This window comes from Gracilimonas sediminicola (genome assembly GCF_024320785.1).
In the GTDB taxonomy this organism is placed as follows: Bacteria; Bacteroidota; Rhodothermia; order Balneolales; family Balneolaceae; genus Gracilimonas; species Gracilimonas sediminicola.
In genome coordinates this window covers 576,714-634,384 of record NZ_JANDBC010000003.1, presented here as the reverse complement: position 1 = coordinate 634,384, position 57,671 = coordinate 576,714, and the positions used below count along the sequence as shown (strand labels likewise).

General features: G+C 44.0%; 39 protein-coding genes (2 of these 39 cut by a window edge). 24 read left to right on the top strand and 15 right to left on the bottom strand.

What is annotated here, in order from left to right; all coding sequences use genetic code 11:
* The 4 genes in view from NM125_RS15645 to NM125_RS15630 are tightly spaced (at most 44 nt apart) and all read left to right on the top strand, a layout consistent with a single transcriptional unit that may run on beyond the window.
* On the top strand, window positions 1-818 hold the 3' portion of the coding sequence (locus tag NM125_RS15645) for a TolC family protein (protein WP_255135919.1). The gene continues 436 nt to the left of window position 1, outside the view; the window shows 818 of its 1,254 coding nt (coding positions 437-1,254); its start codon lies off the left edge, out of view; its stop codon occupies window positions 816-818.
* A complete protein-coding gene (locus NM125_RS15640) occupies window positions 815-1,111 on the top strand; it encodes a hypothetical protein (protein ID WP_255135918.1) in 297 nt (98 codons plus the stop codon). The genes NM125_RS15645 and NM125_RS15640 overlap by 4 nt, the downstream gene beginning before the upstream one ends.
* Before the next feature lie 44 nt (window positions 1,112-1,155).
* Window positions 1,156-2,805 carry an efflux RND transporter periplasmic adaptor subunit gene (locus NM125_RS15635; protein WP_255135917.1) on the top strand — a complete coding sequence of 550 codons (1,650 nt, stop codon included), beginning with the start codon at window positions 1,156-1,158 and terminating at the stop codon, window positions 2,803-2,805.
* Between the two features lie 22 nt (window positions 2,806-2,827).
* The gene (locus NM125_RS15630; RefSeq protein WP_255135916.1) at window positions 2,828-5,908 is read left to right on the top strand and encodes an efflux RND transporter permease subunit; all 3,081 of its coding nucleotides are present in this window, start codon (window positions 2,828-2,830) and stop codon (window positions 5,906-5,908) included.
* A gap of 32 nt (window positions 5,909-5,940) precedes the next feature.
* On the opposite strand, the gene NM125_RS15625 is transcribed toward NM125_RS15630, so the two are convergent.
* The 5 genes from NM125_RS15625 to NM125_RS15605 form a co-directional block, all read right to left on the bottom strand.
* A complete protein-coding gene (locus NM125_RS15625; RefSeq protein ID WP_255135915.1) occupies window positions 5,941-7,356 on the bottom strand; it encodes a sigma-54-dependent transcriptional regulator in 1,416 nt (471 codons plus the stop codon).
* A gap of 132 nt (window positions 7,357-7,488) precedes the next feature.
* Window positions 7,489-7,845, bottom strand: a complete 357-nt coding sequence (locus NM125_RS15620) for a hypothetical protein (RefSeq protein WP_255135914.1) — start codon at window positions 7,843-7,845, stop codon at window positions 7,489-7,491.
* 26 nt (window positions 7,846-7,871) lie between these two features.
* A complete protein-coding gene (gene fliT / locus NM125_RS15615; protein ID WP_255135913.1) occupies window positions 7,872-8,231 on the bottom strand; it encodes a flagellar protein FliT in 360 nt (119 codons plus the stop codon).
* Between the two features lie 26 nt (window positions 8,232-8,257).
* Window positions 8,258-9,655 carry a flagellar filament capping protein FliD gene (gene fliD / locus NM125_RS15610; RefSeq protein WP_255135912.1) on the bottom strand — a complete coding sequence of 466 codons (1,398 nt, stop codon included), beginning with the start codon at window positions 9,653-9,655 and terminating at the stop codon, window positions 8,258-8,260.
* Window positions 9,656-9,683: 28 nt separating this feature from the next.
* Window positions 9,684-10,010, bottom strand: a complete 327-nt coding sequence (locus tag NM125_RS15605) for a flagellar export chaperone FliS (RefSeq protein WP_255135911.1) — start codon at window positions 10,008-10,010, stop codon at window positions 9,684-9,686.
* A 350-nt stretch (window positions 10,011-10,360) separates the two neighbouring features.
* Here NM125_RS15605 and NM125_RS15600 point away from each other — a divergent pair, with 350 nt between their 5' ends.
* From NM125_RS15600 to NM125_RS15580, 5 genes are all read left to right on the top strand, one after another.
* Window positions 10,361-13,285 (top strand): FkbM family methyltransferase, encoded by a 2,925-nt coding sequence (locus tag NM125_RS15600; RefSeq protein ID WP_255135910.1) that lies wholly within the window; start codon window positions 10,361-10,363, stop codon window positions 13,283-13,285.
* Between the two features lie 4 nt (window positions 13,286-13,289).
* Window positions 13,290-14,984, top strand: a complete 1,695-nt coding sequence (locus NM125_RS15595) for a TDP-N-acetylfucosamine:lipid II N-acetylfucosaminyltransferase family protein (protein WP_255135909.1) — start codon at window positions 13,290-13,292, stop codon at window positions 14,982-14,984.
* A 1-nt stretch (window position 14,985) separates the two neighbouring features.
* Window positions 14,986-15,801: an LbetaH domain-containing protein gene (locus NM125_RS15590; protein WP_255135908.1), complete on the top strand. Its 816-nt coding sequence runs from the start codon at window positions 14,986-14,988 to the stop codon at window positions 15,799-15,801.
* Window positions 15,794-17,005, top strand: a complete 1,212-nt coding sequence (rffA, locus tag NM125_RS15585) for a dTDP-4-amino-4,6-dideoxygalactose transaminase (protein WP_255135907.1) — start codon at window positions 15,794-15,796, stop codon at window positions 17,003-17,005. The genes NM125_RS15590 and rffA overlap by 8 nt, the downstream gene beginning before the upstream one ends.
* Before the next feature lie 215 nt (window positions 17,006-17,220).
* Entirely contained in the window at window positions 17,221-18,180 is a 960-nt protein-coding gene (locus NM125_RS15580) for a flagellin (protein WP_255135906.1), read from the top strand.
* Between the two features lie 495 nt (window positions 18,181-18,675).
* On the opposite strand, the gene NM125_RS15575 is transcribed toward NM125_RS15580, so the two are convergent.
* Window positions 18,676-19,665: a metal-dependent hydrolase gene (locus NM125_RS15575; RefSeq protein WP_255135905.1), complete on the bottom strand. Its 990-nt coding sequence runs from the start codon at window positions 19,663-19,665 to the stop codon at window positions 18,676-18,678.
* Between the two features lie 150 nt (window positions 19,666-19,815).
* Here NM125_RS15575 and NM125_RS15570 point away from each other — a divergent pair, with 150 nt between their 5' ends.
* Window positions 19,816-20,604, top strand: a complete 789-nt coding sequence (locus NM125_RS15570; protein ID WP_255135904.1) for a hypothetical protein — start codon at window positions 19,816-19,818, stop codon at window positions 20,602-20,604.
* A 23-nt stretch (window positions 20,605-20,627) separates the two neighbouring features.
* The gene (locus NM125_RS15565; protein ID WP_255135903.1) at window positions 20,628-21,302 is read left to right on the top strand and encodes a nuclease-related domain-containing protein; all 675 of its coding nucleotides are present in this window, start codon (window positions 20,628-20,630) and stop codon (window positions 21,300-21,302) included.
* A gap of 624 nt (window positions 21,303-21,926) precedes the next feature.
* On the opposite strand, the gene NM125_RS15560 is transcribed toward NM125_RS15565, so the two are convergent.
* Together NM125_RS15560 and lysS are read right to left on the bottom strand one after the other, a co-directional pair.
* Window positions 21,927-23,153, bottom strand: coding sequence for an FtsX-like permease family protein (locus NM125_RS15560; protein ID WP_255135902.1), 1,227 nt, complete (start codon window positions 23,151-23,153; stop codon window positions 21,927-21,929).
* 117 nt (window positions 23,154-23,270) lie between these two features.
* Window positions 23,271-24,818, bottom strand: coding sequence for a lysine--tRNA ligase (gene lysS / locus NM125_RS15555; RefSeq protein ID WP_255135901.1), 1,548 nt, complete (start codon window positions 24,816-24,818; stop codon window positions 23,271-23,273).
* 342 nt (window positions 24,819-25,160) lie between these two features.
* On the opposite strand from lysS, the gene NM125_RS15550 reads away from it, so the two are divergent.
* Both NM125_RS15550 and NM125_RS15545 read left to right on the top strand, forming a co-directional pair.
* Window positions 25,161-27,476 (top strand): hypothetical protein, encoded by a 2,316-nt coding sequence (locus NM125_RS15550; protein ID WP_255135900.1) that lies wholly within the window; start codon window positions 25,161-25,163, stop codon window positions 27,474-27,476.
* 28 nt (window positions 27,477-27,504) lie between these two features.
* Window positions 27,505-29,010 (top strand): DUF5723 family protein, encoded by a 1,506-nt coding sequence (locus NM125_RS15545; protein ID WP_255135899.1) that lies wholly within the window; start codon window positions 27,505-27,507, stop codon window positions 29,008-29,010.
* Window positions 29,011-29,232: 222 nt separating this feature from the next.
* Here the strand turns inward: NM125_RS15545 and NM125_RS15540 are convergent, their stop codons facing one another.
* From NM125_RS15540 to NM125_RS15515, 6 genes are all read right to left on the bottom strand, one after another.
* A complete protein-coding gene (locus NM125_RS15540) occupies window positions 29,233-30,318 on the bottom strand; it encodes an NAD(P)/FAD-dependent oxidoreductase (protein ID WP_255135898.1) in 1,086 nt (361 codons plus the stop codon).
* Between the two features lie 4 nt (window positions 30,319-30,322).
* The gene (pncA, locus tag NM125_RS15535) at window positions 30,323-30,934 is read right to left on the bottom strand and encodes a bifunctional nicotinamidase/pyrazinamidase (RefSeq protein WP_255135897.1); all 612 of its coding nucleotides are present in this window, start codon (window positions 30,932-30,934) and stop codon (window positions 30,323-30,325) included.
* A gap of 4 nt (window positions 30,935-30,938) precedes the next feature.
* Window positions 30,939-32,336 (bottom strand): nicotinate phosphoribosyltransferase, encoded by a 1,398-nt coding sequence (locus NM125_RS15530; protein ID WP_255135896.1) that lies wholly within the window; start codon window positions 32,334-32,336, stop codon window positions 30,939-30,941.
* A gap of 65 nt (window positions 32,337-32,401) precedes the next feature.
* Window positions 32,402-33,007 carry a penicillin-binding protein activator LpoB gene (gene lpoB, locus NM125_RS15525; RefSeq protein WP_255135895.1) on the bottom strand — a complete coding sequence of 202 codons (606 nt, stop codon included), beginning with the start codon at window positions 33,005-33,007 and terminating at the stop codon, window positions 32,402-32,404.
* An 11-nt stretch (window positions 33,008-33,018) separates the two neighbouring features.
* Complete coding sequence (locus NM125_RS15520; RefSeq protein ID WP_255135894.1) at window positions 33,019-34,059, bottom strand: LPP20 family lipoprotein; 1,041 nt, start codon at window positions 34,057-34,059, stop codon at window positions 33,019-33,021.
* Window positions 34,060-34,082: 23 nt separating this feature from the next.
* A complete protein-coding gene (locus tag NM125_RS15515; RefSeq protein ID WP_255135893.1) occupies window positions 34,083-35,387 on the bottom strand; it encodes a COG3014 family protein in 1,305 nt (434 codons plus the stop codon).
* A 245-nt stretch (window positions 35,388-35,632) separates the two neighbouring features.
* Here NM125_RS15515 and NM125_RS15510 point away from each other — a divergent pair, with 245 nt between their 5' ends.
* The 8 genes from NM125_RS15510 to NM125_RS15475 all read left to right on the top strand — a co-directional run bounded on the left by NM125_RS15510 (window position 35,633) and on the right by NM125_RS15475 (window position 49,500).
* Complete coding sequence (locus NM125_RS15510) at window positions 35,633-37,255, top strand: Ig-like domain-containing domain (protein WP_255135892.1); 1,623 nt, start codon at window positions 35,633-35,635, stop codon at window positions 37,253-37,255.
* 4 nt (window positions 37,256-37,259) lie between these two features.
* A complete protein-coding gene (locus NM125_RS15505) occupies window positions 37,260-38,159 on the top strand; it encodes a mechanosensitive ion channel family protein (RefSeq protein WP_255135891.1) in 900 nt (299 codons plus the stop codon).
* 89 nt (window positions 38,160-38,248) lie between these two features.
* Window positions 38,249-41,722 carry a methylmalonyl-CoA mutase family protein gene (locus NM125_RS15500; protein ID WP_255135890.1) on the top strand — a complete coding sequence of 1,158 codons (3,474 nt, stop codon included), beginning with the start codon at window positions 38,249-38,251 and terminating at the stop codon, window positions 41,720-41,722.
* A 262-nt stretch (window positions 41,723-41,984) separates the two neighbouring features.
* Window positions 41,985-43,193 (top strand): TlpA family protein disulfide reductase, encoded by a 1,209-nt coding sequence (locus tag NM125_RS15495; RefSeq protein WP_255135889.1) that lies wholly within the window; start codon window positions 41,985-41,987, stop codon window positions 43,191-43,193.
* A gap of 231 nt (window positions 43,194-43,424) precedes the next feature.
* Entirely contained in the window at window positions 43,425-44,285 is an 861-nt protein-coding gene (locus NM125_RS15490) for a hypothetical protein (RefSeq protein WP_255135888.1), read from the top strand.
* Between the two features lie 27 nt (window positions 44,286-44,312).
* Window positions 44,313-45,728 (top strand): glycoside hydrolase family 30 protein, encoded by a 1,416-nt coding sequence (locus NM125_RS15485; RefSeq protein WP_349294202.1) that lies wholly within the window; start codon window positions 44,313-44,315, stop codon window positions 45,726-45,728.
* Between the two features lie 111 nt (window positions 45,729-45,839).
* Window positions 45,840-47,612 carry an SGNH/GDSL hydrolase family protein gene (locus NM125_RS15480; protein ID WP_255135886.1) on the top strand — a complete coding sequence of 591 codons (1,773 nt, stop codon included), beginning with the start codon at window positions 45,840-45,842 and terminating at the stop codon, window positions 47,610-47,612.
* A 124-nt stretch (window positions 47,613-47,736) separates the two neighbouring features.
* Window positions 47,737-49,500, top strand: a complete 1,764-nt coding sequence (locus tag NM125_RS15475; RefSeq protein ID WP_255135885.1) for an SGNH/GDSL hydrolase family protein — start codon at window positions 47,737-47,739, stop codon at window positions 49,498-49,500.
* A 52-nt stretch (window positions 49,501-49,552) separates the two neighbouring features.
* On the opposite strand, the gene NM125_RS15470 is transcribed toward NM125_RS15475, so the two are convergent.
* Window positions 49,553-50,557, bottom strand: coding sequence for a LacI family DNA-binding transcriptional regulator (locus NM125_RS15470; protein ID WP_255135884.1), 1,005 nt, complete (start codon window positions 50,555-50,557; stop codon window positions 49,553-49,555).
* A gap of 369 nt (window positions 50,558-50,926) precedes the next feature.
* On the opposite strand from NM125_RS15470, the gene NM125_RS15465 reads away from it, so the two are divergent.
* From NM125_RS15465 to NM125_RS15455, 3 genes are all read left to right on the top strand, one after another.
* Window positions 50,927-53,344, top strand: a complete 2,418-nt coding sequence (locus NM125_RS15465; protein WP_255135883.1) for a T9SS type A sorting domain-containing protein — start codon at window positions 50,927-50,929, stop codon at window positions 53,342-53,344.
* 78 nt (window positions 53,345-53,422) lie between these two features.
* Window positions 53,423-56,167 (top strand): TonB-dependent receptor, encoded by a 2,745-nt coding sequence (locus NM125_RS15460; RefSeq protein WP_255135882.1) that lies wholly within the window; start codon window positions 53,423-53,425, stop codon window positions 56,165-56,167.
* Between the two features lie 38 nt (window positions 56,168-56,205).
* On the top strand, window positions 56,206-57,671 hold the start of the coding sequence (locus NM125_RS15455) for a fibronectin type III domain-containing protein (RefSeq protein WP_255135881.1). Its footprint extends 1,942 nt past the window's final position; only the first 1,466 of its 3,408 coding nucleotides appear in the window; its start codon is at window positions 56,206-56,208; the stop codon falls past the right edge of the window.

Here is a 57,671-nt window from a genome sequence, read left to right as displayed (position 1 = left end):
ACCAAGCGCTTGAAGTTATCAGCCAGGTGTTGACATCTGCCAAAGACCGCCAAGAAGAAGGCACGGAATCAGGACTTCAGGTGCAGCGTTTTACGGTAGAAAAGAACCGCTACTTGCGCGAGCGAAATGAAGTAGAACTGGAAATGATGCAGGTTGGCAACCAATTGGCTTCCATGATCATTTCATCCGAAGAGTCCGGTTTTGAATTTCAGGTGGAAGCTGATTTGCCGGTTGAGCCGATCATGGAGGATTCGGAAACACTGAAACAGTACGCCCTGGAACACCGGTCCGATTTACAAGCTATTGAGCTTGAAGCAGAAGCTCTCGGACTTAAATACAAAGTCGAAGAACGAGAGCGTCTCCCGGACTTAAAGGTGAATTTCGGCTATAAAAATCAGTCGGACGGCTCGGAAGGATTTGTAATTGGAGGGGGCATACAACTGCCAATTTTCAACCGAAACAGCGGAAGTATCACCATGGCAGAAGCAGAACATCGCAGCGTGGAAACATCGTTGCAGCTCCAAAGGCGAACTATTCACGATCAGGTGGATGTGGCCTACCGTCGTGTTCAGAATTTGTATGCGCAGTGGCAAGAGATGCAACAAAACCCACTTTCTGCGGAAATGTTGGAAACGGCACGATCTGCTTATCAGGAAGGACGTTATTCGCTGGTCGAATTGCTGGATGCCACCAAAGCCTACGTAGATGGTCGTAGCCTTCAGTACCGTATTACCGCTGATTACCAGCAAGCTCTTTTTACACTCGATACCATCACTTCAGGAAAAATATTCTCAACTCAAAACACTTCAGAACAATGAAAAATTTATTCACAGTACTCTTTGTAAGCATTGCATTTATTATCGCCGGTTGTGGCTCAGAAAAGGAAACACACAGTCATGGCGAGGACGGAGATCACACTCATGAAGCTCCGGCTCAATCATCCACTTCTGATGATAATGATGCAGTTCGGATCGGAGGCGGTGACCATTCAGCAGATGACGACTCGGCGCATACCCATGATGGAGAAGGTGACCATAGTCATGATGATGAAGAACACAGCCATGATGATGATTCAACTCATTCTCATGGGGAAGAAGAGCACAGTCACTAATTCCCAAGCAATCCACAAAACTATCACGAACAAATTTTGATGCAATGAAACAGCTAATACCATTACTAATTCTAAGTACATCCCTGTTGATGATGGGTTGCGGCGGTGGCGGTGATGAAGGCCACAGTCACGGTGAAGACAGTGACCATATCCACGAGCAGCCAGCCCAGCAAGCACAGGAAGATGATAGCCATTCCCATGATGGAGAAGACGCCCATAGTCATGGGGAGGATGCCCAACTGGAGGGAGCCGGAGTGATCACAAAATGGACCGATAAAACCGAACTGTTCATGGAGTATCCGGAACTCATTGTAGGACAGGAAGCCACCTTCGCCGTTCACCTGACCCGGCTTTCAGATTTCCAACCTATATCGGAATCTGAAGTTCAGTTTGTATTTAGCTCTGAGCGAGGCAATGAAGGCTCCCTGACCGAAACGGAAGTGCAGATACCCGGCATCTATGGACCGGATGTTATTTTCGACCGGGCAGGACGCTACGACCTGACAATTATCATTCAAGGAATGGTAGATGATACCCTTCAGGTAAATGGTATTCCTGTTTATGCATCTGCAGAAGAGGTTCCGGCAGCTCACGAGGAAGATGATCCCAATCTGATATCCTTTCTGAAAGAACAACAGTGGAACATTCCTTTTGCAACTCAAAAAGTAGGAAGGCGCACGCTTTCTGAAACGGTAGATGCGCATGGTGAACTAAAACCGGTAAAAAGTATGGAAGTTACGGTTTCTGCTCCATTTTCAGGGATCATTCTGAGCAGCGCCAATCAAAGCCTGCCCGTAGAAGGACAAAATATCAGCAAAGGCATATCGCTTTTACAGCTGAATCCTTCTATTCAATCCGCGGATGGAGAAAATTATGCCCAGCAGTTTATCAATGCGCAATCGCAATTGTCTTTGGCCCACAAGAATTTGGAACGGTCGAAACGATTGTTTGAAAAAGAAGCCATTCCGGAGGTGGAACTGGAAAGAGCACGGATCGAATACCGTCAGGCGCTCACGGAATTTCAAACGATCAATGAGATCGCACAAATTGATACATCAAAGGTAGATACCTATGGCGACTCAGAATCCTCTTATGGCTTTGCCATGAAAGCCCCGATTTCCGGAATCATAGTGGATTCTTACGTACAGCCAGGCATGCAGGTGAAAGCAGGTGAAGCTCTCTTTAAGCTGGCTGATATGAGTAAAATGTGGCTCAGCGTGCATGTCCCCGCTGCTGAACGAAAGGCTATTCAAAATCCCGGAGAGGCCGTATTTTATGTGCAGGGAAATGATAAAATGTACAACATGGAGGAGGTTAACGGGCGCTTGCTTAGCACTGGCAAGCAAGTGGAACCCCAAACCCGAACGCTTTCTCTGATCTATGAAATTGATAATCAAGAAGGTTTGCACAGCGGACTCTTTGTGACCGCAGAGATCGACACCGATCAAAAAGAAAACGTGGTCGCCATCCCGGAATCAGCCCTTATTGAAGAGGAAGGTAATTTTGTAGTGTATGTACATGTGGCCGGGGAATCGTTCGAAAAAAGAGCGATAACCACGGGCATTAGAAACCGCGGCTGGGTGGAAGTGACTTCCAGCCTGGAAGAAGGCGAGCATGTGGTTACAACCAATGCCTATCAGGTGAAATTGGCTTCTTTGTCATCTGAAGCACCTTCGCACGGACACTCTCATTAATCATCAGGAAAGGAAATAAATTATGTTAGATGCAATAATCAGAGGATCGTTAAGGTACCGGCTGGTGGTGTTGGTGAGTTCAGTGGTCATATTGGCAGCCGGAATTTATATCGTGGACCGGATGCCGGTAGACGTATTTCCGGACTTAACCGCCCCCACAGTGACAGTCATGACCGAAGCCCATGGATTGGCCCCGGAAGAAGTAGAACGACTGGTCACCATCCCGGTCGAGACCTCGGTAAATGGAGCAACCGGCGTGCGACGGGTTCGCTCGTCCACCGCCAAAGGTATATCCATTGTATGGGTAGAATTTGACTGGGGGACTGATATTTTCAGGGCACGTCAAATTGTAAATGAGAAGCTACAGCTGGTAGCAACCAGTCTGCCCGAAGAAGTCCCGCCGCCTATTATGGCACCGATATCCTCCATCATGGGGGAGATCATGCTGGTGAGTGTGAACAGCGATGAACATTCCGAGCTCGAAGTACGAACAGCCGCCGACTGGGAAATAAGAAGAAGACTTTTAGCTATTCCAGGAGTGGCTCAGGTCATCCCCATCGGAGGCGGGCAGAAACAATATCAGGTGCGAGTCAGCCCCGATAAGCTGAAGCAATACAATATTACGCTATATCAGGTATTACAGGCTACCGAGCAGGCCAACGAAAACTTTTCCGGCGGATTCTTCAGGGAATACAGCCAGGAGTACACCATTCGTGGAATAGGTCGGGCATATTCTGTGGAAGACCTGGAGCAGTCGGTCATCACCCAGCGAAATAACATTCCGATCACAATTGGAGATGTGGCAACCGTAGAAATTGCAGCCGCTCAAAAGATCGGGGATGCCTCGGTGAATGCTGAGCCGGCGGTAATTATCTCTATCCAAAAACAGCCCGGTGCAAATACCCTGGAACTTACCTCCCGTGTAGATGAAACCTTGGCACAGATCGAATCAAGTCTCCCGGCCGGATTTGAGATCAACACGCACCTGTTTCGCCAGGCCGAGTTTATTGAACTGGCCATCGATAATGTTATCGAAGCTCTGCGGGATGGGGCCTTTTTGGTGATCGTGATCTTGTTTCTGTTTCTGGGGAATTTCCGCACCACCTTGATATCACTTACTGCCATTCCACTCGCGCTAATCTTTTCGATCTTCGTGCTGGAATTCTTTGATATCACCATCAACACGATGACCTTGGGCGGGATGGCGATTGCCATTGGGGTGATCGTGGATGATGCCATCATTGATGTGGAAAACGTGTTCAGGCGACTCAGAGAAAACTCAAAACTGCCGGAAGCTAAGCAGAAACCGGCCATTGACGTGGTATTTGAAGGGTCGAAGGAAATTCGATCATCCATCATTAATGCCACACTGATCATTATGATCGTTTTTCTACCGCTATTCTTTTTAAGTGGAATCGAAGGACGCATGCTCCAGCCACTGGGACTGGCTTACATCATCTCCATTGGGGCGTCGCTGGTAATTGCCATGACCGTTACACCAGCGATGTGCTACTATTTGCTACCGAGCCAGGCCTCCAAAGGAAAACTGGAAGAAAGCTGGTTCACCAAGAAGTTAAAATCAGGCTATGAACACGTGTTGAATATAGTCCTTCGCATCAAGAAGACGGTGTTGGTTGGTACCTTGGTACTCTTTCTTGGAACCTTAGTAGTGTTACCATTTCTCGGAAGATCTTTCTTGCCGGAGTTTAATGAAGGTACGCTGGTGATAAGTGCAGTAACAATTCCGGGGACTTCGCTAACCGAATCCAATGCCGTAGGTAAACGAATTGAGGAGATCCTGCTGGAACATCCGGCCATTGAATCAACCTCTCGACGAACTGGTCGGGCCGAATTAGACGAACACGCACAGGGAGTGAATGCTTCTGAGGTTGATGCTGAACTTGACATCCCTGAAGGCACCACCAAAGAACAAGTGTTGGCTGAGATTCGGGAAAACCTAAGCGTAGTTTCAGGAACCAACATCACTATTGGTCAACCTATCGGGCACCGCATTGATCACATGCTGTCCGGTACACGAGCCAACATTGCCGTGAAGATCTTTGGTACGGATCTGTTCAGGCTTCGGGCTCTGGCGGAAGAAGTACGCGGACAAATGGAAACGGTAGAAGGCGTGGTGGACCTGTCAGTAGAACAGCAGCAAAATGTTCCTCAGCTTCAAATCCGTCCTGATCGAAGGGCACTGGCTCGCTATGGAATCACGATTCAGCAACTTGCTGAAATGGTGGACGTGGCGTTTGCCGGTGAAGTAGTTTCGCAAGTACTTGAAGGCGACAAGATGTTTGACCTGCTGGTACGCTTTGATGAGGATCACCGTGGAAGTATAGAAGCGGTTCAAAAGGCGACTTTCAACCTGGAAGACGGAACCATAGTACCTCTGTCAGAATTGGCATCGGTGACATCCCGAAGTGGTCCAAATACCATCAGTCGCGAAAATGTGCAGCGCAAGATCGTAGTCTCCGCTAATGTAGCGGGAAGAGATCTGCGTGGTACGGTAGATGAGATCCGGGCCAATGTATCTCAAAATGTCAGCTTCCCGCAGAGCTACTTTGTGGATTATGGCGGTCAGTTTGAAAGCGAAGCGCAGGCTACGCGCACCATTTCGTTGCTTAGTATTATCGCCATTGCGGCCATTTACCTGTTGCTATACCTGGAATTCGGTTCTCTGAAAACAGCCTTGCTGGTCATGGTAAACCTCCCGTTTGCCCTCATCGGAGGTATTTACACGGTGCTGTTTACCAGCGGGATTATCTCTATTGCCTCATTGGTAGGCTTTATCACCTTATTTGGTATTGCCACCAGAAACGGAATCTTGATGGTTTCGCATTACCAACAGCTCAGAAAAGAAGGGAAAGAATTTCTGCAAGCCATTCGTCAGGGCGCAATGGAACGTCTTAATCCCATTCTGATGACCGCACTCACTGCCGGACTTGCCCTTATCCCACTGGCTTTAGCCGCCGGTGAGCCGGGTAACGAGATACAGTCTCCGATGGCTCAGGTTATTCTGGGTGGACTATTGAGTTCGACCTTACTTAATATGGTAGTAATTCCTGCACTACTGGCACAGTTTGAAACACAAGAATAATTTCTGAACAGGAGGGGGACGGTGATTAGCTTCTAATCGTCGTCTTCTTCCAGGTTTTTAAGCTTGTTTCGGATGGTGCGGTCAGAAATGCCCAGTAATTTTGCAGCTTTCTTTTGGTTGCCCTGGGTATGTTCGAGTGCTTTCTGGATTAGTTGCAGCTCCATGTCTTCAATCGACATTAGTGGCAGGTCGGTGGCAAGAACTTCTTTATTCAGATTATCATCAACACTGGAGAACATTTCATGATTGATATGCTCCATGGTGATTTTATCACTGTCTTGGGCTAAGATAATGCCGCGGTGAATTTTATTATTCAATTCTCTCACGTTTCCGCGCCATTCCTGCTGCACAAGATGATTTAAGAGCTCTTCCGAAAGTTCTTTTTTCTCCAGCCCGTATTTTGTTGAATAGTGTTCTACAAAATAGTTGGCCAAAACCGGGATGTCGGTTTTACGATCTCTGAGTGGTGGAATTTCAACTGGAAATACATTCAAACGGTAGTACAAGTCTTCCCGGAATTGCTTTTCAGCAATGGCTTCTGCAATATTTCGGTTTGATGTGGCCAGGATGCGAACATCTGCTTTTACCGGCTCCTGACTTCCCACCCGATAAAATTCATTTTCCTGCAGAACGCGAAGCAGTTTAGCCTGTACGTTTAGTTCAATTTCTGTGATCTCATCCAGCAAAAGAGTGCCGCCTTCAGCAGCATCAAAAGCTCCTTTACGGTCTGAGGTTGCCCCGGTGAAAGACCCTTCAAGGTGTCCGAATAATGTACTTTCAACAAGCTCGGAGGGAAGGTTCGCACAATTAATTTTTATATACGGTCCCTGCGCGCGGTTACTGTTCACATGAATTTGATGGGCAAATACTTCTTTCCCTGTTCCGCTTTCTCCTTGTATTAGAACAGGAGCAGCATTACGGGCAATTTGAGGGATGATCCGCAGCAGCTTTTTAATCTGTGGATCGTTTCCTACAAACTTATTCTCGGCTTCGTCGGAATTGTCAACCGGGCTTACCAAATCGCCTTTTTTGTCTTCCCGGGGAGAGTGGGCTACTGACTTCGGCTTTTTGTCTCGCTCTTCCGGATCTGCATTAAAATACCGGTTCACGCGGTATAGAATTTCTTTGGCTTTAAAGGGCTTGGTCATGTAATCAAATGCCCCTTTGTGGAGAGCCCGTACGGCGTGGTTGATGTTCCCAAAGCCGGTAATCATAATAACACCGGTATCCGGGTAATTCTTCTTCACGGTGGCAAGCACTTCATCACCGGTCATTTCATTCATTTTAACATCGGTGATGACCAGGTCAACGCTGTTTTTATCGAGATACTCCGTGGCTTTAACAGGCGATTCAAAAGCGTGAATCTCAAACCCTTCTTTTGTTAATATCTCCTCCATAAAACCGAGCAGGAGTTCGTCATCATCAACAACAAGAATGGAGTGTTTCATAAATTTTTAGCGGATTAATTTTTTAATAGCGCCAACTTGATGAAAGAAGTTACGGGATTCTAAGACAAAAAAAGAGAGCATTAATGCTCTCTAACTATTATTCAAGATGAAATTAAGAAAGATAAGTCCGCACTATTTGTCAACTATATTCTGTGCTATTTTTGACCATACTTCCGGATCGTTCAACATCTTACCAATTTCGGTGTTTTTAGCTGCCTCGGGCGACTCTTTCTTGGCGGCTTCATACGCCTGAAGTTTGGCTTTATAATCTTTCAGCTTACCGAAAGAAGCCTGATTCTGCTTTTCAAGTTCAATTTTAGCAAACAGCTCTTCGCTTTTCTTGGCGCTGAAATTTTCCAAAGATACCTTGTCGGTTAACTCCGGGGATTTTTCGGCACGAGAAACTTTAGAAGCATGCTGACTATTCTCGGAAGCGTCAGTGCTTTTTATGTGGCCGTTAACGTGATTTGTTAGCTTATTAATTTCCATGGTATTATCCCTCTTATTCATCAAGATTAAAAGTACGAAATGTCAGGATTCTTTAAAACACGGTAGCTCTTTTCCACCTTGCGCTGGTTTACAGCTGTGCCTAATTTTTCCTTATGACTGTTTAATATGTTTTGAAGGTTGTTTTGAATGCCATCATTCAGTTCCACAAACGTTTCAAAGAGAAAGCGCAGGGAGATACGTTCCTCTTCCGAAAGTGAGTCTTTGGGGTTTGCTTCGGTTAAGATACCCAGCTTCTTCACCAGCTCTTCGCGTTGCCCCAGCTGAGATTTGATAGCGTCAAACGAAGGTTCATTCTCATCTATTTCACGGAGAATCGCTTCGCTGCTGTCATTCAGTTGTCCCAATATGTTGTGTAAAGGGGTCATTGTTTGGGGTTCCATCTCATAAATTATTAATAACCGGACATGAAGTTATAAACCGCATCGAACTGAGCTTGTCCTTCTTCGAGAATCAGGTCCAGCTCATTAAATATTCGGCGCTGCTCGGCTTCATATTCTTCCAGGTATTTCCGTTCACTGGCTATACGCCGGTCTAAACGGTCAATTTTTTGATCCAGTCCGCTTTCAATGGCAGATAGGATTCCATCTGCTTCAGTGTATGATTCGGCCCGTGCCTTCATCATGGCCACCGGAGAGTTCTCATTGGTAAAAAAGTTGGCAATCTGTTCCGGGTTTTGGCTCAGGATGTCATCCAGCTTAGAGGAATCATCGATAACCATCTTCCCGTTATTCTCGAACGTGATGCCCATGTCGGCAAAACTGGCAACCTCACCTTCAGCAACACCGCCTAACGACAGAATAGCTGTTTGCCGCAAGTTAATACTCAGATTTCGAACCGATCTCACTCCCTGAAGCGGGCCTTTATTACCGGTTTCAGGATTAATGAATGTACGCTCCCGGATGGTCTCGTTCATTTCATTATAGGCATTGATGAAGTCCTGCAGGTTAGATTTTGCGGCTTCAGTATCACGCTCAACCGTCATTTGTTCCGCTACGCCGGTGGCTTTCTTCAGGGTGAAGGAGAGCCCTTCAATAGCATCATCAACAGTATTTTCGGCGCGGTTAAACGTCACTCCATCAATAATAAACTGAGCATCTAACTCGGCTTGGGGAGTGAGGTGAGTCATATTCCCGGTAACGCCTGCTAATACACCGGTGGCACCGCTAAATTGAATTCGGTTGTCGAAGCCGGTATCAAGGCTTTTAAGTGAGAACTGTATATTTTCGCCATCCAGGTTAAAAACGCTGGCACTGGCTTCTTCACCAAAGAGGCTTTCAATTTCAGTTTCAAACGATTCCAGAATTTCCTGGTTGGTTTTATCTACCGTGCCGCCACTGCCATCGTCTTTGGTGGTTACAACATTTATAGTCTCTGTCTTGTCACCAATGGTCAGTGTTACCGAGCCATCTCCCTGTGCGGCGAGTTCATAGCCGGCACCGGTCATTGTTTCGGAGAGGGCGGTGTCGTTTTTAGCGAGTCTTTCTACAGTGATATTGAAAGCAGATTCATTATCTAAACCGGAAGCGGAGTTTACCTGCACAACTGAATCATCACTGGAAGTAGTTTTAAACGGTTCAAAAGACCGGTTGGTTGGAGTTTCAAGCTCCTTAATAATATTCTCAAAATCAGAGATCGCCTTACTCACGGTTCCAATGGCAGACTTGGATTCTTTCTCATCCCGAACCTGCACTTCCATCCGAAGCATTTTCTGGCTTTCAATATTAACAAGCTGCGTTACGAACGACTCGTACGAACTTGTTTGACTCATAAGGCTGGAAATGGATGCCATAATTAGAGGTATTAACGGTTACTGTATATTATTGCTGAACCACAGAGGGAGAAGGTTGTTTTTGATTGGCAACTTCTTCCCAGGTTTCTCTTAAAGGCTCCAGGATTTCACGGATTTCTTCAAACCGCTGCTTCCGGGCCAGGTCCTGGCAATACCGGTAAAGCTCAAAAAGCTGACCGGCGGGTTCATAATCAAAATTCAATCCTTGTATCAATTCAGATAGAATGGCTTTTACTTTCCCCTGATCTTCGCGGTAAGAGGCCTGTATAACCAGGTCGTACATCTTTACTACCAGCTTCAGCGGTGAAGCATTCATCACAGATTGTTTTTGATAGACTAATTGTGGATCTCGCATAATTTTGAAATTGATGAAAGTAACTCCCGGTTCTTTTCGGCCAAATACCGTCAAAACTTAAATTAGGAGTTTTTAATGTTTCTCAATCCATCACAGGCTTAAAAACCTGTTGAGGACAATCTTGTTTTGGCAACTACTGTGCCAAAGTAGAAAACCATCTATTGGTAGTTTTTGAGGCAAAAAGCACCCGGTTTGTTATCAGACAGGCGGAAAAATATTCTGAAGCGGAAAATTTGGCCCTCATTCTGGGTCTCAAACAGGCGAATTACAAGATGGAATCGGGCTTTTATACCATGGCATCATTTTTGGAAATGAGAGGGTGTTGAAAACCAGAAAACTCATTTTCGATTATGAAAGTAGAATTAGCGCGCGCCCAAAAGTTATTAGATCAGAGATACCCGGATCCGGATGAAGCGATTAAGTTGCTTGACCCTTTGCTAAAGCGAGAGTCTAAACACTGGCTGGTCTATTACTTCCTGGGGATTGCTCAAATGCAGAAGTCCAATTTTGAGAAAGCTATCGGGTATTTCGAGAAATCCATCGGTGAGCATGATCAAAACTCCCAGACCTATTTGTTGGTTGCTCGCTGTTATTATGAGCTGCAGGATTTTGAGAATGCAGAGCGTTTTGGGAAAGCAGCCGTACAGTTGAACCAGGAGTTGTTAGATGCCTGGATGTTTATGGGGCAGCTCTACTGGGACCAGGCATTATTAAATAAAGCCATTCAATGCTACACCATTGCCAATAAACTGGACCCGAAGAATTACCTGATCGCCTACAATATCGGCCAAATTTATGCCGATCAGGGTGACTATAAGAAAGCCCTGGAATTGTACGATATTACCCTGCAAATGGAGCCAAAGCTGATTGACGCAGGCATCAAGAAGGCGCAGATTTACCAGTCGATTGGTGAATATGAGCAGGCGGAAGTAGCCATTGAGAAAGTGCTGGAACTTGACAGCGAAAACCTGCTGGCGTTGAGCGTGCTCTCTCTGCTATATCGTGCCATGGGTAGATATAGCGAGGCCATTGCATTGAATGAGCGCTTGCTGGATCGTTACCCTAACGATGGAAATGTGCGGGTAAATTATGCACTCTGCCTTCTGGAAACCGGTCAATATGATGAAGCGGAGAAGAACTACCGGAGAGCATTAAAAGATACCCCTGAAACGCAGCAGTCCCTTTCCAACTATTTGATGGGGATACATTACAATCCCAAGCGAACCAAAGAAGAGATTTTTGAAGCTCATTCACTTTGGGATCAATATTATGCACCGGAAGAACGGCCCGGGCGTCCGGTTCCCGCTAATAAAGATAAAGAGAAGAAACTGCGTGTTGGTTTTATCTCGGGTGGGTTTAAAAAACACCCGGTAGGCTGGATGATAACATCAGCCCTTGAGAAACTTCCCAAAGATGAAATTGCAACCTATATATACACCACCGATACCTACCACGATTCACTCACTAAACGCATCCGGGAAGCCAGTGCGAAGTGGACATCCGTAGTGGGATACAGCGATGAGGTGGTTGCGCAAATTATTAAAGACGATGAGATTGATATCCTGGTAGAGCTTTCCGGACATTCATCGGGGAATCGATTGAAAACAGTTGCCCTGGAACCAGCCCCAATTACCATAAAATGGGTGGGAGGGTTGTTCAATACTTCAGGGTTGAAGTCGATGGATTACCTGCTGACAGATGCTAAAGAATCTCCGGAAGGAGAGGCGCCATTCTACACCGAAAAATTGGTTCGTATGCCGGACGATTATGTCTGTTATACCCTTCCAAATTATGATATTGATGTAGCAGAAGCTCCTGTTACCCAAAATGGACACATCACTTTTGGGTGTTTCAATAACCCTACCAAGATTAATACAGAGCTATTGTCTAAATGGGCAGAAGTTCTGAAGCAAGTTCCTGATAGCCGTCTTTTTCTCAAGAGCAAACAGTATGATACGGAATTGGTTAGGGAACGAATTATCCAACATTTGGAGGAGTGCGGAATCGAGGAAGACAGGATAATTTTTGAGGGATATTCACTCCATAATGACCTGCTTGAATGCTACAATAAAATTGATATTGCGCTCGACCCGTGGCCGTATTCCGGTGGATTAACAACCATCGAAGCTTTATGGATGGGCGTGCCGGTAATCACCAATTCCGGCCCTACTTTTGCCGGGCGGCACTCCACTTCTCATTTAACGAATGCAGGATTCCCGGAATGGGTGACTGACAACTGGGAAGACTATATACAAAAAGCAGTATCTCTTGCCGGTGATGTTGATCAATTATCAAAGTTAAGAGCGGAACTCCGGGAGCGTCTATTAAGCTCCCCGGTATGTGATGCCAAACGCTTTGCCCGCAATCTGGCGGATGCTTTCCGTAAAATGTGGCTTCAGAGAGTGCAAGGATATGAAAAGAATTTATCCGAAGGAGAATGGCAGGATCATATTTGGGTGTCACAGAAAAAAAAAGAACCCGAAACCCAAGCTGAATCACTTCAAAACGGAAAACAAAACAAAGCGTTGAAGAAGGGGATTTATGTGAACAAGTCTCTTGTGAAGTTCAAGGATACTCCATCTGAAGTAGTAGAGGCCATAGTGAATACTCCGGGTTTAAAGTATGCGGAACCATTGAGTGTGGCCATCCCGGAATCTGAGCTTTTCAGGTTGAGGAATATATTTGAAGAACATGAATATGGACTTCCTTCAGTTTTTCAGCTGAATGAGAACAGTGTGGTAGTTGATATAGGCGGGAATGTTGGGTCTTTTTCATTATATGCCCGCCAGTGGAATCCCGAATGCCAGATCCACAGTTTTGAGCCCAACCCACAGGTGTTTCCGCTTTTGGCACATAATATGAAAGACCTTGATAATATTTCTATTACCCAGGTAGCCCTGAGCGATCAGAATGGTGAAATCAATCTGTTTCAACATCCGAGGAATACAGGGCAGTCTTCAACGACTGTACACATGAAAGGCGGACATGAGGTTACTGTTAGGATGCAGAAAAGCGGAGAAGCACTTGCTGAGAAAGGAATCAACAAGATTGACGTCCTTAAAATTGATACCGAAGGGGCTGAAGTTTCTATTCTGAAAGGCATGAAAGATCTGCTCATCAACACCGGCTTTATTATGCTGGAATATCATTCAGAAGCAGATCGCCGGGAGATAGATGCCATTCTATCTGGATTCAGCGTGTATGCATCGGGAGTTTCAGTTCCTTGTGAAGTTGGAACCATCAAGTACATCAACAACAGGATTCTAAACAAATAATATTGTGAAAGCAGAATTAGAAAAGGTCCGGCTTTTATTGGATCGGGCACAACCCGATGCTGATGAAGCAATAAAGGTTCTGAACTTATTGGCAGAACAGGGTAATGAGCACTGGCTGATTGATCACTTTCTGGGAATTGCCCACATGGTAAGAGCCAGCTATGAGAAGGCAGTCGTTTACTTTGAAACTTCTCTTATCAAGCATGCCGAAAACCCACATGCTTACTTACAAATTGCCAAATGTTTTAACGCACTTTCAGATTTTGAACAGGCAGAGCGTTATGGAAAAGCAGCCATTCAGTTAGATCAGCATTTGCTGGAGGCCTGGATGTTTATGGGTGAAATTTACCAGGGGCGGTCTGATTTAGAAAAAGCCATTCAGTGCTTTACCATCGCTAATAAACTGGACCCAAAAAATCATGTTATTGCCTATAAATTAGCCGGAATTTATTCCGAAAAAGGGGACCTCAAGAAAGCAATGGAGCTGTACGATATTGCCCTACATATGCAGCCCAATTTCGAAGTAGCAAGAGCAGAGAAAGATAAGCTCTATACCTCTTTTGGAAGAAAGAGTAAGCCACGAGGCGGAAAATACATTCACCTATGCTTCAACCATTTGTATGCGAAGTCACTTTCAGATATGCTGGCTTTTGTGAACGAGGAATATGATCAGCAGCATCTTCTATTTGTAGAATCACACTGGGCCATTGAAGAGTATAAACCTGATTTAAGCAGTAATGAACACGCTGCCTGGTTTAATCATGAGTACGATTTTCCTGCTATCATTAACAGATGCCTGGATTCAGACGTGGACGCATTATTTGTACACGGACTGTTTTTTAAATGGCAGAAAAAACTGATCAAAGAAATCGGCTCAAAAAAACATATTGGATGGATTATTTGGGGTGGTGACCTCTACAATCCCATCAAAATAAAAGAGCCGGTAGTAGATATTGTTAAACATATCGACAGCATTCACTCATTGGTTGAGGGCGATGTTGAAGTGTTTAAGAAACATTACGGAGACCGCCCGACTTTTCGTTTTGGTTATCCTTACCCAGGACTGTATGGCGACATTCCTGAGGTGATTGAAAGCAAAGGCCGTCCCAGAATAATTGTGGGCAACTCCGGAGATTACTCAAATAATCATATCGAGATTCTGGAAGCGCTGAGGACAAAGAAGGACGTGCGGTATTATGATATTCTACTCCCGGTATCCTACAACTTACTCCCCGAATATGAAGTTGCAATCCATAAATGGCTGAAGGCAGCTGGGATGTTGGGTTTAGTGAAGCTCATCAAGACTTTTATAGAACCGGATAAGTATCGCGCTCTTGTGGATGCTTCGGAAATGCTGATTACTGCTCATAACCGCCAACAGGCCATCGGGAATATGCTTTTGTCGTTATACAGCGGGAATACTACTGTTCTGAAAAAGAAGATTACGGTGGGTGAAAAAGAGCAGATGAACCCAACCTGGGAAATGTTGAAGAAATATGGCTTGGGTGTATCGGGTTTTGAAGAGTTTAGAAAAGCTCCATCTATACGATCTTTCCTGAAAAAGGCTCAACCTCAGAAAACCCGAAATCAACAAATTATAATGAATGAATTTGGCTTAGAAACCCGGGCAAAAGATCTGGTAACATCCTGCAGAACAATCAGGGAAAGGGTAACCAAAAAACATGCGATGGTGAATTAAGATGGAATCAATAGTACAAGCAACCGCAACCTACCCGAATATCGATGCCGTTGAAATCGAAGTTGGAGAAGGTACGGTTATAGAAGAGTCGGCAGTGATTAGGGGTTTGAACGGACCGTCCACAACCATCAAAATTGGGGAGAACTGCTACATCGGCAAGAACGTGCAAATTATCTGTGATCACTTTGAGCTGGGGGATTACTCCAAAATTCATCACAACACCAATGTGCATGGCTACAAACCCTGTGTTATAGGGCATAACGCCTGGGTCGGGCAGTATTCTATCATCGATAGTATTGGTGGGACGACCATTGGTAATAACTGTGGGATAGGGGCACACTCTCAGCTTTGGTCGCACATTAAGTATGGAGATACCCTGGAAGGCTGCCGGTTTTTTAGTGAAAGCTCCCTGATGGTAGGTAACGATGTTTGGTTTGTGGGCCACTGTATTGTTTCCCCCATCAAAGCTGAAGATAAATCGATGGCGATGGTTGGCTCGGTGGTGACTAAGAACATGGAGTACAACCAAATTTATGCGGGCTCTCCGGCTCGTTCTCTTTCAGAGAAAATTGGTCCGCAATTTGAAGAAGTGAGTCTCGATGAAAAGATGGAGAAAATGAACATGCACATGAAAGAGGCCGGAATATCAGCACAGAAGGTTAAGGTGGTAAGCAACATTACGGAATTCAATTTCGATGACGACGTCAGCTACTTCGATGTGGCTTCCAGAACCTATACCAAAAAGCGCTCCACAAATGAAGTACAATTCATGAAGTATCTGCTTCCTGAAAAAGGAAAATTTGTGCCCTATGAGTAACTACAAAATTCCTTTCAACAAACCGTTCATAACCGGCAACGAACTTGAATACATTCAGGATGCGGTAGATTATGGGAAGATTTCCGGGAATGGAAAGTACACTCAGAAGATTCATCGGTTTTTTGAGCGACAGTTTGGGTTTAAGAAATGTCTGCTCACCACTTCATGTACAGATGCTCTTGAAATGGCCGCTATTCTTTTAGATGTGGAACCGGGGGATGAAATCATCATCCCGTCCTATACTTTTGTTTCCACAGCTAATGCTTTTGTATTGCGAGGGGCTGTTATTCGGTTTGTGGATTCCAGAAAAGACCACCCCGGAATAGATGAAGATAAGATTGAAGAGCTGATCACTGAAAAAACGAAGGCTATTGTGGTGGTTCACTATGCCGGTGTAGCTTGTGATATGGATAAGGTGATGGACATCGCAAACCGGCACAACCTGTTTGTAGTTGAAGATGCTGCCCAGGCCATCAACAGTTATTATGAGCATGCGGATGGAATCCGGAGTCCGCTGGGCTCAATTGCACATTTAGGGACATTTTCATTTCATGAAACAAAAAACATAATAGCGGGTGAAGGAGGGATGCTGACCATAAACGATGACCGATTTGCCGAACGTGCAGAAATCATTTGGGAGAAGGGAACCAACCGAACGGCATTCTTCAGGGGTGAAGTGGATAAATACGGCTGGGTAGATATCGGTTCTTCGTTCTTGCCTTCAGAACTGAATGCTGCTTTTCTATATGCCCAGTTGATGAACCTGATTCGGATTCAGCAAAAGAGAATGTGTATTTGGAACCGATATCAAAAAGGATTGGAAGGTGTGTGCAAGAGACTGGGAATTCGTCAGCCGGGTATTCCCGGTTATGCCACCAATAACGGACATATGTATTACCTGGTCTGTAGAAATCGCCGTCAGCGGGATGAACTGATCGCTTATTTAAAAGAGCGGGATGTTTTAAGCGTTTTTCACTATCAGCCTCTACATACATCTAAGTTCTTTCAGGATAGGCATGACGGAAGAACGTTGCCCTATACTGATCTTTATTCCCATAATCTTGTTCGGCTTCCTTTCTATTACGAACTGACCGTTGAAGAACAGGACTATATTATAGATGCCATAAACAATTTCCGAAGGGTGGAAATCCAACCCCCTCTTCCGGTTGCAGTTGCCCGGTCCGTTGCTGATCAGGCGGTATAGGAATTTCACGCTCACAAAAACGCACTGTTGATGAAGTTTCATTTCCATTTCTCTTAAATATTTCTTGATTTTTAGTCATTAAGAGCCTTTAGGGGCTCTTTTTTTGTTCAATAAAAATATTTAAGGTAAGATTTAAGAACGCTATTTCACCCACGATAACTTGAGTAACCAAAGCAACTCATAAGAAACTTTAATTAAACAAAAGGTGAAATATCATGGCAAGTTTTGGAGATCTAAACAGAGTAAATACTAACGTTCAATCGTTAGACTCACAGTTATCACTGAACCGAGTAAACCGAGACCTGGCCGACAGCCGTATGCGTATGTCAACCGGTCTTAAAATCAACAGAGCAGAAGACAACGCTGCCGGATACTCGATTGCAACCAAATTGAAAAGTAGAACAGCCGGACTGGAGCAATCTCTTCAGAACGTAGGCGATGCCAAGTCGGTATTGGATATTGCAGAGTCCAGCTTCGACACCATTATGGACAGCCTCGTTGAGATGAAAGGCCTGGCTACACAGGCTGCTAACGACACGTTAGGCGACACCGAGCGTGGCTACATCGGCGACCAGATCAAAGCTCTGGGCGACGATATCAACGAAATCGCTAACCAAACCGTATTCCAGGACTTTGACCTGCTGAACGGTGCTACCGATGACATGTCCGGATCACTTGATCTTACCTTCCAGGTAGGTGAGCGTGCTTCTGATACCATCAGTACTTCCATTGACGCTGTAAACGTTGGTGAGCTGTTTGCTTCCGGTGGAGACGCTTCTCTGGGTGCTACAACAACTGCCGGTGGTGGTGTTGCTGCAGGTGCAGGTATCTCAGCTACTGCGGCTACAACCAGTGGACAAGGTGCTCTTACATTCAACGCATCAGCTACATCTACTGACTTCCGTAGCTTCCTGAGCGCGGTTGACAGTGCGATTGACGAAATGTCGAACCGAGTGAACGACATTGGTATCACTCAGTCTTCTCTTTCTGTACGTGAAGAGACCCTTTCTGAGTCGATCAGCGCAAACGAATCTGCCAAGTCACGTATCATGGATACTGACTTTGCGAAAGAACAAAGTAAGTCTGTAAAACTGCAGATTTTGCAACAGACAGCGACTTCATCCCTGGCGCAAGCTAACATGGGACCACAGTCTGTGCTTGGATTCCTCGGATAATATTCAGTAATCCAGCGAATCTATTGATTCCAACCCACCCCGGCTTAATTGTCGGGGTGGGTTTTTTTGTTTGTGTCAATTCCTTAATCAAGGCATTTCCGGCAGGACCCTCTCTCTGTCTCTCTCCCTCCGGCGAGCCTGTATGACATCCAATCCTAAGCTGGGGCCGCAGGGAAAGAGGACTCGTTGGTGAGAGTTGGTGTGGGGAGAAAGATATAGGTTATGGGAATACTCTTTAATTAAGCGCTCCCTCCATATAAGCGCAGCGCAATAGGGAGGGCCGGGGTGGGTCGTTAGGTGGAAATGGCTTGATGGATGATTGCAACCTCCGACCTCCACTAAATCTCCTCCTTCGCAAGGAGGAGACTTTTCCGTGCTTCATAAAAGATTACGATATTAGATTTAAGCAAAGAAGCATTTCAACGCGTCTTTCTCCTTAATAAGGAGAAAACAAAAGAGGTCGGAAATGCTGGAATAAAATTCAGAAATACGATTCTAAAACAACATCTCTAAAAAAGACTCCCTAACCTCTTCACCCGTATCCCGGTACGTCCCGAACTGCACATGCTGATTGGGTTTGGTCGTATCAACCTCAATACCCCAGAGCGGAGAAAGGGTGATTGGGAGCATGGAATAACGGCCGTCACCTATAACTTGTTCATGGCTGGGGTGACGGATCAGTATGCCATCCGAGAGCTCCGAAAAGCGTTCAATATCGTAGTACAAAGTAGTTCCTTCGTATGTCTCGAATGCTGATTCCCAATCCAAAACTGGAGTGCTTTCGCCATTGTAAATCACGGGATCAGAAAAAGGAATGAGTTTTACGCCGGCTGCATGCAAGCTGTCGTTAGCTGTATAACGAATGCTCCACAGCCAGTTGTTGGCAATGGTGGGTTTTACGATCAGCTGATGAATCTCGTGGCTTGCATCTTCGGCTATTTTTCGGGCAACCTCTGCCGCTTTCCGTTGCTGGGTAAATCCAAAGAGGAGGTAGAAGGCTATCCACCCCAGGGAAAGCCAGGCGAAGAGCTGCTTTCGTTTGTAGAAGGCCATTCCGGTGAATAGGATAACCCCAAAGGTAAATAGGGGATCAAAGACGGAGATGATATCCAGGGAAACACGGGTATCGGTGAAGGGCCAGAAGAGGAGCACGCCGTAGCTGGTGAAGACATCCGTTATGCCGGCAGTTGTGTAACCGGCTAAACTGAACAGGTAAGTTTCTTTAACCGTGAGATATTTCTTAACGAACCACCAAAGCAGGAGGGTGGCGATCAGCGCTCCAACCGGAATAAACACGATTGAATGGGTAAACTGCCGATGCAGCTCCAGGTTTAACAGCGGATCGGAAGCACTGCCAAGAAACACATCCAGATCGGCGAGCATGGCCGATGCCACCCCGGTAAAAGCCGCCGCCCGAAAACTTCGTTTATCCGCATACGACTGCGAAGCGGTGGCACCGATAAGTCCGTGGGTGACGGGGTCCATTTACTAAAATATTTGAAAGGTTTTATTAAACATTTTCCATCTAATCTAGTGTTTTTAATGTTTAAACTTGAATTTAATGGTCAAAGAAATATTTTAGGAGAGAAATAACACTGATCAATTATACTTCATTCTCAAATTTAAAATAACAGCATGAGAGAATATTTAAATAAAGCAGAGAATATTGAAAAGGGGTTTCTATCAATTGATAAAAGAATAAAACAGATTGAAGAAGCAATAGGTTATGATAAAATAAAAGAGTTATCACAAGACATTGCTGATTACTTATTTCACATGCAAGTCGACGAACCAAGTTTAAACAGTATAATTAGTTCCCGAGAAAAACAGAGCCAGATAGCAATTTGTATACTCAATGCGTCATGCGAAATTGAAAGCGCATACCACCTTTTAACAACTGGTAATGTCCCAGCTATTTATAGGCAGTGTAGACTTATTCATGAATTTTCTGCTGTAGCAATTTTTCTAAGTATTCCTAAGAAAGACCTTTTAGAGTATCTCTCAGAAAAAAATAATTTAATTAAAAAAATTAATGATAATCCTAATTCTGATTTTTGGGATTTATACAAATCTAGTTATAAAAAAATGGGGAGTAAATTTCAGCGGGTAGACCCTATTATCAAGGGAAATATACTACTACCTCCATATTTAGAATTTCTAAGGAAATGTTTACCGCTAAGCCCAAAGGACACAACTTGGCTTTCAACTCAAGTAAAGCACGTACTTCACCCAATTTCTCATGGGTCGATTGAAATGTTACCTTTTCATTTTGGTACTGTAAAAGAGGATGGTAAAGGAGGAATTAACTATTCTTCTAACAAAATTGAGATGTACCAAGGTGGAATTGAATATATAATTTGGACTACTAAATTTTTAAGCAAAGTTTTTGAGCTAACCAGGTCGTTCATTATCAAAAACAATTAACCTCATAAAATGTTTTAAAGTTTATGAGCTTTCTAAAAGGATGGTTTGGAGAAAAAAAGACCGCTTTTAATATATGGTTGTTTCTAGATAATGAAGCTTATCAAAGATACCATAATGTTATCATTCCAAGTAAAAACGGAACCACACAGATTGATCACATCATTATATCAAAATATGGTCTTTTCATTGTAGAGACGAAGAATAAAAAAGGATGGATTTTTGGATCTGAACAACAGCCAAAATGGACCCAATCTATATATGGAAAAAACTATCCGTTTCAGAATCCATTAAGACAAACATTTAGACAGAAAAAAGTTCTTGCAAAGTACCTGTTGGTTCCTGAATCACTAATTCACACCATAATTTTCTTTAATGGAAATTGTGAATTTAAAACCAAAATGCCTGAAAATGTGATTAATTCCGGATTGGGTAAATATATTAAACAATACAAGGAGATTATCGTCAGTAATGATGATCTTAAGTTGATAATTGACAAACTCGACCTGCTGGTTTCTAATTCGGATTTATCAAACAAAGATCATTTACGTTCATTACGTGAAAGAAAGAGATCAAATACTATCTGTCCAAACTGTGGAGCTAATCTTGTAGAAAGAGTAGCAAAGAGGGGGCCTAATAAAGACACCAAGTTCTTAGGATGTGAAAACTATCCAAAGTGTCGATTTACAAAAAACGCTTAATTTAGTTTTAGCTGCAGCGAATACCTGAAAACTGTTGGTGTTAAAGGACCAGATTTTGATTATTTGGTAATAACAAGATCCCTGCTTTCGCAGGGATGACAAGGGATAATAAAAAGTTTAATGAAGGGTAGTATTATTCAGGTAGATTTCTTCGCAGGTAATGATTTCTTCGCAGGTAATGATTTCACCCAAACATTATAATTCACTGCCCTTAAACCCCGACCTCCTCTAAATCTCCTCCTTCGCAAGGAGGAGACTTTTTTCGGAGCTTAGAAAAGGAGAAGAGAATGAATCAAACTACCAAGTTTCTAAAGCGTCTTTCTCCTTGATAAGGAGAAATCAAAAGAGGTCGGAATAGTTTGTATAAAGGCACGAGCTGTAGAGCTTATAGAACCAATCAGCCTACTGCTTAGCAGGGATGAAATTGTGTAATGATTTGGTTGCCAGATTCAGGGAGATTGCCGCGTCGTTATGCACTTAGCCCGGCGTTTGGCTTTGGATGCTCCTCGCAAAAACCGGTCGTTGGTAATGCTTCATTTTCATAGAATTGGTCATTGGAATTTGGAGCTTGGAATTTCACCTCATTCCGATGCTCTCCGTCAGAATGAAAGTTTCCGCCAGCCCTTATCGACCGAACGAAATAACCTTAACTGGATCGGTATTGGCAGCTACACGGGCGGGGAACCAGGAGGCGATGGCGGAGAGGAGAAGGGTGACTACGGCTGTAATCAGGAAATCCATCAGGTGCGGTTCAACGGGGGCATAACTCATGTAATAGTTTTCCTGTGAAAGAGGGATGATCTGGTAATTGGCCTGAAGGAACCAAAAAAGTAAAGATATACCAATCCCGATGATGAGTCCAACCCCGGCGACCATCAGTCCTTCCATTAAAAAGACCCGGCGGATGATCTTCGACTTACTGCCAATGGTTTTCAGTACGCCGATATCGCGGGTGCGCTCCAGCACCATCATCAGGATAGCTCCAATCAGGTTAAAAGCCGCTACAATAATCATCCCGCTGATCACCAGGGGAATCATATTTTCCTGCAGTTCCACCCATGCAAAGATATTCCCGAATACGGTGTAAATGGTTTCGTTGTAGTAAGGGAAGGTGAGGCTTTCACTCAGCTTTTCCTTGAAGGGGAAAATGTCCACATTATCCTGCAGCCTTAATTCAATACCATCGGCTACATTGGGTGGATACTTGAACAACTGTTGGGCGTGGGGTCGGCTCACCATCGCAAATACATCATCAAAGCGGTCGATGCCTGTTTCGTAAATACCGGTCAGCCTGAATTGCTTGATTTCGGGGGAGTTGATTAAAGAGGGAATGCCTTCAATAGTGTAAACGGTGATTACAGAACCAATTTCAGCCTGAAGTTCCTGGGCCAGCTGGGCACCCATTGCAATGCCGGGCATACCGGTGGAATCTTGCCCCAGGTTATAAGTTCCTTCAGAGATATACTTTCCAACCCCGAACGAAGGTCTGTCTAAATCAACACCTTTGAGCGTTGTTCCGGTGACGGCATCCCGTGTTTGAATCATAACCTGACCCTGAATCACAATCTGCTTACTCTTGATTTCGGGATATTGGTCCAGATGGGCAAAAACGGTGTCTACCCGTTCGATGGGTCGGTCCGTAAAAGTGGTGACGGTGATATGCGGTGCAAAATCCATGATCTTCCCGTTAATCGTGGATTTAAATCCGTGAACAATGGAAAGGGCGATGAGGAGTCCGGCCGAGCCCACAGCAATGCCGGTAATCGACATGTACTTGATGAACGACAAAAAGCCCGAGCTTTTGCGCGAGCCTTTGAAATACCGAAGCGCCAGGTACCACTCAAATTTCATATGTTCGTTATTGGTTATTCGTTAATAGTTAGTAAATGAATCAACCTAAGTTACTTTCACTGGTTATTGGAAGTTGTTAACCGATTTTCGAAAAACGAATATACCATTAACGAACAACTATTCCGGTTTCATCTGAGGGAAGAAAAGGACGTCGCGGATGGATTCTGAGTTAGTCATTATCATCGCCAGACGGTCGATTCCAATTCCTATTCCTGCAGTAGGAGGCATGCCATATTCGAGGGCTCGGATAAAGTCATCATCGATGGTCATGGCTTCATCATCTCCGCCGGCACGCAGTTTAGCCTGCTCTTCCAGTCGTTCGCGCTGGTCAATCGGATCATTAAGCTCGGTGTAGGCATTGGCAATTTCTTTTCCGTTACAGATGGCCTCAAACCGCTCCACCAATCCTTCCTTGGATCGGTGCTTTTTGGTAAGCGGACTCATCTCCAACGGGTAGTCGGTGATAAATGTTGGCTGAATGAGTTTGCCTTCCACATATTCTCCGAAAATCTCATCGATTATTTTACCGGCACCGAAAGACTCGTCCATTTCAATGTGCAGTTCTTTGCCAACAGCCTTCAGTTCATCCAGGTCTTTGCCATATAGGTCATGCCCGGTTTCTTTTTCAATAGCTTCAAAAAGCGGAACCCGGGGCCACGGGGCTTTGAAATCAATTTCATGTTCGCCAACCTGAACTTTGGTAGAGCCATGCAGTTCGATAGCTACTTTCTCCAGCATCTTCTCGGTGAACTCCATCATCCAGTTGTAGTCTTTATAGGCAACGTATAGCTCAACCTGGGTAAATTCCGGATTGTGGAATCGGGAGAGTCCTTCATTCCGGAAGTCTTTTGAAAATTCATAAACGCCGTCATAACCACCGACAATCAATCGCTTCAGGTAAAGCTCATTAGCAATACGAAGATACAAATCCATATCCAGGGCGTTGTGATGCGTCACAAAAGGCTTGGCCGCAGCACCGCCGTAAACAGGCTGAAGGATGGGTGTTTCCACTTCAAGGTAGCCTTTCTCGTTCATCACGTTACGCATGATCTGAACCATTTGGGTACGCTGCTTGAAGGTTTCACGTACTTCAGGATTCACAATCAAATCCACATAGCGCATGCGGTAGCGCTGCTCTTTGTCCGTGAAGGCATCATGGACGATGGTTTCGCCGTCTTCCGTTTCCTCCTCTTTTGGAGTAGGGATAGGGCGGATGGTTTTAGTCAAGAAGTGGAACTCTTCGGCATGAATGGTAGTCTCGCCGGTTCCGGTCTTAAACACAAAGCCTTTGATACCGACAATGTCCCCGATATCCACCAGCTTCTTGAATACTTTATTGTAGTTGTCGTTGCCCAGTTTTTCGGTGGCTACGTCATCCCGGCGAATATACACCTGAATGGTGCCTTCGGAATCCTGCAGGTTAAAGAAAGAAGCTTTCCCCATAATGCGGCGCGTCATTACACGTCCGGCAACGGTCACGATTTCAGAATCGGGATTGGTTTCCTCGTCCCGCAGAAAGTGATTTTCATTATCTAAAATCTGTTTCGAATTGTGGGTAACGTCAAAAGAGTGAGGGTAGGGGTTAACTCCCAAATCCTGGAGTTGCTGAAGTTTTTCCCTGCGAATTTCTTCTTGTTCGGAGAGGGATAATTCCTGGTCAGACATCTATAAAAATTGGATTAATTAATTGCGTTCAAACGAAGTACCAAAAATACCGAATTGTAGTGAGAATTGTGAGGATCATCAGAAATTAGTTTTACAGGAAATTAATCCGGTTAATAAAAATTAAATAGTACCGATAATACCACCGAAACTGTGATAAGCGTTCTGTATAGGCAGCTGTACACTACATATTCAGGCGTTTTTTTTAGCTAAATCAATTTTAACTTTCTATACTTACAAGGCTTTGATAGCTTTAGGTAAATAGAATACTAAAATACTGTTGAACCTACCTCCTGGTATTTTCTTCGGGTCCAAATAAAAAATTCAAAATCAAATTACTCGGTAATGCAGATTAAAAAACACTTTATAGCGTGTATAGCACTTGGTGTGGCTTTTACGGGGTGTGAACTTCCGAAATCACCCGATTTCAGAACTTCACACAAAGTAGAAGCCCCCGTGATGTACAACAAGACGTTTCAATTCATGGGAGACTCTACCATGTCAGTCATGATTGACACGACAGGTTCAGACTTCGATTCACTGTTCACGGTAGATGGCGATGACTTTATCACCATTTCCAAAGAGCAGGATTTTAACTTTGGTGAATTAAACGACGCCATTCCGGTAATTGATGTGGACCCCACCTCTTTTGATGCGGCCGTAGGGGAGATTGAGATTACGGATTTCTCTTCCGGGTCCGGTGACCTTGGGTCTGCTAATATAGAAGAAGTGACAGGGCAAAACCCTAATTTTGTACCGGCTGGAACGCCAATACCCGCGGGCAGTAATGCTGCTTCACCGGTACGAATCGGTATTGGTGCCAACACCGATTTCTTTAGCAGCGCCACTATTAAAAGCGGGGCTTTAGATGTACAACTGACCAATAACTTGGGATTTGATTTTCAGACCGCCAATATTCAGGTTATCGACACCACAAATAATGCACCTATTGGCAATGCTGCTACTTTCAGTGCAGCCAACGGAAATCAGTTAACAGACGGTAGCACGCAAACGGCTTCCATTACATTTTCTGATGGCGACCAGCTTCGCAACCTTGGGGTTGAGATTGTGGTATCCTGGGATAATTTCAATTTCCCGAATAACCCACAGGAGTTGGTAGTTAATTCTGTGAATGGTAATAACCTGGTAGCATCACAGGTACAAGCTGCACTTGATGCACAGGATTTTTCAACCTCAAGCACGGCTACCTTCAGCGCTGATGAGTTTGAATTCACACAGTCTAACCACTTTATCCGCATGAAGGCCGGTGAGATTGACATTGATCCCATTCAAAATGATCTGGAGTTTTCCATTGATGTGACCATCGACTTCCCGGATATCAGAAACTGTCCGGCTTCTGTAGCTAACAATATTTCAGAGATTACCAGTGTGAACTCTCTGCAGATTGCATATACCGAAGCCAATGGCACGGAGATATCAAGAGCAGGTAGTTCTAACCGGGTTACTATTCCGTTGACTGAGTGTGAAGTTTATGCCACCAACAACGAAATTACTTTTACGATCAGTGCAGCAACTGAGAACACCAAAAATGCTCCTCAGGGTGATCAAATTCGTGTGATTAACGAAAATCAGTCAGTGGCTTCTTCGGTTACTATTTCAGGACTCGAGATTGAACGAGCTACCGGTGTAATTAAGCAACAAACGGTTCTTTTGAATGATGACGATCCGGCTGACCTGGATGACGATTTAGCTTTATTCAACGATAACGAAGCTGAAATTACAGAGATTGACGGCTTGAATGACCTTTCATCCCAGCTGAATAACCTGAATTTCACCAACCCAATTCTTTCCATCAACTACGAAACCAACATCAGTGTACCGACTACGATTTACGGAGCTTTTGTAGGAATTAACGGAGATGGAGAGCAGGTGTACCTGAGAGGAACAGGAGCAGAATATGATGTAGATCCCACCGACCCTATATCCGGTCTGCTTAAAGATGCAGGAGATCCCCTTGATGCCGATGAAATGATTAAGTTTTCACTGGCTGAGAATTTGAATGGTGATAACATCAATGCTTCTATTCAGTTCGATCGCACCAATACCAATGTGGATGTATTTCTGAATAACCTGCCATCTGAGATTCGCTTTATTGGTAAAGCTGTTGTAAATGAAGACGAAGATGTGGCTACTATTATCGATCCGCTGAATTTCGATCCTAAAATCAGTGTAGATATTCCGCTGCGGCTATCAACTAACCAGCCTATTACTTACACAGATACAGTAGAGCAAGACATGAGCGGTGTACCTTCACCGGAACAGGGAGATAAGAGCTCTATCACTGAAGGAATTATTGCCATCGATTATGAGAACGGGTTCCCGATGGGTGTTGACCTTGTGGTGACCTTCCTGGATTCCCTTCAGAATGAACTTTCTCCGGTTTCTGTAGTTCTGGATGAAATTACTTTGCAGGCTGCACAAATTGGTGCTGACCGATTCTCTGATCATGAGAACCCAACCAGCGGTACCATTGAGCTTGCCCTATCGCAGGATCAGCTCGATCAACTTTATCAAACTCGTTTCCTTGAAGTTTCAGCTTCATTACAAACAACAAATAACCAGGACGTTAAAATACGGACTTCCGACTATATCACTTTATCGGTTCGGGCAGAATTGACCATCGAATCGGAGGTGAAGTAAGATGAATAACAGGCTATATAAGAACATCATGAAGAAAAGTTTATTCTTAGCACTAATTATCGGGGTAGCATCTACTTCGTTGTTTGCACAGTCAAGGCACTATAACTCTCAGTCACTTGCAATGGGAAGCGGAGGTACGGCCTATGTGGATGGCTTTCACTCCAACTTCATTAACCCGGCTAACCTTATGCTGGATATTCACCGCCCAAAAACTCAAATTGGGTTGATGAATTTCGGTGTAAAGGCAGGCGGAAGCCTGGCTAACGTTGCGGTATATAACAAGTACCTGACTACCGGTAAGCTTATTGCCGGAGAAACAAGAACCAATATGCTCAATGAGTGGTTTGGTTCCAGTTCATCCAATGAGCGCGAGCTTTCGGCTACCTTCAGTATGTCGCCACTTGGAGTATCTTATCGTGGCACGAATCAGGCATTCAGTGTAGCTTCACGGGTTCGTATTACCGAAGACTTTTCCATTAACAAAGGAATGGCCGAGCTGATGGCATACGGTCTGGATTCGAATAAATTCTCGACACCTACTCCGGTTAATTTCAGTTCTAACACGGTAGCTTTTGCTGAAATTTCAGTGGGTTATGCCCGAGAGCTGGACTTCATCAACATTCCGGACTTGTTCTTTGCCAAAGACATCAAGTTGTACGTGGGTGCTGCTCCTAAATATCTATATGGAGTTTACACAGCCGATCTTGATTTCAACTCTACTCTGCAGATTGATGATGGATCCAATGGTTCTAACTTCACCATTAACCACGAATTCAATTACAGTTTGCAAACTATTGGAGAGCTTTCCCGACAGCTTCAGGCTTATGAAACAGCTTATAACCAGGATAACAACGCCAAGTTTGATGACTACGTAGAGTTTGGGGATGCAACCGACGACCTTAGCTCACCTCAAGCCACTGGATTTGGCCTTGATTTGGGTGGTACTCTGGAAATGGATATTTCGTCTGTTCCAATTCCACTTTTCATCAGAAAGAAAAAAACCCTTCGTATATCTATGTCTATTACCGATTTGGGTAAATTGACGTACGATCAGGATGCTTCCAGCATTTATGCCGATGGGGACTTCAGCTATCAGGGTGCGGGTGATGATGATGAGTTCTCTGATTTCTTCGACAATCTTTCCGATAGTTTGCAGAATGATGTGTACGGACAGTTTAACTCAGAGCAAACGGCCGGTATTACTTACAACCTGCCTTCAATGTATAACTTCGGAGCCTCTCTGGAGATGGGTAAACTGTTACTTGCTCTCGATTACGGAATCGGGTTCAACAAAAACGGCCTGAACTCAGACCGAAGCGTGCTTAGCCTCGGTGCCCAATACCGATTGTTAGGATTTATTCCGATTCGGGTAGGTACAAGGGTAGGTGGGTATTCATCCGCAGCTTATTCAGCAGGAATTGGGTTAGATTTCAACTTCCTGGAGTTTACCGTTGGTGCATCGAATGTGGGCAATTCCGAGAACTTCGGTTCCTCTGCCGGTGTAGCCTGGAGTGGACTCCTGCTCCGATTCTAATCAGTCAAAGCATTATTAATACTTAGAAAGCTCGTTGTAGATGCCGAATTAATCGGGAACTATGACGAGCTTTTCTATTTAGTGAGAGTTCGAGATAAAGAATACTTCCTAACCCTGCCGGGGTTAAACCCAATTGCTAAGGTTATGATTGATGCCGTAACCCTGGAAGGGTTTTTAGGCGAGGCTCAAATATTAATCTCACTCAGATTAAAGATATAGGATTCAGAGCCTGTTTACTGAAACCTCTTTAGGGATTGCAGCGCCATGCAGAATATACTCGGTAAGAGCATTTCCAAGATAGACGCTGTATAACAATCCTTTTGATCCCAGTCCGGCAAACACATACATATTTTCTATGTCGGGATGAGCACCCACAATCGGTTTTTTATTGGGGGTTGAAGCCCGGACACCGGCCCACTGATCGACCAGCTTTGCGTTTTCAAACAGGGAAGGGTAAACACCTCCAAGCCGGTTGGTAAGATACTCCAGCCCTTCAATGTCCGGTTCCACATTCTCAAAGTGATGTTCATACGTACTTCCGGCCACAAAGCGCCGATCAGAGATAGAAGCAATGTAACCAAGGGCAGAAATCGAGTAATCAAACTTGCGCGCCTGGGTTGACTCAAAAACAGCAACCTGTCCTTTAATGGCATGCAGGGGGAGAAAATCCCAATATTTGGATTCTTTGGTTTGATGTCCGGCCGTAAAGATTACCGAATTGGCTTCGAGTGTTTTTCCATCTTTAAATGAAAGCTCAAAATGGTCGCCACGTTGATCAAGGGTATAATCTGCATTCGTGATAATGTGCAGCCCTTTGTCAGACAGATAACCGGCTTTCGATTTGAGATAAGTGGGAACGTTTACCGTGAGTCCATGCGGAAGCCACATTCCACCTTCAACACAATTCAGTTCAGGATTTATAGAACCTACTTCATTCTTATCCAGCCAATGACACCAGTCTTCCGGCCAGTCGTTCTTCTCGAAATTATCATACATCCGTTCAGCCATTTCTTCGTCCTGGGCCGGACGTAAAATGCCTGTCTTATCGAATAGACGAACCGGAGTTTGCTCCTGAATTTCCTTCAAATCCTCATAGATGGCCCGATGGCAATCTTCAGCTCTCCAGCTCTTGGTACCCCAACGACCTGTAGCGGGATTCACTAACCCAAGTGGAGTTCCTGATGCTCCTGAAGCAACTTCACCGGTATCAATCAGGCAAACAGAAGCCCCGTTATCTATTAAATGCTTTGAAACGGACAAACCGGCTAAACCGGCTCCGAGTACACAAAAATCAAACGATTTACTCACAATACTATATACATTTTTTTGAATGCGTTAGAACTACACCGGCATCTTTCATTTCCTGCATGGCAGCATCCACCGATCCATCAATATCGATACCTCGAATGGCATCTTCAACCAGGTGTACATCATAACCAAGTTTCAGTCCATCCAGAACCGTCCATTTTACACAGAAGTCGGTGGCTAACCCAACCACGAACAATTCACTCACTCCGCGCTCTTGCAGATAGCCGTGTAAGCCGGTAACGGTTTCATTGTCATTTTCAAAAAAGGCAGAGTAGGAATCGATGTGTTTTCGGAATCCTTTACGGACTATGAGCTGAGAGGGGTTAGTTTTTAATTCGGGATGAAAATCAGCTCCTTTGGTTCCCTGCACACAATGATCAGGCCAAAGCACCTGCTCCCCGTAATCCATTTCAATGGTTTCGTAGGGCTCTTTTCCATCATGGTTGGAAGCAAAGGAGAGATGGTCCTGAGGATGCCAATCCTGTGTTTGAACGATGCAATCGAATCCGGTGGCCAGTTTGTTAACCGGCTCAATGATTTCATCGCCGCCGGGTACGGCCAGTGCTCCGCCCGGACAAAAATCGTTCTGAATATCAACAATCACTAAAGCTCTCATTGTACTAACCTTTTTGGACTAATTGATCTTTTAAGTCTCGAAGTTTCTTACTCACACCCACTTTGTACACATGGGGATTATCAAAGCGTTTATGCTCCTGATTTAGTTTCGTTAAGCGTTCTCGGGCGTATGCGGCACTTTGTTTTGGGGTTGTCGGGATGATGGTAACCCGCCCCTGATCCACTATTTTACTCAGCAAAGTTTCTGATTTCAACTCAGCTACCTTAGAAGATTTATGAGTTACGTGGGGATGATAAACTACGTCCTGTTCACCTTCATCTTCAAGTAAAACCCCATCACAATAAAAACTGCCATCTTCATTGAGATATCGAACAATCTTTTTGGTATCAGGCAGGGTTATTTTCTCAATGTTTTCCGAGATCTTAAGTGTTGGGTTTCCATTGATGGAGCTCAGTTTATACACGCCGTCCAGGGCAGGATCGTCATAAGCGGTTACCAGTTTTGTACCCACTCCAAACAAGTCGATTGGGGCATTTTGGTTTTGCAGACTTTTAATCACATACTCATCCAGCTGGTTGGAAGCGGCTATTTTCACGTAGTCTAAACCGGCATTGTCCAGCATGTTTCGGCTTTGGCGGGCAAGATAAGCCAGATCACCACTGTCCAGCCGAATAGCAATGAGTTTATGACCCTTTTCCTCCAGTTCTTTTGCAACTTTAATGGCGTTAGGAACCCCGCTTTTCAGGGTGTCGTAGGTATCAACCAGCAGGATGGAGGCATCAGGATAATGCCGGGCATAGGTTCTGAAAGCTGTGATTTCATCCCCGAATGATTGCACCCAGGAGTGAGCCATGGTTCCGCTCACGTCAATGTCATACATCTTACCGGACAATACATTGGAAGATCCACCTATGCCGCCAATAACCGAAGCTTTGGAAGCCTGCAAGCCACCCAATCCCTGTGATCTTCTTAGTCCAAAATCCAAAACGGATTTATCGCCGGCTGCCAGTTTAATACGGGAAGCTTTAGTGGCAATCAAAGACTCAAAATTGAGCGTGTTCAGTATCACGGTTTCAAGTATCTGTGTTTCCAGAATGTTTCCCTCAACACGAAGTACCGGTTCATTGGCAAAGATGACCTCACCTTCCTTCACTGAATAAATATCCCCCTGAAACTGAAAATCTTTTAAATAGCTCAGGAACTCACTCTTAAAACCCTGCTCTTTCAGGTAGGCTAATTCATCCTCATGAAAGGTGAAATTTTCGATGATTTCCAAAAGGTCAGATAGTCCGGCAAAAATCACATAGCCGCCTTTGAAGGGGAGGCTTCGGAAGAAATAATCGAAATTAGCGGGTTGCTGATGACGACCGGATAGGAAGTATCCCTGAGCCATCGTGAGTTCATAGAAGTCGGTGTACAGCGTTGGTTTTTGTAAGAGCATGTCTTTGTGAAAATAAAAAGGCCTTCTGCACAACAGAAAGCCTTAAAAATTGAAAACGTTCGATCTTAACCGCGAAGCTTCCGGCGTTCGATGAGTTTCTTAATCTTTTTATTGCCAATCCATACTTTACGATTGGTTTCTACATCAATCAGCTCCAGGTTGACGGAATAAAAAATAGCTGCATCTTTACCACTCAGTGATTCATCTACAATAGAACTGATGTTACCAATCAGCATAAAATCAGCACCTAATTCCTGAGCGAGAGCCTTGGTAGATTCATAGGAGGCAAAGCTTTGCTGCTCCTGTCGCTCCTGTCGAATCTGTTGGCGTTCTTCCTGGCTGGCTACCACTTGAACCCTGCCGCTGTTTACAAAAGCACGCTCCATTTCTTTGGTTATCACATCGGTGTCGATGTGTTCCATGGTTTCGTTGCGGACATTACCTACGATGGTTACCGGAGGATCACTGTGATTTTGGTTGAAATTAGACAACCAGGGCATGGAAACAGCATCACTGATCATTTCTTCAGCTACCAGCCGGGCGTCGGTATCATTCCAGCGTCCGGAGAGGTCGGTTTGGGTGTCGGCAGCTACACGACTTACCTGCTGCGATGGACCGCATCCGGTTACAATGAGCGTACACATAAAAAGGGATAAAGCGAGATATTTCATAATGGTCGGTGTTAGTTGATTTGCAAAAGTTCGTTATTTAGGAAGGTATTAAAATCTTTTTCGATTTTTGAGCGCGCAGTAAAATCAGCTCGTTTGAGGGCATCGGCATAGGAGGGAGCACCATCGCGGCCTTCGGTCATGTAGGTTTTAAAAGACCGGTTTGTCTGAAGATCGTTGACTTCAATTACGAGTTCCCATTTCACAAACTCGGCGTCATCACGGTTTAAGTCGGCTTTCTGGGTCAGGTAGTTTACATTCACGGCAAGGATGGCGTTATCGGTGCTTTCGGCAATAGTAAACCCGGCATTTTGCAGTACGCTGGCTACCGCTGCTTTTACGGTAGAAGTGGCATTATCCGAGGCCAACTTCACAATGGCCTTTTGTTGAGCCGTTCTGAATTTTTCTTGGAGCCTGACCAGCGTTTCCGTTGCTTCACCACCGGTTCCCGCTCCGCCCCGGATTACATTCAGCTGACGGGTTAGGATTTCGTTGGCAGTTGCCAATGACTGAGCTTTTTTCAGAAGCACTAATTTTTGAAGGATGTTGTTTTCGCCGTCCGCATTTTGTTCCAGCTCATTTATCTTAATCCGGTTGTTTGAAATTTCCTGGTTGTAGATGCGGGATGATTCCGCACGGTCCATGCCGGCCAGGGCATGGTAGGTGCCGAATTTATCCACTTCGGAGGTCAGGATGGTTGTGTTCATCAATTCCTGGTTTGTCCCGATTTTGATGTTATTCAAGAGTTGGGAGGTACTCTCCGAATAGAGCTGATTATTGATGTTCCGATCTATAAACTCAGAGTTAAGCTGCTCGGTGGCATCGATATCCATCTGAAATATCTGAGAAAGGCTGGCAAAGGCATCGCCCCGGGCTTCGTTTAATGTGCTTCCGCTTCCCACAGCCATCAGGTATTTCTGTTCGTTAAATTCACTTGACGGATTATTCACCCAGTTGGGAATGCCGTTGCTTCCCGAAGAAGCACTTTTACTTGATCCACATCCCCACAAAAGAAGGGAGGACACAACTGTAAGCAGGATTAAGGTCTTGTTCATGATAATCAGTTATAGATTCGGTATTAATTCCAGTAAATGGATTCAACCAGTTTCAAAGTTTCGTTTTCCCGTACGGTAATAGTGCGGGGCTGAGCGTGAATTAGTTGCCCTGAATGTCCGAAGTACTGTACTTCCACGGTATGTTCCCCCGGCGGGAGATTCATGACGGTGGCGTAGGCTTTGCCGGGCATGGTCTGCCAGCTTCTTAAATCGGCTTTTTCAGTGGTTTCCTGAGCAATTTTACCCAAAATATTCACAATACTACCGAGCGTTTCGTCTTCTTTCTTGGCTTCCTTCTTCATTTTGGCTGCCGCGGCGGCTTTCAGGAAGGTTCGCACAAAGGTTCGGGCATAGATGATGGGTTCTTTCACCTTATATACTTCCTTGGCAACCTGATCCATTTCTTCTATCAAGTCGAGCTGAATTGGGTTCCCATTCTCAAACTTCACTTTAACGGCACTTACCTGAGAGTTGAATGTTTTAAGACTCGGGAGTGAAAACTTGAGGTAAGTATCCGATTCGTCCAGGTAAAGCCGGATGTCGTTCTGTTCTTTGATTGGAGCTCTGCCGGCAAAGGCTTGCACCAGCACATTGTATCGTTCGGGCTCAGTGATTTGGCGCAGCTTACTCTCATCAGGCTTGTTACCATACACAGAAGGCTGCTCTCTGTAAGCCTTCAGCAGGTTTTCGTATTCGATGCGGGCATCATCGGGCTTATTGGTTTTTGCATACAGGATTGTGGAAAGGTAGCGCCCAAGGGCACTATTCTGGATGTTTGTATCACCGGTTTTCCATTTATCATCATCGGTGCTGGTGGTATCCGCTTTGGATAACGACTCCACCAGTCCGTTATACTTTTGATCCAGACGTTCGAGCTTGTAGGTCACACGGCGGACTTCAACCAGGGCACTTTCCAGTTCATCCTGGTGGATATAGTTGAGGCATTTGAAGATGTTAAGGTAGATGTCCTCATAATCTTCTCCATCATAGGCCAGGGTATTATCATTTACCACAAAGGATTTTACCGCCCGGCTTACACTTTTTGAAAAAAGGACATCCATTTCGTTTTCAGCCTGGGTGAAATGGTAACTGCTTTGTTCATAGTTGCTGGCAAAATGGTTTACCAATCCGTGTTCGAGGTGAAGAAGTACCTTTTCCTTATTTTGGTAAACCTCCTCCTTTTCGAGCTTTTCGATGAGCTGAGCCGTTGTAGCATAGTCTCCGGAGGCAAAGGATGTACGCAGCTCATTCTGGGCTGTATCCAGCTGGTAAGCAGCACAGCCACCCATCAAAAAAATTAAAGCAATGAACCCCGTTAACCGTTTCATAAGCTAAAAACTTATACTATTTGCTTTGCTTGTCAACCAATAGATTTACCGATATATAATAAAGAATAGATATGGAATTTTTAAGCTCTTTCCCAATCAATTCTGAGACGGAGCTTAGAATAAAGTTTTGCAACAGAGCGGCAGAACAAGAGTCAACCGGTTTCCCATAAATTCATTAAAGTTCTCATTCGACAGGGAGCGCAAAATGCCTATATTTGGGCTTTAACAAATAGATATACATCCTGTTGAAGACCCGACAAAAGCTTCTTTTTTTCTTATTTGGATTGATCATTGCCGGAATAGCAGCCTGTGCCACTCCCATAGCCCCAACGGGCGGACCGGCAGATAAAGACGGCCCTAAAGTCGAATTTACCTCCCCGGAAACTGGAACCACCAATTTTACCGGGCGAACCTTTGTATTTCAGTTTGATGAGTTTATTGGTCGTTCTTCCGTGCGGGGAGCCATCACTGTGGAGCCGGATCTTGGTATCGAGTACGACGTTTCATGGCGAAGAAAAACGATGACCATAGAGTTTGAAGAACGCTTTCCGGATTCCACCACCGTCATTATTAAACTCGGCACCGACCTGTCCGATACCCGGAATAATAAAATGGAGCGCCCGGTTACCCTTGCCATCTCAACCGGAAATGAAATTGATGAGGGGAAAATCATGGGTCGAATCCGAATTGCTGACGATGGAACAGGAGCGGGAGACCGAAGAGTGTTGTTATACCGGCAGCCATTCGATTTAAGTAATAAAGCCAGTTACGAAGCCCAAACAGATACTGGTGGCGTATTCCGGTTTTCCTATCTCGCTGACGGACGGTATAAAGCTTTGCTTGTGGATGATCGCAATCGCAATAAGACATGGGATAGAGGTAGTGAGTCAGCCTATCCGTTCTTTGATGAATTTATAACCCTGGAAGAAGAAGGCAGTGATACGCTCGATGTAATTTATGCAACCCAGGTGGATTCTGTTGCACCGTCACTGCAAGGAGTGGGATTATTCTCGACTAACCGCATGCGGTTACGCTTTAGTGAAAACATTCGCATTGAAGAAGATGCAGAGTTAATAGTTCAGGATTCGGCCGGCGAAAACTATACTTCGGCTTACCCCCTTTATATTCCTGAAAAAGAGCCTTTCGTGGCTTTTGCCCAAAGCGAACGGCCTTTACTGGAAAATGCTGAATACACGCTTCGGCTATCCGGTTTTACAGATGGTGCGGGTAATCCACTTGAAACGGAAGAGATGTCGTTTACGGGAACCGCCCAGGAAGACACTACGAGTCAGCGTATCATTACTGCTAACGGGACCAATGGATTACTTCAGGATGAAGTCTTTAAAGTGACTTATGCCGCTCCGATAACAGAGCCGGAGATAACAGACTCAATGGTGGTTATAGAGGGACAGGTGGATTTTGATGACTGGCCCGAGGTTCAAACTAACCGAAACGAATTATGGGTGGCACCGCAGGGGGAGTGGATTGAAGGGGTTGATTACCAATTCCTGGTTTGGAATCCTAAAACCCTCAGAAGAAAACTGTTTGAACCGGAAGTATGGGATTCTACCGAATACGGGGATATTGAAATCAACCTCCAAAATGTAGATTCAACCGATATTCATTACGTACAACTGTTATCACCGGGAGGAGAGGAACGGGTGTTTACCTCATTTGGTCAGTCAACCGTACTTACGGGTTTGCCCCCGCTTTCATATACCCTTATCCTGTTCAAAGACGAGAATGGCAATGAAAGGTGGGATCGTGGCACGGTGATTCCCTTTAATACCCCCGAGCACTATTATGTACAACGGAATTTAAAAGTTCAGGAAGGATTTACTTCCGAAGTAAATATCACATTCGATTAAAGCCATGAAAGAACTGCTTTCAACTTACATTGATGAAATCTGGCACCTGCCCATCCTGATTGGTATGATTATACTCATTACCATTGTGATAGCAGGGATCACATCGAGGGTTTTGAACGCCATTATCAAACGAAATCGTGAAGCGGAAGACAATGATGATGTCACCAGCCTGGTATTTTTCAAGCGCTCAATCATCGTGTTGATTTACCTGGCCGGCATCAGTTTTGCCATTTATATGATTCCACAGCTTCGGGTTATTGCAGCTTCCCTGCTGGCCGGTGCAGGTTTACTCGCTGTAGCTGTAGGTTTTGCCTCCCAGGCTGCTCTTTCCAATGTTATCAGCGGTTTATTCATCGTTCTCTTCAAGCCCTACAAAATTTCTGACCGGATTGAAGTAAGAACCGATTTAACCGGAGTTGTTGAGGATATAAATCTCCGCCACACCGTAATCCGTAATTTTGAAAATAAACGCATTATTATTCCCAATTCCGTGATCAGCAATGAGGTGGTCATCAATTCAAACTACGAGGATAATAAAATCTGTAAGTGGATTGATATGGGCATCAGTTATGATTCCGACATCGATCTCGCTAAAAAGATCATGGAAGAAGAAGTCCTCAAACATCCACATTTTGTAGATGTGCGGACAGAAGAGCAAATTGAAGCCGGTGATGATATCGTACCGGTTAGGGTTGTAATGATGGGTGAATCGTCGGTGAACTTAAGAGCCTGGAGCTGGGCAAGTAACCCACCGGATGCATTTGTAATGGGGTGTGACCTGCTTGAAAGCATTAAAAAACGATTTGACGCCGAAGGAATTGAAATACCATTCCCTTATCGAACGTTGGTTTATAAAAACAATCCTCCAAAAAGCATTGAAGGTGGCGAAAACGCCAGATCCTGAGCAAGATATAATATTCCGTTAAGGTATTTAATACTTCCTGTTCAAATCCATATCTTATGGGACCGCTTCCACTATCAAGAAAAAAGATTATGTCGGTAAAAACGAAAACATCACCAGCTAAGAAAGCTGCAGCAAAATCAGATAAGAATAACCACGTGCAAGAGCCGTACCAGGCTGAGCATAAAATTCGTTTTGTGACGGCTGCCAGTTTGTTTGACGGCCATGATGCCAGTATCAATATCATGCGCAGAATTTTGCAAAGCAGCGGGGCTGAAGTCATTCACCTCGGGCACAATCGCTCAGTGCATGAAATTGTGAATTGTGCTATTCAGGAAGATGCCCAGGGTATTGCCATCAGCTCGTACCAGGGCGGACATGTAGAGTACTTCAAGTATATGATTGAACTGCTTGAAGAGCACGGAGCCGGACACATCAAAGTATTTGGCGGTGGCGGCGGAGTTATTGTTGGGGATGAAATCGAAGAACTTCATGAAGCCGGCGTAACCCGCATTTTTTCTGTTGAAGATGGCAGTAAAATGGGGCTGCAGGGTATGATCAACTTTATGCTGGAGGAATGTGATTTCGATCCCATTTCTGTTGCCAGGCCCGACTTCAAGAAACTCAAAAAACATGATACGATTGCCCTTTCCCGTTCGCTCACGGCTATTGAGAATGAACACGAAGATATTTTAGCGCTGAAAGACGGTAAGCTCCTGGATGGGAAAGGCAAGGACATTGAATTATCCGATAAAACCATTCCTCTGGTTGGAATTACAGGAACCGGTGGAGCCGGTAAAAGTTCCCTCACCGATGAACTGGTCCGGCGATTTTTAACTGAGTTTGAAGACCTGACCATCGGGATCATTTCCGTAGATCCTTCCAAAGTGAAAACAGGCGGGGCCTTACTGGGCGACCGCATCCGCATGAATAGCATCGACACCGACCGGGTATTTATGCGCAGTATGGCTACCCGGGCATCCAATCGGTCTACCAGTAAAGGACTGCTTGGAGCCATTGAATTGTACAAAGCAGCCGGATTTGACCTGATTATAGTGGAAACCTCCGGAATCGGGCAGAGCGGCACCGAGATTGTGGATATCACCGAAATCCCGATGTATGTAATGACGAGTGAGTACGGGGCAGCTACACAGCTTGAGAAGATTAACATGCTTGATCTCGCTGAATTGGTGGTGCTTAATAAGTTTGAGAAGAAAGGATCGTTGGATGCTCTGCGGGATGTACGCAAGCAAATGATTCGAAACACGGGCTCATGGCATGCCAAGCAGGAAGATATGCCGGTTTACCCAACTATAGCTGCACAGTTCAATGATGAAGGCGTGAACCGTTTGTTTAAGGCCTTGGTGGATAAGATCAACGGCCATTATGAAATTGGCTGGGAAACCAAGATTTATATGAATCCCAAGCCGGCTGAGGATATTCAGGCGCAGGCCATCATTCCCGGAAAAAGGGTTCGGTATTTATCCGAAATTTCAGAAACTGTACGGGATTACCACGAATGGGTGGAAGAGCAGGTGGATGCCGCTTCCAAACTGGATCAGGTTTCAGGAACCATGGATCAGCTGGAAAGCTGGAATCCGGATGAGAAGCAGGTGATGCAGGATAATCTGGCTAAAATGCGTGAACACTGGCTTACTAAGCTGGATGTGCTGCCTAAGAAAATACTGGAGGGCTGGAATGAATTATTTGAGCAATACCAGCAAGAACACTTTGAGGTTCAAATCCGTGACAAGACCTTCAAGAATAAATTATATCGTGAATCGCTGAGCGGATTACAGATTCCGCGAGTGGCTCTTCCCAAAACAAAGAACAAAGGGGAGCAGCTGAAGTTTGCCCTGAAAGAAAATCTGCCGGGATATTTCCCATATACCGCCGGTGTATTCCCATTTAAGAGGGAGAGTGAAGACCCAACCCGGATGTTTGCGGGAGAAGGAACCCCGGAGCGAACCAACAAGCGTTTTCACTACGTGAGTGAGGGCATGCCGGCTGCCCGACTTTCCACGGCTTTTGATTCGGTAACACTGTATGGTGAAGACCCCGGTTATCGGCCGGATATTTACGGTAAAATCGGTAACTCCGGTGTCAGTATTTGTACCGTGGATGATATGAAGAAGCTGTATTCCGGCTTTGAACTGACTTCCCCAAAAACATCGGTATCGATGACCATAAACGGTCCGGCGCCTATGATTCTGGCGATGTTTATGAATACCGCCATTGACCAGGAAGTAGAACGCTATCTGAAAGAAAACGGCAAGTGGGAAGAAGCGAAGAAGAAAATCAAAGCTTACTTCAAAGAGCGGGGAGTGGAACAACCGCAATACAGCAATGAAATTCCGGAAGGTAATGATGAATTTGGTTTGGCTACCCTTGGTATTTCAGGAGATCATTTATTACCGGAAAGCACCTATAACGAGATTAAGGAAAACACCCTGAGCGTGGTTCGCGGAACGGTTCAGGCTGACATTCTGAAGGAAGACCAGGCACAAAATACCTGTATATTTTCCACTGAATTCGCCCTGAAGATGATGGGGGACATTCAAACCTATTTCACCGAGCATAATGTCCGTAATTACTACTCGGTTTCAATTTCCGGCTATCACATTGCCGAGGCCGGAGCGAACCCAATCACGCAGGCAGCTTTTACGCTGGCCAATGGTTTTACCTTTGTGGAATATTACCTGGCACGCGGACTGGATGTGGATGATTTTGCCCATAACCTGTCGTTCTTTTTCAGTAACGGACTTGACCCTGAATATGCGGTTATCGGTCGTGTGGCGCGACGTATATGGGCCGTAGCCATGAAGAATAAATACGAAGCCAACGACCGTTCACAGAAGCTGAAGTATCACATCCAAACCAGTGGTCGCTCTCTGCACGCCCAGGAGATTCAGTTTAATGATATCCGAACCACACTTCAGGCATTATTGGCGATATACGATAATTGTAACTCATTGCACACCAATGCTTATGACGAGGCCATTACCACTCCAACTGAGGAGTCTGTACGCCGTGCTTTGGCTATCCAGATGATCATTAATAAAGAGCTGGGAACGGCTAAGAATGAGAACATTAACCAGGGATCGTATTTCATTGATGAGCTGACCGATCTGGTTGAAGAAGCCATTCTTACCGAGTTTGATCGCATCACTGAACGTGGTGGTGTACTCGGCGCTATGGAAAATATGTATCAGCGGGGCAAGATTCAGGATGAATCCCTCTATTACGAATCCAAAAAACACTCCGGAGAGCTTCCGATTATTGGTGTGAATACCTTCCAGAAAGAAGGCGAAGGAGAAGAAGGCGATAAAGAAATCGACCTCATCCGTTCTACCGAAGAAGAGAAGCGCCAGCAGATTGAAAACCTCGAGCAGTTCTGGAAGCGAAACGAAAAAGACGCCGATATAGCCATCGAGCGACTCAAAGAAGTAGCCCGAAATAACGGCAACCTCTTCGAAGAACTCATGGAAACGGTTAAAGTAGCTTCGCTGGGACAGATTTCACATGCCTTATATGAAGTAGGCGGGCAGTATCGCAGAAACATGTGATTTAGTTTTTTAGGTATTCGTTAATCGGAATTTGGGTCATTATAGCGCTATTTGATTTGCGAGTGATCGATTAGCGATTTGCGATGGACAATCGGGTTACCCAAAATGTCAAACTCAGGTACCGTTCTATATACTATCTCAGATCTATTCCGGTAAACAAGCGAAGTCCTTCAGGGCTTCGCGTTACATAGCTACTATAAAACGGATTTGTTTGTGTCCGATCATCAATGGCTATTCAACCTGAATTAACTATATTCTCCCCATGAAAAATATAGCCGGACTATTTCTACTCCTCATTGTATTCCAGTCATTCGCAGCCGCCCAAATTCCAAAAGAAGGAACCTGGAAAGGAACCATTATTTATAGCAACGCGGAGATTCCATTTCAGTTTGAGGTAGAATACCCTAAGGATTCTGAATCACCGGTACTTACTTTTATTAACGGAGAAGACCGGGCTTCGCTGGAAGCCACTGTTCGAAACGACAGCCTGATTATTCCCATGTTTGGGTTCGACATCACCCTGAAAATGAAACAGGGTTCTGATAGCATGGAAGGTCGGCTTTTCAAGCATTATCGCAATCAAAGCTACTCGTTCAGGGCTGAATATGGTTTGCCCCGGTATGAAATGGCAGAAGAGGAAAACCCCATAGTAGTTGGTAATCGATGGGATATGACCGTGAATATGGGCAGAAGCAGTGAATACCCTGCTGTCGGGTTATTTGAGCAGAACGGAAACCGGGTTACCGGAACCATTATGACTGAAGTAAGCGACTATCGTTTTTTTGAGGGAAAGGTGGAAGGCAATAGCATCGAAATGTCAACATTTGACGGGGTGCATTCTTTCCTGTTGAGAGGAACATACAACGAAAGTGAAGAAAGGTGGAGCGGCGAACTGGTTCTGGATAACGGCTATTCACGTCCCTGGATAGCAACCCGGGATGATTCTGCTGAGCTGCCCGATCCATTTGAAATGGTTGATTTAACCGGAAAGAATATCAGGCCTGATTTGGAAAGGCTCGCTGTATTGGCCGAGCAGAAGATCAATCCGGAAGAGTATAAAGGTAAAGTGCTTATCGTTCAGCTGATGGGAACCTGGTGTTCTAACAGCCAGGACCAAACCCGTTATTTGGCTGAATGGGTAGGGGAAAATCCCGGTAAAGAAGTGGAAATATTGGCAGTAAATTTTGAAGCCAATTATTCTCCGGAATATGGATTGGGCCGTATTCAAACCTACAAAAACCGTCTTGATGTACCATATAAAATGATTCTCGGCGGCCGGCTATCTAAATCAAAAGCAGCTGAGGCCTTTTCTTTTATGGATGAGATTGTCGCTTTCCCAACATTGGTGTTTATAGATAAGGATGGCTACGCCCGTTACGTTCATAGCTATTTCACCGGACCGGCGACCGGCAGCTATTATGAGGAATTTGATCAAAGATTTAACGCGATTGTTGAAGAACTGTCTCGTTAGTAATTTGTTAATCGTTATCCGAAAATAGGTTCATCGCAGCTTTGTTTGATTTTCGAGTGATCGATTGGCGATTTTCGATGGGCGATCGGGTTACCCAAAATGTAAAACTTAGTCAGCATTCTATCTATTACCACTCATCTATTCCGGTAAACAAGCGAAGTCCTTCAGGGCTTCTCAAAGAAATAGGTCTTCCCTGTACAATCTTAGCTCCGCAATTCATACATTCGGGATATGGCACCCCAAAAAGACAAACATAGCAATCGTATCAAGAATCATCTGCACAATAATGATGCAGAACAGGAGCCGGAAATAGATTTTGACGGTGGAGGAGAAGACCCTAAGGAGGATGGGGGTTTCCTGGATTACGTCCGGCCGGAATTCAACGAGGAAAAGAAGGGTACTCTGAAACGGGATGCTATTGTTTTAGGGGTATTTCTGGTCATTTTCTTTATCTGGTTTAATGACTGGCGGCCGCTCGATGCACTGGGAATCGGAGGAAACAGCGGACAGGTGACGGAAGTGGTTCAGAATCCGGCAGGTCTTTCGGGTGGAATACTGGAGTACATCGATGACGTTAACGAACTTGATTTTGGTGAAACGCCTGACCGTAATCAGGTCATGGCGCTGTATCAAAATGAGGTGCCTGTGGAGTACATGCGCGAGCTGGAGCGTGCCGATTTCCTGGAGGAATTAGACTACACCGCTTTGATTGGTTTACATGCCAACGGAGTACCGGCCGATTATATCCGAAATTTAGAACGGATTGATTACCTGGATGAGCTGGATTACACTGGCGTAATCGGGTTGCATTCAAACGGTGTTTCAGAAGAATACCTTCGCGGATTGAACCGTCTTGATTTGTTAGATGAGCTTGACCTTTCAGGTGTGGTGGGCTTATATGCTAACGATGTACCAATGGATTACATGCAAACTCTAAACAGATATGATTACCTGGAAGAATTGGATTATTCAGGGATTATAGCCCTTCATGCAAACGGAGTTACCGAAGATTTCATCCGCGAACTTGGCCGCAGGGATATGCTGGAAAGCATGAGCCCCTCAGAAGTTGTAGCCCTTTTTCAAAACAATTAATTGATAGTTATTGATTTATAGGATTTTATGAATACCAAAACTCTTTGCTCTGTTAGTCTTGTCATTTCAATTTTCCTTTTTAACCAATCATGTAAAACAGCGGGGGACAATGGTAATAAACATTCAGATTTGTGGCTTACAACCGCTGATCAAACCGCACTCCTTGAAGAAATTGAAGACAGAGTTACCGAAGCCAAAGCTGACCCAGAACTGCCAACAATAGAAATTACTTCAAACAACATCTATCAAACTATTGATGGCTTTGGGTATTCGCTTACCGGCGGGAGTGCCCTTCATATTAGTAACATGAGTGCTTCAGCTCGTCAGGAATTACTGCAAGAGCTTTTCGGACGTGATGAAGGGAGTATCGGAGTAAGCTACCTGCGTGTGAGTATTGGTTCTTCCGATTTAGACCCACATACATTCTCTTATAATGATTTACAGGCCGGAGAGACAGACGAGGATATGTCGGAATTCAGCCTTGACCCAGATCGTGAGTATTTGATTCCGGTATTAAAAGAGATTCTGGCCATTAATCCTGAACTCAAAATTATGGGTTCGCCCTGGTCGGCTCCTACCTGGGTGAAATCAAACAACAACACCGTGGGTGGAAGTTTACTGCCCCGATATTATGATGCTTACGCACTCTATTTTGTGAAATATATACAAGGAATGGCAGAGGAGGGGATTACCATCGATGCTATTACTGTTCAAAATGAGCCACTTCATGATGGAAATAACCCCAGTATGCATATGTCGGCCAATGAACAAGCCGATTTCGTGAAGAATCACCTGGGGCCTGCTTTTGAAGATGCGGGAATTGAAACCAAGATCATTATTTATGATCACAATGCCGACAGACCCGAATACCCCATTTCAATTTTAAATGATCCGGACGCAAAAAAATACATAGATGGTTCGGCTTTTCATTTATACGCGGGAGATATTTCTGCTCTTAGCCAGGTTCATAACGCCCATCCCGATAAGAATCTTTATTTTACGGAGCAATGGGTTGGAGCTCCGGGAAACTTTGCGCAAGATTTAGCCTGGCATACCAGAAACCTGATTATCGGAGCTACAAGGAATTGGAGCCGGAATGTGCTGGAATGGAACCTGGCCGCTGATCAAAATCAGGATCCGCACACCAATGGCGGTTGCACTCAATGCCTCGGTGCGTTGACCATAATCGGGAATGAAATTACCAGAAATCCTGCCTATTACATTATCGCTCATGCCTCAAAGTTTGTTCTACCCGGGGCTCAAAGAATAGAATCCAATGTTCCCGAAGATTTACCCAATGTGGCTTTTATTAATGAAGACGGTCAGATCGTTATTATTATTCTCAATGACTCGGACTCTTTAAAAGAGTTCCTGATCTCGGTAGATGGGGAGATAAAAAGGCTGACATTATTTGAAGGTGCGGTAGGAACGGTTATCTGGTAGAAAGTAATTTGAATTCATAATTCGATACGCATTCTTTCTGTTTTGATGAGGAAATAACAGAACGCAATTATTATGACCGTTACTTAGTTTCTGTTACATGATTTAGTAAGTATGAAAAAAATTGTTTTTTGGGCTTTCACCATTCTGTTTCCGGTATTTCTTTTTCTATTACTGGAATTGGGTTTACGATTGGGAGGCTATAACGAAGATGCACAAGAACTTTTTGTAGAGGTGGCAATTCAGCCTGAGTATGTGGTTGTCAATCCTGCTTTTGTATCCAGGTACTTTCCAGCATTTACACCCGATGTAGCAAAAAACCCTTTTTTGAAGGAGAAGGACAATCAAACCTTTCGGGTTTTTGTACTTGGAGGTTCCTCAACCCAAGGGTTTCCTTACAATTTTTACAGTAGCTTTTCTTCGCAGCTGCAACAGAGGTTACAGATGGAAACCGTCGGTCTTGGTGTTGAGGTAATTAATCTTGGGATGACCGCTGTAAACAGTTTTGTTTTATGGGATTTAAGCAAACGGTTACTCGATTACGACCCTGATGCAATACTTATCTATGCAGGTCATAACGAATATTACGGATCGTTTGGAGTTGGCAGTACTCAATTTGGTTTTGGGAAAGGAGTAGGTTTGAAACGCTTGATTTTGAACCTCAAAAACTGGCGCCTATATCAGCTAATTGAAGATACTCTTCGTCCGGATGGGGACGGTAATGCAAACAATCGAACCCTGATGGCGAGAGTCGTAAAAGAGTCCGGAATACCGGTAAATAGTGAGTTATACCAAGCGGGGGTCAGGCAATTTGAGGAAAATTTATCGGATATCCTGGAATTATTTAGCGACCAATCGATACCTGTTTTTGTAGGTACTGTGACATCAAATCTGAAAGATCAGCCACCTCTGGGAAATGGTGAAGCAGCCCTCAGTAAATACAGCGAAGGAAACGACTATTTTGATTCCGGATCCATTGACTCTGCACGGGTAGCGTATCTGAAAGCCAAGGAATATGATGATATACGCTTCAGGGCACCTGGGAAAATGAATGATGTGATTAGAAAAGCCACAAAAGAGTACAAGGCCTACCTGGTTGATGTGAATTTGGCGTCTGCTAAAGCTTCGGAGAGCAGCATACAGGACAGCAGTTTCTTTACTGATCATTTGCACCCCGATTGGGAAGCCCACCAGTTGATCGCAGACCTGTATTTTGAGTCACTCAGGGAAAATATGGACCGAATTAGTGAAGCATACACTGTGAATCCATTATACGACAATACCTCAATATCTGAGTTTGAAAAAATTTATGCGAATGTTCAGATCAAGCGACTGAAGGCGGGATATCCATTTAAAAAAGGGTTAACAGGGCAACAGGAATTTGCTCAATTTCAGAATGAGTACAACAATTATCTTAGCCGCTCCTATATAGATTCTATTGCGGCTTCGTCCTGGAGAATGCAACGCGATATTCCGTTGGCACTCACGGATGTCATAAACTATGAGAATAACCAAACAGATACTATTTCAGTATTACAACACTACCGGGATTTTGTGCATTGGCAATTATTCAATACTGATTTGCTTAAAAAGAGTGTAAACTATGCAATCAATGATCGAGAATATGATTCATATTCAGTAAGTATCCTTCACACCATTCTAAGCATTGAGCGTGAAGACCCATTTTTTGCAAACACTCTTGCAGCCCTTTACTTACTTCATGAAGATTTAGAAAGAAGTGAATTCTGGTTGCAAAAAGTTAAAGAACGGGATGAAGATTCGATTTTGCTTTGGTATAGCTATGCCAGGCTTTATGCCCTGAAAGGAGATACAACCAACGCAAAAAAAGCATTTGAAAAGTACATTCGTTTACGAAATGAGCAATAGGTTGAAACACATGACTCGGTATTCATCAAAAAAATGAGAAAAGGAGGGTCTCCAATTTTGCTGATTACACTTTACCGGGTTGTAATTCTTTGAATAGGACCATTCTGAACATTTTACTCATCATATGAAAAATAAAATCTACTGGATTATAACACTGCTTTTTCCGCTTTTTTTGCTGGGTTTTATAGAAATTGCCCTGATAATTGGAGGGTATAATGAGGAAGCACAAGACCTTTTTATTGAGGTTCCTTCTCAGCCGGATTATTTGATTACAAATTCCTCTTTTGTGCCCCGCTATTTTCCATCTTTCAAACCACAAGTAGCGGTATCACCATTCTTAAAGAAGAAGAAAGCAAATACCTTCAGGATTTTTGTTTTAGGTGGATCATCCACGCAAGGCTACCCTTATAATTTCTACTATAGCTTTGCTGAACAATTAGAACAAAAGCTGCTGTTGGAAACAGACGGGCTAAATATAGAGGTTGTTAACCTTGGCATGACTGCCGTAAACAGTTACGTGATTTGGGATATTTCAAATAGGCTGATGGATTATCAACCCGATGCAATTATCGTTTATGCCGGCCATAATGAATACTATGGGTCATTTGGGGCAGGAACTACTCAATTTGGGTTAATTAATAGTATCAGAGTAAAAAGGATGGTTCTGAGCCTCAAGAACCTGAGGCTGTATCAGCTTTTAGAGAATCTATTTCGTCCCAAGGATAATGAAAAGAATAAGCAGAGAACGATGATGGCTTCCGTCATCAGAGAATCCAAAATTGAACTTGGCGGTGAAATCTATTCATCCGGAATAAAACAATTCAAAAGAAACATCGGAGATGTGGCAGAGCTTTTCAAAAGCAATGGAGTTCCCATATTACTGGGAACGGTTGCTTCCAACTTAAAGGATCAGCCGCCGTTATCAGATAAAAATGAAGCCCTGAAAGCATATGCTGAAGGGGAGAAGCATTTCGAAACCGGTGATAAAAATGCAGCAATAACATTGTTTGATGAAGCAAAAGAGCTGGATGAGATCAGGTTCAGGGCACCTAACGAGATTAATGAGCTAATAAATGATTTTGCTAAAGACCCAAATGTACATCTGGTGGATGTTGAAAGAATGATAAGAAGCAACTCCACCAGCGGGATTGAGGATGAGTCGATGTTTGTTGATCATTTACATCCCAACTTCATGGGGCATAAACTTATGGCCGATCTTTTCTTTGAGCACCTTCTTGAATTAGAAAGGATCAAAAGAGCCTATTCTCCCAATGTATTTGATACGCCAGAGGATATCAGTCAATTTGAAAAGGCCTATGCGGAAATCACTGTATCCAGGCTTATGAGTGGGTATCCTTTTCAAAAGGGCCTTTCTGAAACTGAAGAATTGGAAAAGTTCAATGAGGTCTATAAGGACTTAATGAGATCATCTTATGTTGATTCGATCGCAGCGGTAACTAAGGTTAATCAAAAATCAGTACCCGATGCGCTAAAGAAAATTGTAGATCAGCAGATGAAGGCGGATAATGCCCGGGAAGTGATGCCTCATTATTATGAGATGCTTAAGTGGCAGCTCAATTCTGTTGATTTGATAGAGAGGGGTATCGAATATGCTATTAATAATCCTCAGGCTAATGCATATCTGGTGAATATAATCGAACAGGTGCTAAATGAGGGAGCATATGACCCAAGATATATGAATGTACTTTCATCCATTTACACGGATAACAAAGCATACGACAAAGCCAAATACTGGCTGGATGAAAGCTTGCGGTTAGGATCCAATGAACCGGTTTTATACTATAATCTGACCCGGTATTACCTCTTTAAAGAAGACACAGCTGAGGCCACCCGGTATCACCAAAAATTTTTACAGTCAAGAAGATAAGTCTTTCGACACCCTTCAGGATTTGAAAAGACACATAGTTACCCAATTACAATCAAGAGGACTCTCTAACGGTCAGAGTCACCGGTACCACACTTAGAATTCCGCTGTGTTCATGGGGCGGGGTTATCTTATCATTTAGAAGCTTGAACGCTTTTTTCCCAAGAATGTCATAATCGGTATGAACCGAGGTTATTCCCGGATGAACATATTCGCAGGCCGGCAGGTCATCAAATCCTGCTACAGCTACATCTCCGGGGATATTAACTCCATTTCTGGTAGCCTGCTCAAGAAATCCCAGGCACATATAGTCGTTACTGGTAAAAATAGCCCGGGGTTTCTTATCCAACTTAGCATATGACTGATACGCGCGTTTACCGAACCCAAAAGTGTAATCACCCTCAACTTGCCACACCAGTGTAGCATCTTCTTTTTGATTAATAAAATCAGTGAACCCGTTTTTTCGAAAAATAGCCTCATTCTTAGTATGAGGTCCCGTTATGATTCCCATGTCTTTATAGCCGCGATCATAAAAATGTTTTGCTACCAGGTGGCCACCTCGGTATGAGTCAAAAGTCATGGTATCTATAACCGGATTAAAGGCCGGTGCCAAGGAAACCAGTGGAAAGCTCTCGGGTACATTCTCAATTATTTCTTTATAGTCACTTTCCTGCAGGGTAGGGATGAATAGTATAGCAGCATCAATAAAATTATGGCTTAGGCTGTTAATCAGGGAGTGAAGGTTTTCATCTTCGGGAGTATAAATGTGGTAAGACATGTTAATATTTTCTGCTTTAGCTGCATTATTGATTCCATAAAAGAAAGCAGAATAGAATTCGTCAGGATAAAAAGAGCTAATCAGAGCAACCTGAAGTGTTGATTTATACTCGTACTGCTGATTTAGCAGCCGGGAGTTTATGGGATAATTAAGTCTTTGAGCAACATGGATTGTTTGTTCCACATTGTCCTTACTGCTATTCGAATCACCACGTAAGATTCTTGATACCGTTGAAATTGATAGCCCGGTTTGTTCCGCGATATCCTTTAAAGTCGGCTTCATAATTCACCCCAGAATTAATAATCTGTAATTGATAGAAAGTTATTCACTGTCATGAAAAATATTTTCATAAGAATCGTAAATTATAAGCAATTATGAAAGGGCTTTTTTAAGAAAAAATGATTTTGTAGCCGATATTATTGAATAAAAGGGCTTCATAACATCTTCATATGTTATTTGTAGGTTGAAAAGGACGTGAATTATCATGCTTGTGATAAAAAATCCCATAAATGAGAAAAAATTATTGTATTTCTGAAAGGGATTCGATAAAATTCATGTGGCATTCATTCACTCTGTGGGAGCGCTTCGAAGGTTCGATACTCTCGTTATAGAATCATGTCCATTCAATTATTAATTATAAAAACAAGAATTATGAAAAAGGCTACGATTAAGAATACTTCGTCACTGTTTTTCCTGATGTTCCTGTCTATAGGGTTTATGACAAACTCTTTTGCACAGTACACATTTAGTGGTGATGAGGTAATTAATGATGGTGACTTTGCTGGTGATAGTATTTCAGCAGTATGGTCAACATATGAAGCTGACTTTGCTGCTGCATCAGCAGATTTTGATGCCAGTACAGGAGAGTTAGCGGTAACGAATATTGCAGCGGATGGTTCGCAGCCATGGCACATTCAGTTTAATCAGATATTAACTCCTGAGCAGATTGCAGCATTAAAGGCAGGTGCTACTTACGAATTATCATTTGATGCCAGAACTGAATCCGGCGCATCCAGAGGACTCAATGTCTATTTTGGTCAAAATGGAGGGGCTTTTGCCAATTACGCATCTCCGGTAACGTTAGACGATCAAATGACCACTTTTTCCCAGGAATTTGAGGTAGCTCAGGTATTTGATACATCCGATTCCGGTATGAAATTAGGATTTGAGATGGGGCTTGCTACAGAGGCAGTTTACCTGGACAATATCAGCCTGAAGAGAATGTCTAACAACATTCTGAAAGATGGTGAAATGGTTGTAGGTGATACCTTAAGCGGAAACTGGGTAACCGAAGGATCGGCTACTTTCAGTGCAGATAATGGAGCATTTAAAATATCAGACATACCTGAAGGAATTGATAGTTATGCTGTTCAGATCAGGCAAGAATTGGATGAGGAGCAAATAGATTCAATATATGCTGGTCCTTATGAGATGTCTTTTGACGCTAAAGCAAGTACCGAAGCCAAAACAATTCAGGTTTTCTTTGGTAATAACGGAACCGATGGCGATTGGACTAACTTTGCTCCCAGAGTAGACTTAACCAACGAAATGACTAATTATGTACTGAATGTTGATGCAACTCAAAACTGGGCAAACATGAAGGTTGGTTTTGAAGTAGCCTTTGATACCGCTTCAGTATGGTTCGATAATGTAATCCTTAAAAGAGTTACAGAAATTGCACCTCCTGCACCAACGCTTACGCTTTCAGAAGCCGATGGTATTGTGACTATTTCGGTGGGTGAAGTTGAAGGTGCTGCCACCTATGATGTATTCTTTGCGGATTCTGCCTTTACTGAAATGGAAGGCGGATCATTCATTGGTACTATTGACCCGGACAGTGGGTTGACATTAGAGCATACAACGGTTGCTCCACATCCAAGCGTAGCGTATGATTTTACAGCTCACTATGGTGTTGTGGCAAAAACGGAGAAAGGAACTGCCGGTGAGTTGGCAGCCGGTTCTATAGAAACCGGCATGACTTCAGCTGAAAGTTATGCCTTAGAATTAAGTCAGGATGCAGTAAACGCTGTAGTAACAGCTTTCAGTAATGAAGAGATTCCTGAGGCTTCAACTCTGGCATCATTCTTCCCGGAAAATTACGTTCCATTTACAATCGATAACGAAAGTGGAGTTCCTGTAATAGGATCAAGTGTTCCATCAGAAGATCTTTCCAGTAAATTCTGGATAGGTTTTGAAACTCAAAACAATCAGATGATTATATATGCAGAAGTGATGGATGATTCTGTAGTATATGCTACTGAAGCAGATGGTTCAGGTGGAGCCTGGAACTATGATTCATGGGAGATGGGTATCGGAAACTATACTCCTGAGTCTTTCATTGCAGGCCCACAACGCTCTTCTGGTATGGGTGGTGCAGAACCTGATTGGCAGTTGAGAGGCGGAGGCCTTGTAGATGCTGCCGGAGATGGTAGCGTGAGAGGGTTTATTCACGCCTATGGCTATACAGCTGAACGTATCGATGGCGAAGTGCCGAATTCTCAGACACTCATAGAAGCTACAGCAACAGGATACAGAACACTTACTGTACTCAGCACTGTGAACATGGCTACCGGAGATGATGTAGCTTTTGATTTCCCTTCTGGCACAGATGTAGATCTATATCCATTCCAAATTGCTATGAATGACAATGACGCAGCAGCTCGTGACATTCAAGTTGCGTGGGGTTCTAACGCAGTTAATGGCGACTGGTGGCAAAATCCATGGCAGTGGCAGGTAGTAGCTTTTGTTGGAGCAGATGCCGTAATAACTTCAAATGAAGAATTAGGTTCTGATAATCCAATGAAGTTTAGTTTGGATCAAAACTATCCAAACCCATTCAACCCTACTACTAACATTAGCTTTACGTTGCCAGCAGCTTCTAAAGTAACGCTTGAAGTATTTAACGTACTGGGACAAAAAGTTGCGACTCTGCTTAATAATGAGGCGCTTACTGCAGGTACCCATAACCAGACATTCGATGCCACTAACCTGTCATCAGGTATGTACTTTTATCGAATTAATGCCGGAACATCATTTACTTCAGCTAAGAAAATGATGCTTATCAAATAATGATAATCTGATTAATTCATCAATATATCATAGGGCATAGCTTTAAAAGGCTATGCCCTTATTTAAAACATTATTTCTATGAAGGGATTTAAAATTATCAGACAGCTTTTCTTTCTATTCATATTTTTGATATCTGCTAATTCTTTGTTCGCTTTTCAAACAGGGAAAATTGCCGGTGAAGTATTGGAAGAAAGTACAGGAGAGCCTCTTATTGGTGTACAGGTTTTTATAGAGGGAACTTCAAAGGGTATGACCACGGATATTGACGGACTTTATAACATTAATAATGTAGATCCGGGCACGTACACAATCGTTTTTCGTTATGTGGGTTTTACAACATATAAAGTTGAGAATGTTGAAGTATTTGTTGACAAAACAACCCGAATAGACGCTACTATGAGTGAAGCGGTTATTGAGGGTGAAGAAGTAATTGTAACGGCTGAAAGGCCCATAGTTGAAAAAGACAGAACTACCACAACGGCATATATTAGTTCAGAACAACTGGATGATTTACCGGTTGTAAACTTGTCAGATGCCATTAACAATCAGGCAGGTGTGGTAGATGGTCACTTCCGGGGAGGAAGAGCCACAGAGGTAACGTATTTGGTAAATGGGGTTCCCATCAATAATGCATACAGCAATACGGCGGCCTTTACGGTTGAACAAAATATGGTATCCAGTTTACAAGTAATCAGTGGAGTGTTTAACGCTGAGTACGGACAGGCTTTAAGTGGTGTTGTGGATATTCAAACCAAAGGGGTTCCTTCAGAATGGACAGGAAATGCACTTGCCTACGTGGGGCAAATATTAAGTAACAGGAAATTAGAATTCGTAGAACGGGAAGCAGATGCCGGACAGTTTTTGAGCTACGAAGATTTTACCCAGGAAAAAGTAACCTTTACTGAAGCGGCTCCATTGCTTGAAAACAGAGACTTACAAGTTTCTGTCGGAGGACCCATCCTCAAAGAGAAATTAGGTTTCAGGGTTTCGCTGAGATACTTGTCGGAGCCGGGTCACCTGCTTGGTAAAGATTTGTTCAGGCCCTCAGATCAATCATTCGGGTTAAGTAACAGTGACAGAAACGATTGGATTATTGAATCAACTGGATCCGGTGATTACAGATATATGAACTACCAGGATCGCTATTCGCTCAACTCCTCCGTTGTATATCAAATTAATAGCAGAATAAAAGTTGACTATAACCTGTTTTTACAGAAGTTGGATGGCCAGGGTTATAATCATGGGTTTAAATATAACCCTAACGGTGTGAACGAATATCACAACCTTTCTCAGAACCATATTCTTGGCTTTAAGTTTGTTTTTGGCCAAAAATCATTCGCTAATCTTTCTTTTAGTTATTTGAATGATAATGGAGGTTCATGGCTACATTCACCTCCCGAAGATTCATTAAACCTATCCAGTGCTTATGTGCCGATAGAACAGTCTTCACAACAGGGAAGAGAGGCCTTTGCAGTAGGCGGTAATCAACTATTTTCTACCCGGGATGTTGTACAAACAGCAGGCGTTGTTGGTAGCTTTAGTTCACAGCTAAATAGTGTGGTTTCAATTAAAACCGGTTTTTCCGGGCGGCTCCATAACTTGGATGTAAACACCTTCGGTATTACCGTTTTAAACGATGAGCCAAGGGTTAATGAAAGCCCCTTTGATTCTTATGCGCTTGATGTAAGTCCGTATGAAGGTGCCGTGTATGCTCAAACAAAAATTGAGTATCCGAATCTGATTGTAAATGCCGGTTTGCGAGCCGATTACTTTAATCCGAATTTTGAGGTTCCTTTAGACTGGACACAGGCCTCAAGACTCATGATCGTCAATCCTGATGATCCGTCAGAAATGATTTATAACAGAAAATATGCGGATGACACCTTCCAGGTTAGCCCTCGTTTAGGGATAGCTTTCCCTATCTCAGAAACAGGAGTAATGCGTTTCTCAGCCGGACTATTTTTCCAGACTCCTCAGCTATCAATACTATATACTAATTCCGAGTACGAGAAAAACCCTGTAGCCTCACCGGCACAATTTGGTAATGCAAATTTAGATCCGGAACGTACTCTTTCATTTGAAGTGGGTCTTCAGCAGGGGATTACAGAAACCCTTGGTTTGGATTTAACCTTATTCTCAAAAGACATCCGAAATCTGACAGGTGTAGAATTCGGGCGTGCATTTGATGGTCAGAATATCTCCAGGTTTGTTAACCTTGATTATGGAACCGTTAAAGGAGCTACTTTATCATTGTATGAAAGAGGAGATGGACCTCTTTCCTGGACATTAGATTATACCCTTCAATTTGCTAAGGGCTCAGCATCAAATCCCACCGATGCGTTCACAAGGTTTCAATCAGGACTTGAACCAACGATTAAGCTAAGAAGATTGAACTGGGATAGAAGAAATGTATTGAACAATACTCTGACCTACAGAACCGATTTTGGCCTGACCGTTTCAACAATTAGTAGCCTTCAAACAGGTACACCATATACAACAATCAGGCAAGACCGAGTGTCATTTATAGATAATAATGAAGATAAACCTATATGGTTTAATACGGATATGAGAGTTTATTACAAGCCGGTTAAGCTAAAACCGGATGTCCAATTCTTTTTACAAGTGGACAACTTATTCGATTCTCGACCACAATATTCCGTATTCAGCGAAACGGGCTTAGCAACAGAATCAGAGCGCTTGGCAGATATCCAACGGGGTAATTCAATTCCGGGTGGGGTAAACAGTTTTGAAGAATTCATTCTCAACCAAGCTATGCTGGGACCTCCCAGAACAGTCAGAGTTGGCTTGAAATACACTTTTTAAAATAATTCAGAGACAATAAGAATATCAGATAATAACTCATGAAGTACAGCAAAATCCTTTTCTTGATCGTTTGGTCGGTTTTTTACTCAGGTAGTTTATTTGCCCAGGTTATACCCGACGAGTACAATGGAGTCATATACCGAGGAGAAACAGAATCGGTTGCACGTGGTGTATTGGATGGTAACCTGATTGAAACGAATTTCAGAAATCACGGGGAACTATCCAGGTGGAACGATTTACCATGGGGAGTGTGGCCTCGAGGGGTAGGAGGGCGCCATATTGATGGTGTTGGTGTAATTGTTGCCGGATATGTTAACGGCAACCGATCAGATTACCCGGCGTTTTATAACGGCGAGGCAGATACCCTACTCAATCCGGTTAGTATAAACTATCGGGAAGCAGGGTTGCGGCAAAGTCCATTTACCGGAGAAACATGGGCTTGGTTGCCCTTGCCCGGCTTTAACAATCCGGATAGAATTGATTCAGTAACTTCCGTTCTAACACCAACTCCGGCATTAAGTGACGATAAAACTTCGTGGCCTGAATTTTGGCCTGATCGCCTGAATGAAGAGGATGCAGGATGGCCTGGAACCTGGAATGGACGGGATGGACGATTAGCTAATGCGGATCTGGAATCTTATTACGTGATGGATGACTTCTCGGACAAAGAATATCACGTAAATCCACAAACAGGAGAACCCTATAGCCCGTTAGGAGTATATTATCCAAGCCCGGAATCAGATTCTACCATGGGTGGTTTAGGGCTGCAAATGCAAGTCCGCATCTTCCAGTGGGCCAATATTCTTGCCGAAGATACTATGTTTCTGATTTACAGAATCACGAACAAAGGCGACTATACTCAGGACCGGTTATACTTCACTCAGATTGTAGATTATGGTCTTGGAAACGAAGAGGATGACGACAATGCCGCTTATGATCCTCTTTTAGATGTTGTTTACGGGTGGGATAGAAACGGAATTGGTACACCAACTCAGGGTGGTGGAAATTACAACCTGGGTTACACTGGTTTTGCATTCCTGGAATCGCCATCCGATGAGGATAATAATATGGTGGATGCCGATCAGGACGGTATAACGGATGAGTCCCGATTTGAGAATAACGTATTTACTCCAATTGTGGGACAGGCTGCAATTGAAGCTGAAGTGAATGCCCGATATAATATTACGCTGTTTGAAAACTATTATGGACCGCTTGAAGATCGCCCAGCATACCAGGCCGGTGTATGGTACACCTCCGATGAAGAGCTCGACTGGGTTGGTTATAGCGATGATAACGGGAACGGCGAATATGATTCCGGAGAATTACTTAATAATGACTATGGCCGGGATGGTTTAGGACCTTTTGATCAAGGTTATCCGGGCCCCGATGAAGGAGAAGCAGATGGTATGCCTACGCCTGGCGAACCTAACTTTAATGAATTGGATGTTGATGAATCTGATCAAATTGGTTTGACCGGTTTTGACTTGAATACTCGTCCGTTTTA

Bases quoted from the DNA above. Each gene is read 5' to 3' on its own strand.
- NM125_RS15640 (WP_255135918.1), top strand. From the start codon at position 815: ATGAAAAATTTATTCACAGTACTCTTTGTAAGCATTGCATTTATTATC.
- NM125_RS15635 (WP_255135917.1), top strand. From the start codon at position 1,156: ATGAAACAGCTAATACCATTACTAATTCTAAGTACATCCCTGTTGATG.
- NM125_RS15630 (WP_255135916.1), top strand. From the start codon at position 2,828: ATGTTAGATGCAATAATCAGAGGATCGTTAAGGTACCGGCTGGTGGTG.
- NM125_RS15625 (WP_255135915.1), bottom strand. From the start codon at position 7,356: ATGAAACACTCCATTCTTGTTGTTGATGATGACGAACTCCTGCTCGGT.
- NM125_RS15620 (WP_255135914.1), bottom strand. From the start codon at position 7,845: ATGGAAATTAATAAGCTAACAAATCACGTTAACGGCCACATAAAAAGC.
- fliT (WP_255135913.1), bottom strand. From the start codon at position 8,231: ATGACCCCTTTACACAACATATTGGGACAACTGAATGACAGCAGCGAA.
- fliD (WP_255135912.1), bottom strand. From the start codon at position 9,655: ATGGCATCCATTTCCAGCCTTATGAGTCAAACAAGTTCGTACGAGTCG.
- NM125_RS15605 (WP_255135911.1), bottom strand. From the start codon at position 10,010: ATGCGAGATCCACAATTAGTCTATCAAAAACAATCTGTGATGAATGCT.
- NM125_RS15600 (WP_255135910.1), top strand. From the start codon at position 10,361: ATGAAAGTAGAATTAGCGCGCGCCCAAAAGTTATTAGATCAGAGATAC.
- NM125_RS15590 (WP_255135908.1), top strand. From the start codon at position 14,986: ATGGAATCAATAGTACAAGCAACCGCAACCTACCCGAATATCGATGCC.
- rffA (WP_255135907.1), top strand. From the start codon at position 15,794: ATGAGTAACTACAAAATTCCTTTCAACAAACCGTTCATAACCGGCAAC.
- NM125_RS15580 (WP_255135906.1), top strand. From the start codon at position 17,221: ATGGCAAGTTTTGGAGATCTAAACAGAGTAAATACTAACGTTCAATCG.
- NM125_RS15575 (WP_255135905.1), bottom strand. From the start codon at position 19,665: ATGGACCCCGTCACCCACGGACTTATCGGTGCCACCGCTTCGCAGTCG.
- NM125_RS15570 (WP_255135904.1), top strand. From the start codon at position 19,816: ATGAGAGAATATTTAAATAAAGCAGAGAATATTGAAAAGGGGTTTCTA.
- NM125_RS15565 (WP_255135903.1), top strand. From the start codon at position 20,628: ATGAGCTTTCTAAAAGGATGGTTTGGAGAAAAAAAGACCGCTTTTAAT.
- NM125_RS15560 (WP_255135902.1), bottom strand. From the start codon at position 23,153: ATGAAATTTGAGTGGTACCTGGCGCTTCGGTATTTCAAAGGCTCGCGC.
- lysS (WP_255135901.1), bottom strand. From the start codon at position 24,818: ATGTCTGACCAGGAATTATCCCTCTCCGAACAAGAAGAAATTCGCAGG.
- NM125_RS15550 (WP_255135900.1), top strand. From the start codon at position 25,161: ATGCAGATTAAAAAACACTTTATAGCGTGTATAGCACTTGGTGTGGCT.
- NM125_RS15545 (WP_255135899.1), top strand. From the start codon at position 27,505: ATGAAGAAAAGTTTATTCTTAGCACTAATTATCGGGGTAGCATCTACT.
- pncA (WP_255135897.1), bottom strand. From the start codon at position 30,934: ATGAGAGCTTTAGTGATTGTTGATATTCAGAACGATTTTTGTCCGGGC.
- NM125_RS15530 (WP_255135896.1), bottom strand. From the start codon at position 32,336: ATGCTCTTACAAAAACCAACGCTGTACACCGACTTCTATGAACTCACG.
- lpoB (WP_255135895.1), bottom strand. From the start codon at position 33,007: ATGAAATATCTCGCTTTATCCCTTTTTATGTGTACGCTCATTGTAACC.
- NM125_RS15520 (WP_255135894.1), bottom strand. From the start codon at position 34,059: ATGAACAAGACCTTAATCCTGCTTACAGTTGTGTCCTCCCTTCTTTTG.
- NM125_RS15515 (WP_255135893.1), bottom strand. From the start codon at position 35,387: ATGAAACGGTTAACGGGGTTCATTGCTTTAATTTTTTTGATGGGTGGC.
- NM125_RS15505 (WP_255135891.1), top strand. From the start codon at position 37,260: ATGAAAGAACTGCTTTCAACTTACATTGATGAAATCTGGCACCTGCCC.
- NM125_RS15500 (WP_255135890.1), top strand. From the start codon at position 38,249: ATGTCGGTAAAAACGAAAACATCACCAGCTAAGAAAGCTGCAGCAAAA.
- NM125_RS15495 (WP_255135889.1), top strand. From the start codon at position 41,985: ATGAAAAATATAGCCGGACTATTTCTACTCCTCATTGTATTCCAGTCA.
- NM125_RS15490 (WP_255135888.1), top strand. From the start codon at position 43,425: ATGGCACCCCAAAAAGACAAACATAGCAATCGTATCAAGAATCATCTG.
- NM125_RS15485 (WP_349294202.1), top strand. From the start codon at position 44,313: ATGAATACCAAAACTCTTTGCTCTGTTAGTCTTGTCATTTCAATTTTC.
- NM125_RS15480 (WP_255135886.1), top strand. From the start codon at position 45,840: ATGAAAAAAATTGTTTTTTGGGCTTTCACCATTCTGTTTCCGGTATTT.
- NM125_RS15475 (WP_255135885.1), top strand. From the start codon at position 47,737: ATGAAAAATAAAATCTACTGGATTATAACACTGCTTTTTCCGCTTTTT.
- NM125_RS15470 (WP_255135884.1), bottom strand. From the start codon at position 50,557: ATGAAGCCGACTTTAAAGGATATCGCGGAACAAACCGGGCTATCAATT.
- NM125_RS15465 (WP_255135883.1), top strand. From the start codon at position 50,927: ATGAAAAAGGCTACGATTAAGAATACTTCGTCACTGTTTTTCCTGATG.
- NM125_RS15460 (WP_255135882.1), top strand. From the start codon at position 53,423: ATGAAGGGATTTAAAATTATCAGACAGCTTTTCTTTCTATTCATATTT.